Raw genomic sequence first — 44761 nt, 5'->3', positions numbered from 1 at the left:
AGCGTTCATCCTGAGCCAGGATCAAACTCTCCGTTGTAGTCCGGTCCTCTTGAACCAGTCACCTCACCAGATGCCTCGCGGCACCCAGTCAAGCCCTGGCCCTCAACTCGGCTTGCTCACTCCCAAGCTCGGCACTGGCGTACCAAACTCAGTCGTCGCCCCATTGTCTTCACAATGGTTTCAAAGAGTGCACGCTCGTCCCTCAACTCAGGCCTCACCACAAGAATTCCCATTCCCATGGCTCCTCCGTCATCTCAGGCTTCCCGTGGCTTTCCCAGATCTCAGATCCGGTTCGCTTCCAGCTTCAGCAGACGCTTTGCATGCTCCCTCGCTTCGTGATCAAGCTCGGCAGCACTCGCCCGCTCTCGCCGGTCGCTGTGTTCTTTTGACGGGACCTCACACCCCCACTGCTCGTTCGTCACCCTCCCGCAGCTCACTCCCACCCGTTGCACCCAGACCCTCAAGGTCCAGGCTCTTCAGCCAGCAGCTCACTCCAGGACCATGACGCAGTGGAAGCGTCAGTTCCTAAACGTTTCGGTTGTCCAGGTTCCTCCACCTCCACACCAGTCACCCCGGTGCTCTCGGTGGACGCTGCCTCGCGGTTCCCCGCTCCGGCAACTCAGAAAACTTACATCACCGGGGGGCTCCTGCCTTGCGGCCCTCGCTTCCCCTCCGTAAGCCCGCTAACCCCGCAGCTCTCGCTCCTGGGGCGCAGTCCAAAACTGTAGCACGTGCTACGTGGGCGTCCTCACGGGGACGATCCTGGGGCTGCAGAGCCCCGGCCTGATCAGGGTGCTCCTGGTCTACGACCCGAGGCCACGGGGGTTTGCCAACCTGCTGACGGACTTTCCACGCCAGATCTCGGACCTCTCCTTGAGCCGCGTCCTGGTGCGCTGGCCCTGCGGCTGCCGCGGCTGGGTGCTGCGGCAGCAGCGCTTTGCGGTGCAGGTGGTGCGGCACGGCCACGCCGGCGAACAGGGGGTTGAACGTCCAGAGCCCGTCCAAGAGGCCCTGGGTGCGCTGCACCAGTTCCGCTGGCTGGCCGACGGGGAGAACGGCGCGCTGCCGCCGGCCGGGAACGTGCTGATGGGGGTGGAGCCGATCCCACCCGAGCCAAAGCTGCTGCCCTAACTCTGGGCGGCCCTGGATCGTCGCCCGCCTGCCGGTGCCGGCCGCCGAGCGCTGGGTGGGGGCACGGCTGGCGACGAACCAACCGCTTTAGGGCCCTGGGAAGCCACGTGCCCGCACCCTGGCAGGCCTGGAGACAACGTCAGGGAGTGCTGACCAGGGCCGCCCCCCCCCGTTGACAGGAGGGGATCCAACGAAGAGGATCCGCGAACCAATTCCTAATGAAGAGTTCGTGGCGATCACCTACGCATCCGTTTACGGGATTTCAGAGTCAGGTTCCAATCTGATCGCTTCCCTGCGGCTTGACGCTTCCACGCCGCTGGCCTCCAACGTCACCTTCTCGGAAGCCACCCCCGCCGACAGCGCTTTCACGGCTATCTATCAAACACCCAATAACACCAATGACGGTTGGCTGGTGAGCAGCGGTGGGACGCTTCCTAACGACGGAACGTTTTACAACTCCAACCAATCGGGGATTTCAGGCATCACCAACGGCACCACTCCGGGATACGAGCAAGGAACCAGCAGCACCACCATCGCTGGTCAATCAACCTGGTTCTTCGCTGGTCAGGTGACATCGATTGCCAATGTCTACGTCAGGCCTGATGGCAGCGGCGGTGTTGAGTACTATTACGACACCCCAATTCTCAACTCCACCACCCAGGGTGACCTGGCCAACTTTGCCGGGTCGACCACCGGAGCAAGGTCCCTCCCCGATGACACCAACTCCGGCACCTCGATTGGTGGCGCAGGCGGCCCTGTTGGTGGAAGTTTTGCCTACGCCGATGGAGTGGCCGATACCAACGGCTGGTACTTGCTCTACAGCTATGACCAGGTGGTCGGAGACCTCTGGAGCAACACCAGCGGTGGAGCCAACTGGAACTCCAGTGCCATCATCGCCACGCATACCGACCTCGATACTTACATCTCCACCAAGACCGGCGGCGCGATTACAGACTTCCCCAACGACATGGATCTGGGGTATCTGGTTGGGGGAACTGTCACATGCTTCCTGGCCGGCACGGCCATCTCCACACCCAGCGGAGCTGTCGCCGTGGAATCGCTGCAGCGCGGCGACCTGATCAGCACCGACCTGGGCACGATGGCCGTTGGCTTCATCGGCCGCTCCGAGGTCCAGATCGTCTGCAGCGACGAGACCGATCTCCCCATCTGTGTTCCCGCCGGTGCGCTCGGTGCCTCCCTCCCCAGTGCCGACCTCTACCTGAGCCCTGGCCACGCCCTGTACGTGGATGGTGCTCTCGTGCAGGCCTCGGCCCTGGTGGGCCTCAATGGCATCCATCAGCTCAGCCGGGATTTCTTCGGGGATGCTGAGAGCTTCATCTATTACAGCGTGGAGCTGAAGTCCCATCGACTGATCACGGCCAATGGAACTGCTGTCGAATCCTTCTACGACATTCTTCCGCGCACGGCCTGGAACAACTACGGCGAATACCTGAGCATTTACGGCGAGGAGGCCATCCTGGATGAGCTGAACCTCCCCCGGGTACAGTTCGAACGGCAGCTCCCCGCTGACCTTCGCATGAAGCTGGAGCGCAAGGGCGCTGCACCGCTGCCTGCCTGAGCCTCGGGTATCTCGGGTTAGAACCTTGCCATCTGAGCCGTGTCTGGCCATCGACACGGCTCTTTTTTTGTCTCCGGCCTGTGACCCCGCCCGCTCCTCCCTCCAACGCACTTGCCTGGCGGGGAGGGTCTGTGCACTACCGCCATGCCGTCCACTTCCTGCACAAGCGGCAGTTCCAGGCGGCGGAAACCCTGCTGCGCACCCTGCTGGAGGGTGAAACCGCCACCTCCGATCCGCTTGAGCGCAAGAAGGCACAGGAAGCCCTCGCTGTGCTGTTCGCCATGACCCAGCGCGAAGCTGAGGCGATCACCCTGCTCGAAGCGATGCAGGCGGAGCATCCCAGCGACACCAGCGCGCTCTACAACCTCGGCAAGATCCACACCCAGCTCGGCGACCTTGAAGCCGCCATCGGCGCCTACCGCAAGGCGATGGCGATCGAGCCGGAATCTCTGCTCTTCCACAACAATCTCGGCAACGCCCTGAAAGCCACGGGGCAGGTGGAAGAGGCCGTGGCCTGTTTTCAAGCGCTGCTGGCGCGCAAGAGCGACCACATCCGGGGCCGGTGGAACCTGGCCATGGCCCTTTTACTGCTGGGACGTTTCGAGGACGGCTGGACAGCCTATGAGGTGCGGTGGCAGGCCTTTCCCAACTGGAAACGGCTGGCCACCTCCCGCCCGCTCTGGCAGGGAGAGCCGGTGGACACCCTGCTGCTGTGGGGTGAGCAGGGGGTGGGGGATCAGCTGATGTTTGCCTCACTCCTGCCGGAGCTTTCCGCCAGAGGCGTGCAGCAGCTGCTGCTGCTCATCGACCCGCGCCTGCACCCCTTGTTCCGCCGTTCCTTTCCTTCCATTCAGCTCCACCCCCTGAACGCCACGCCGGAGCAGAGCCTCTATCGGGCCCACGCTCCGCTTGGATCGCTGCCCCGCCAGCTTCGCCCCAGCCGCAGCAGCTTCCAACACAGCCGCCGCTCCGTTCTGCTGCCCGATCTCCAACGCAGCCGTTCGTTTCGCAGCAGCATGGCCCCTGCGGATCGTGTCCTCTGCGGCATCGCGTGGCACAGTGCCAATACTGAGTATGGCGAGAGTAAATCGATCGCGCTGCAGGCGCTGGCCAAGGCGCTGGCCTTGCCTGGCGTGCAGCTGGTGTCCCTTCAGTACGGCGATGTGGACGCCCAGATCCAGCAGGTGCAGCAGGAGGCAGGGCTCACGGTGCTGCGCCCCCCCGGGCTCGATTGCACCCAGGATCTCGATGGCCTTGCCGCCCTGATCGCCGCCTGCGACCTGGTGGTGTCGATCTCCAACACCACGGTGCATCTGGCCGGCACCCTCGGCACCGAAACCTGGGTGTTGCTGGAGCATGTACCCGACTGGCGCTGGGGTCTGCGCGGCACAGCCTCGTTGTGGTACCCCTCGGTGAGCCTGTTTCGGCAACAGCGAGCCGGTGATTGGAGTCACCCCCTGCGGCAGGTGCGCCAGCGTCTCAGGAGCCGTCCACCCAGAGGGGCTGCTGGCGGGGGCTCACCACCATCCACATGCCCTGGCCCATGAGCCTGTGGTGCTGAAGATGCTGGATCTCGAAATGCTCCGCCAGTTTCGGCAGCCACCACGAGCTGGGGGCCTGGATCAGATGGGCATTGCGGCCATCGGGCAGGGATTTACCGGCGGGGCCGGTGTGAATCGTGAAGAAGCCCAGCTGCACCACGATCCGCTCCAGCTCACGCAGCACCGCCTCCAGGCAGGAGGGCTCCACGTGTTCAAGCACATCGATGCAGCACACAAGAGGAGCAGGTTGCGGCTCTCCATAGTGGGGAAATGCCGGATCGAAGGGGTGATAAGCCGCCAGCTCCACCCCCCGCTGCTCCAGTGCCTTGCGGAGGTTCTGCTTGCCGGCGCCGTAGTCACTGAGCTGGTTGATGTTGTGTTGGCGAAGGATCGTCTGCACCAAGGGGGCAAACGACAACGAAGCCACTCCATAGTGAGGGTTCCGATGCAGCACCTGCTGCTGGCTGCGGTAGGCGTCTGTGATCGTGGCTGGATTGCCGGGCAGGGTCATGGCACGGAGGCAGCAGCCAGGTAGGGCGGCAGCCATTCTGGGGCAGGGCAGCAGCCCAGTGCCGGGCTGGGAGCAGCTGAACTGAACCAATGACAAAGCCTCAACAATCCAGCCGCAACCGGCGTCAGGGTCTTGGATTCAGCGCCACCTCGCCTGGCTCGGGCAACCGGGCGACCATGGCCCCTGCGTCCGTGCTTGAGCAGGAACGCCGCGCCCTCGCACACCTGCAGCAGGGAAACCACGCCGAGGCGGAGCACCTCCTTCGCGCCCTGCTGGCAGGGGGCAAGGCTCGTGCCAGCACCGCCCTCAACCTGGCCGGCCTCTGCACCAGGGACGGACGCTGGCAGGAGGCTCTGGACCTGTTGGAAACAGCTCTGAGCCTTGATCCCGCCTATGCGGCCGCCCACTTCAATCGGGGCAATGTGCAGCGGGTCCGCGGCGATCTGGATGCGGCAGTGGCTTCCTACCGGCGCGCGCTGGAGCTGCAGGCCGATTTTCCTGGTGCAGTGCCCCTCCTGGCCCAGACCCTCTGCGAGCAGGGCGACCATGCAGCGGCGGCCGCCCTGCTGGGCCAGGCCCTGGACCGCCAGCCCGAGGAGCCGGAGCTGCACTTTCTGCTGGGCAATGCCCTGCTCCATCAGGGCGATCCCACCGCCGCCGCCGGGGCCTACCGCCAGGCCCTGACCCTGCGGGCCGCCTTTCCGGAAGCGCACTGCAACCTCGGCAACGCCTGCCAGCAGCTGGGGCAGAGCGAGGGGGCGATCGCCGCCTACCGCCAGGCCCTGGCGCTCCTGCCCACCTTCGCCGAAGCCAGCTTCAACCTGGCCAACGTGCTGCGGGAGCAGGGCAGCCTGGCGGAGGCGATCCAGCTCTACCGGCAGACCCTCGCCCACAACCCCAACCAGCCGGAGGCCTGCTGCAACCTCGGCAACACCCTGCGGGAGAGCGGCGACCCGGCCGGGGCCGTGGCGGCCTACCGCCAGGCTCTCCAGCTGAAGGACGACTTCGCCGAAGCCCACTCCAATCTGGGTGCCACCCTGCAGCAGCTGGGTGATGTCCAGGCCGCCATCACCGCTTTCCGGCACGCCCTCGTTCTCCGCCCCCACTATCCCGAAGCGCTCTCGAACCTCGGTAACGCGCTGGAGGAGCTGGGTGAGCACACCGAGGCCGTGGAGGTTTTCGAGCAGGCCATCGCCCAACAGCACGACTACGCCGATGCCCACTTCAACCTGGGGCTCACCCTGCTGCACACCGGCGCCTGGGCCCGGGGCTGGGAGGAGTACGAGTGGCGCTGGCGGCGGCGGGAGACCCAGAACGACCGCCTCTCAACAGCCCGGCCTCTCTGGCAGCCGGGAAGCAGCGGACGGGTTCTGGCCTGGGGGGAGCAGGGCATCGGCGATGTGGTGATGTTCGCCTCCCAGATCCCCCAGCTCCACCTGCTCTGCGATGCCCTCACCGTGCGCACGGACGCGCGGCTGCTGCCCCTGTTCCGCCGCTCCTTCCACCCGGACATCCGCTTCAAGGGCCAGGGCGACCCCCTCGGCGAGGAGGAGCACGACCACCACATCCCGCTGGGGTCGCTGGGGCGCTTCCTGCGCCGCAAGCCCCTGGCGTTTCAGGCCGCCGCCGCCGGCTTCCTCCGCGCCGACGCCTCCCGGGCGGCGGCGCTGCGGCGCCGACTGCTGGGGGAAGCCCCGGGGAGGCTGATCGGTGTGAGCTGGCGCTCGAGCGTGAAGCGTTCACCGGCGCGGGAGAAGAGTCTGCCCCTCCTCGAGTTGGCCGCCACCCTCGGCAGCCTCGACGCCCGCCTGCTCACCCTGCAGTACGGCGACACGGACACCGATCTCCGGGAGGTGCGGGAGCAGCAGGGCCTGGAGCTGGCCACGGCGGCGGACATCGATCTCTTCCATGACCTCGACGGCCTGGCGGCCCTGATCGAGGCCTGCGACGTGGTCGTGACGATCAGCAACGTGACCGCCCACCTGGCCGGCGCCCTCGGCAAGCCCACCCTGCTGCTGGTGCCCCACAACTGCGACTGGCGCTGGGGGCATCAGGGCGAGACCACCCAGTGGTACGACGCGGTGACGGTGCTGCGCCAGGGGCAGCCGGCCGACTGGAGCGGGCCCCTGCTGGCGGTGGCGCGGCTGCTGGGTTAACCCTCGCCGCCACGCCGCTCGGCGAAGGCGGCGAGGAAGCGATCAGCGGCGCGCTTGAGGTGGGGGGAGCGCCGGATCTCGCCGCGGGTGTCGTAGCGCTCCACCAGCAGATCCAGCACGGAGCCCAGGTCGAGGGCCACCCCACCCCTCTCGCGGATCCGGTCGCAGTAAATCTTGCCGAGGATGCCTGCGCCCACCAGGAACAGCCGACCGGGCCGCACGTGCGTGTCCGCCCAGGCAGCGAAGCGCTCGAAGTAATGGGGGTAGTGGGGGGGGCGGCCGCCGGGCTGGGTCGTCCAGTAGCGCTTCTCCCCGGGCACCACGTAACTTCCGGGCGCGAGGGCCTCCAGGCCTGGTGGGATCACCGGGCCCACCACCCCGTGCAGGGCCTCCAGGAGGTCGGGCTGCAGCAGGGCGCCGGCATGGAGCAGGAACAGATGCAGGTGGGCTCCGCCGGACACGAAGCGCTGCCGCATCGCCACCAGCCGCGCCAGGGTGAGGTGCTGGCCCAGCCCCGAGAGCACAGTGCCCATCTGCCTGGGGCCATGGGCGATCTGGTCGAGGTCGGGGAGGCCCACCACGTCGGCCCGCTCCACGGCACCGCACAGGCTGGCCATCAGCCTGGCGTACTCCTCGGGGAGGAGGTGGCCCTGGGGGGTGAGCCGCGGATCGATGGGGGTGCCGTTCGTGGTGGCGCCCCCGAGGTCGTTGCGCAGGCCGGAGAGGAACAGCCCCTCCCCATCGCCGAGGCGGATCAGGGCGAAGCCCTGGCGGCTGCGCAGGGCCTGGCGCAGGCGCTCCTGCAGCTGCGTCAGGCGGTGGGGGTCGGCCGCCGTGGGATCCCACCACTCGTGGCCGGGCTGGCGCAGGGACTCCGGCACCAGGGCCAGGAACCCCGCGATCAGATGGGCTGCGTCCGCATCGAGTTCGGGCAAGACAGCTCGAAGCTGGCGGCTGGCGGCCTGCGGCCGGTCCGCCAGCTCGTTGAGGTAAAGGGCGGGGGCATGGCCGGCCTGCTCGAGGGCCGGTCGCGCCGCCTCGGCCCGTCCGGCCCGGCTGAGCAGCCGCAGGGCCAGGCGGGAACTGGCCAGGGGAAGCTGGCTCAGACAGCCCAGCAGGGGCTCCACCGCCCCTGTGGCCGCCAGATCCTGGCCGAGCAGGTCGGCGAGGGCCAGGTGGTAGATGTGCTGGAAGCAGCTGGGATCCGCTCCCCGCCCCACCATCTCCAGCCCCTGCAGCACTTCGGAGGCCAGGCCCGCGTCCCCGGTGCGCAGGGCTGCTTCCGCGGCGAGGAAGAGGGAAGCCCGGTCGCCCTTGCGGAGGTGGCTCCTGCCCAGGGAGAGAAGGCCGTCGAAGCTGAAGTGATCCGCCCAGGTGTAGGCGTTGATCGTGGGCAGGGCCGGAGAACTCTCCAAGGGCATCCTCTCGGGGGGCATCCGCAGGGGGGGCATGGCCGGCGGCCACGCACTGTTCACCATGATGCCGTGGGGAACGGCGCAGGCCTACCGACCGCTGATAGGTAAACTGAGATACATTAGTCCGCAGTTGTGCTGAATTCAGCACGCCGCTTCAGGCGGGCTTTCTGGCATGCCTCGGAGAGTGCTCATGGCGCTCTTACCAGCCTGTCATGAAGCATCACTGTTGCTCACTGCCTTGAGCTGCCACGCCACGTGTATACAGACATCCTACATCTTCACGGATTCAAATGTGCTGGAACCACCTTCATCTGGTCGCTGGAACATAGCAGCAACAGCCAATTAATCTATGCAGAGTCCCCCGAATCCGGCGATCGTCTCCACTGGCAGTTGCTGCGCGATCACCTGCAGGCGTCCGACAGCCGTCCCCGGGCGATCACCTCCCATCTCGTCACCCTGCCCCCGCCGGGCGCCGTGGCCCAGCTCAAGGTGGCCATCCTGCGGGAGCCGATGGCCCGGATCGGCTCTGCCTTCCGCTTCACCACAACGGTGCAGCAGTCAGCCCAGAAGGTTCCCTTTGCCAGGCATCTCGAGCAGCTGTTGAGCTCCACCCTGGCCAACTACCAGACCCGCCATCTCTCCCCCCAGGAGCCGGTGGACTGGGTGTACCGCCGCGGCTGGGCCGCACGGCCCGAGCTGATCGACCTGGAGCGGGACGATCTCTTCGTGGGTCTGGTGGAGCGGTACGACGAATCCATGGTGGCCCTGGAGGCTAAATTGGAGCGCATGGGCCAGTCCTGGAATCTGGCCTATCCCCAGCGGTTCAACACCACGTCCTCCCACGGATTGGCAGACCTCGAAGAACGCCACCGGTGCACGCCCATGGGCCTGGCCGTGACCGAACTGGATCTCTCGCTCTACCGGCGGGTGGAAGAGCGGCTCGAGGAGCATCTGGGCGCCATCCCCGACGTGGAGGACCGGCTCCTCCACTTCCGGCAGCGCTGTCAGGCTTTGGTCGACCAGCCACCCGACGTGCGGATCAAGCCCCAGAGCGAGTGGCTCACCCTCCCCTGCCCAGCGCCATGAGCACGGGCAACGTCGAAGCGGCCACGGCGGCGCAGGTGTTGCGCACCACCGATCGCCAGGCCCGGCAGGAGCTGGAGCAGGGGAGGTGGGAGTCCGCCCTCGACCAGGTGGAGGAGGCGTACCACGCGGTGAGCTCCCTCAGCCGTGGCGGCGACGGCGGCGACGCCCAGCACTGGCTGCTGTACGGCCGGCTGATCAATGCCACCACGGCAGCCCTGCACCCCGTGCTCACCACCATCCAGCAGGAGCCGCTGCCGCTGCCGCAGCAGGCCGCCCTGAGCTGGCGGCTGGCGCAGCTGCTGGAACACCACCACAGCCTGCCGGTGGAGATCCCCCACTGGCTGCCGGTGCTGGAGCGGCAGATCCTGCAGCGCGGAGCGGTGGCCTGGCACAAGCTGGTGCGGAACGAGCCCGATGCGACGGCCAGGGCGCGGCTGCTGTTCGAGCGGCTGGCCACCAAGCTCGACCCCTGCCCGGTGTGGGTGCAGCTGCGCCTGAAGGAACTGGCTTCGGCAGAGGCCGGTCCTCCCGAGCCTCAGCATCAGCCCCAGCCTCATCAGGAACTGGTCGTAGCGGTGCCTACAGCGCCGCGCCCCTCTGGCGCGCGCCGGCTTCAGCTGGAGTACATCCCCGGCGCGCCGGTGCGGCGAGAGGCAGAAGGCGTCCTAGCGCTGAACTTGGCAGCTGAAAGGGCTCTGGATCCTTCCGGTGAGCTCATCCGAGAATTCCTGGCCGAGGTACACACGGCACAACAGGATTCCCAGACCCTGGTCGACATCGAAGACCCTGTGGCCACGCTCAGTGCCTCCCTTGGAGTGCTGGAGCTTCTGGGTGAACCGCTACAGGCCAGCGCCATCGCGCGGTTGCCCCGTGCCGTGAACATCTGGCGGGGAGAGTGCCGGCGGCTCAAGCTGGGCCTACCTGGGGAGGGCACGGCTGCGGGGTCATGGGCACAACCACCCAACCCTCTCAAGAGCCTCCCCCTTCTGATCGAACTGGAGGCCGTCGAGCTGGCCGTGCTGCAACAAGCCGTCGCCGACCCAGCAGCAATGGACAAGGCACTGAAGGACGTGGCTAATGCAGAGGGCAATCCTGGCTTCTGGATGGAGGGCATGCGCCAAAGCCAGTGGTGGGGTGGAGCCATCGCCCCCCTTGATTGCCTTCGCCGGTTTCGCCGCGATTGGGGATTCCACGCAGACCCCACCAACCCCCGCGAGAGCTTCGACAGCTGGCTGGAGGCTGCTCTGCAGCTGGTCTGCCGGATAGAGCTCTGGGGAGAGGGTGCCCTCTGGACCGCAGAGGAACATTGCCGCTGGCTGGCCCAGCCATTGCTGCAGGCTATCCGCAGGAACACTGCCACCCTCGAACCGGTGTGGGGTGGGGTTGCCCCCATGGAACTCCTGCGGTCGCTCGCTGAACAGGAGGTGGTCTATGTCGGTCCGGCAGCACGGCTGGTGCAGCAACAGCACGAAGGCGGCAACGCCTGGCGGCTGTTTGAGCAGACCCTCGTACCGGCCAGGGATGTGCGTTGTCTGGAACCTCCCGACGGTCGGTATCCCCATCACCCGAGCACTGGGCTCAAACGAACCCTGGACGACATGATCGGCACCATCGGCCGGTGGCATGCGGAACGGCCTCTGCAGGTGGCGGTGGTCAGCGGCGGTGCCTACCGCCTTCCCCTTTGCCAGGCCTTGAACCATCGCTACGGCTTGCGCTGCATCGCCCTCACCGGTGGTGCCCACGAACTGTTCGGCGTACGGATCAAGGGGGGAAGGCCTCCACGAGCAATGCCGGCGGTTCTCGGCCAGCAGATCCGCGAGGAGCACTGGGTCACAGTGAACCCTGCCGACGCCTGAGCAGTGGAGCGTCGGCCTGCCGATGGGTTGCCACGGCAGGTTGAATGGAAAAATCAGCCGCGTGCAAGAAAACGGTTGATTTCCCCCACAAGGTCGATCGCGGAGCAGGAAGGGTCATAAAGGTGCACATGGGGAGATTCGAGCTTGCGAAGTCTCTCGCCGACTGCTCCGATGTTCGAGGCAATGATCGGAAGCCTCAGGGCCAGGGCTTCGGAGAGTGTGTAGCACCAGGTTTCAGGCCAGATGCCAGGAAACAGGGCTGTGGGGTTGTGCAGAGTGCTCACGAGGTGGTGGAGTTCCCCAAAGGAACGATAGGGCCCAATATGGGTAACATTGGCCAAAGCGGAAAGTTCTCCCATATTCGAAGCAGCCCCAACGATATAAAAATGCAGGTCTGAGCCCATAGAGAGGGCGGCACTGGCAAGATTCAACAGCACACCGGAGCCTTTCTCCACGCTGATGTTACCAATCAGCACAATATTAGGGCTGAAGACATAATCCAAAGCCGTCGGGAGGTGAGAATACAATGGCTCAAAAGGCTCCCGGAGAGTAGTGTTGGCGAAGCCTTGCCCAGAAAACTGTTCAACAAGTTCCTGGGTAGAGCAGAAGATGGTGCGCGCTGAGCGAAGTACAGAGCCAAAGAAATCGCGGTAGAGCTCGATCTGGGTGGAATAGGGTGCCAGCAACGCGGTTTCAACGCACGGATCGGCAGTTCGCAGACAGTGCATACATTCCGTATTGCTTCCTACAGAACAGTAGTGAGAAGAAGAATTGATCAGCTTGATACGCGGGCACAGGAACATGTAGTCGTGAGCAACAACGTCATAACCAACAGCTGCGTCTTTCAGACTGGCAAGAAGTTGGCTAATCTCAGCCGGCTTCCAGCCCACAAAACTATGAATCACAACACGACAGCCTGCGCCGCGTTGCTGGAAGGCCTCCGTCAAGACCGGGAGGATGTCATGGAAGAAATTACCCTTTACCGCTACACGAAGACGCTCGCACTCTAGAGCGAAAGACTGGTCAGAGATGTCGTTCCTTACAAGATCATTGAACTGACGCCCAGGGCTCAGCAGAAAATGGCAGGATTCCGATTCATCAATCATCATATCAGCGATGTACTTTGCAATGCCACCACCAGAGCTGTGCGTTACATGCAACATCAAAGGATGGCCGGAGTCGGAAATCAAACGCTGTGAAACAACATTTCGCTGCGTTCGCAGATAATCTTTCTGAATATACTCTTGGATCATGTCGTCATAGTATGGATAGCGATCCATAATGATCTTGCCCGATCTCTGCACGGCAGTAATGCGGACCGAAGCTCCAAATGACACGCTCCCCTGGTGGAATGCAAAGGTCGTGGGACAAAGGAAGTGTTCCAGGCCAGTGAGAGTGGCTCGCATCGCCCAATCCACTTCCTCGCCATAGCCACGACCGAAGTGCTCATCAAACACTCCTACAGCATTGATGGCTGTACGAGACAGATACATTAAGAAGCCATGGCTCACCGGAACCCTGATCACAGGCCTCCAGTCAGGAACGTCTGTAGCCGGTCTACAGAACTCCATCGACGAAGCCTTGAAGGCAGACGCCAACGACTCCACATCTTCAGGGGTGACATGGGTGTTCTCATCAATCTGATGGGGGAAAGAAAAGATCGTGGCGTTGTTGGAGAAGGTGGTCATCGAGGCAAGGCTCGGACCCACATGTCGAACTGAGGCAAGCATTTCGATGACGAGGTTCTCGGCCACCACCACATCAGAATTCACAAGCATCACATCGGCATCAGTACCGAGCAAAAAGTTGTTGACAGTGCGAATGAAGCCGAGATTGCTGGCGTTGTGGTGATAGATCACCCCCAAGGAAGTAGAGAATTCCTCCAAGTTGGCATTCATATCAGCATCAGGACTGCAATCGTTAGTTACATGAATGTAGATTTCAACCGGGAGAAATTGCCTGCAATGGTCCACTGAACGGGCTAATGCTCGTAGGCAGTGAGCTGTGAGCGGCCAATTCTTATACACTGGCACAAGAATATCAAGCTTGACCGTAGGGAAGTGCTTGAGGGATGTGGAATCGGGTGGTCGGTTGACGAGGGTGAAAGACTTGATCTGTTCACTCACACCGATCTGCAGCGATTCAAAACGGGTTCCACAGGCAGAGATCCGGTCGAAAAGAGTTGGCTTCTCCGGTAGGAATTCTGAGCGGATTAGGACAAAAGTGATCGGATCGCGAAATGTGAGAATCCCGCCATGATCGCGAAAATATTCGTAAATGCGCCTAAGACAGAAACCCGTGGCCACACGGCTGGTGGACTTGAGTGCATCCAGAGTGTCTTGACGATAATCACCAGGACTAAAGACTTCCTTGAACTGCTGATTGACATGAACGATGAGGGAGGGCAGTCGTGGCAGGAAGTCTTCAGGTAAACCACACCAGCCCAGCAGATCACGGCCATTCCAACTCTCAACGTACACCCGTAACTGCTTGCTTAGACCAGGTACAGCAGGAAGTATGCTCAGGTCTCGTCTACCGAACAGTACGCGGAAATCGGAAAGGGGACGTTCAGTGATTCCGTGGGGATTGATCGGTTTAAAGGTAAAGCAGGAAATCCTTAGGCTGGTGGAGGGGTCGCGGTAAGCAAGTGTTTCAGAAGCAGCCACATGGGTACGCTCGCCTGCCACGGTGAGGAAAACCTGACCAGCAGAGCTCACTGTGGAGGCCACGGTGATGCAGCCACAGTCCACCGCAAGGACCAGCGTATCGATCTTGTGGCTGTCGAGTAGACCTGCCGCGATGGCCGCCAGCTGCTCTGTCGTGGTGATCGGCTCAGCGTCTGAGCTGCTGGAGGGAGGCAGGGAAGCCGCTGCAGGGGGCGGTGGCTCCTGAGGTGGGGGGGCGGCGACGACTCCATCAACATCGCCAATCCCAGGGTCGCTGTCACCATGCTCCAGTCCCATCATGGCCTGGAGGGCATCCGGAAGGTCGGCCAGCTCGGCGAGTGCAAGCCAGTCATCCTTGCTGTCAGGCTGAAGAAGAATACGTTCCCGGATTGCATTGATCCCCATACCCCAATAACCGCTTTGCCAGCGGAGTGATCATACACTCAATGATACAACAAAAGTGCTGAGCGGTCACAAGAGTCCATTGGGAGGGGGGAAAGTTCAACCTGTTTCAAGCACGCTTATTTGGGGCCAGGTGGGGAAGTAAGTGACAGAGCTCAGGCGAGAAGACTGCGTCAGCCAGGCAGTTACTGCGTGATCACCCTATTCCGCTCAGATGATAGATCAGGAATCCCTTGGTGGCATGTTGCGCGTCGATATTGGGGTCAAGAAGCGGGATCCAAACGGCAGAGACAACGCAAAGTACCTCCAGCTGATTTTGCCTGTTCATCACGAGCACATTGGAGGCAATGGATAAGCCCTGGGTCAGCGGGAGTTTCACACAGATCAGACCAGACCTATAGCGGCGCTTGGCTTGACCACTTTCCCCTTCGCCGGGATAATGTTCCCTATGTTCATCAGTGAACAACCCCTGCACAGCAGCGACCGACTCCGGATCATTCCTAAGCCGCCCAAGACGCGGGCCACTGAAACGAATAACGTGAGGCTGGCAGGAAAGCGGGTTTGGTGGTCTGCGATAGATCTGTTCCGTACAGATAATGTTAAGGTAGCAGCCATGCCTGCGTCGATAGGCACGGGTGGCGTGCCCCATCAGATGACACCAATCACTTTTAGGATAGAAACTCAGCCGATTAAGGGAGGTATATGCATCACCAGTCACAGAGGTTGAGATGTTAGATCCAAACTCCACATAGCACAATGCCTTACCGCGAACAATCGACCTGATGTGCGCTTAATAAACACTGACTTTATGGTCTGGAATGCGCCTGCATTCGGAAGGAAGATACCTTGCAAGGGGACAGGGGCTCTGACATCCAAGACCTTCTGATAAGCATATCTGATAAGCATAACGGCCTGCCGCCAAACGGCTGGCACATGAGGTGGTTTGGAGCATGGTGAATTAGCGGCCTTGTCGGGGGATGGCCCAACGGCACTGAGCGAAGGCCCAGCAGCAGGAACGCACTGGTTCCCTGTTCTCCTACGTCTCCACCGCGGAGCAGATTCCTACGACCCATCGCCTGCGACAGGTGGGGCAACTGGCCGATCAGGCCCTCGATCGGCTCAGTCCCACCTTCTCCGGGGTTGACCTCCAGGGTTTACGCCGCAGAAACCCGACAGCCCGAACCGCCGTGCCGCTGGAGCAACTGCTGCTGGCCTCGTTGATGCAGACCTGGGCCTCCCGCATCTCACTGGAGCGGATCGATGGGCCGGACGATCCGCCGCCACCGCCTTCAGGCCCTGGCGAGGGTGTGGGTTGCCAAACCAGGGCAAGAAGCCAGCCAACGTGGATGGCCGCTGCATCATGCCCAGCAACTAGACCCATCGTTCCAGCGTCGATCCCGATACGCTGCAGTACCGGAAATCCAAGGCCCACCTTGGACGACCCAGTACCGGGGGAGCGTGCGGATGGACAACCGCTGTGCCCTGAGCGTGGACTGCCGCGTCACCCAAGCCGTGGGCACCCGGGAGTGGGATGCGCCAATGCGATGGCGACTGCCATCCCCCGTGCCTACCAGCAGATCATCAATGGCGACAAGAACAACGCCACCAAGAGAATGGTGACCGGCTGAGGCGGATCGGGGTGGCACGCCACGTGGCGCAAAACACCAACCGGCATGGCGGTTCCGCCATCGATGGCCGCACCACACGACACACGGGCAATGACAACGCGATCAACCCCGCCGTGGCATCGAGGAGGTCATTGGTTGGATAAACATTGGGGGACCTGCACCATGTCAAGCTACGGGCACCGAAAAGGTGAGTGCAGGGGTCGTCCTGCAGATGATCGCCTACAACCTGACTAGGCTGGCAACCCGCTCAGACCAGCCATGGCAACGGCATGAACAGGTCAAAACGCCAGATCAAGCCGTCTGAGCCACTGAAACGCCGACAACCAGAATGAGCGGAGCGCGATCAGTGCTCAGGAGAGAAGACGCGGCTGGTCTGGTGGTTTGACCACAAACTCTTAAAGCGCCCTAAACTCCTAAGCATCCATTTTGGCAACTCCGCCTCGTTAAAACAAGCCCGAGGCAGCTACGGATATCAATAGATAACGCTAAAGGCGGAGCCATGCTAAGCTTGACAATACTTTCATTGTGGGTTCTAGACCTTGACCGGACCATTCAGCGAGACGTCCGATGCTAAGCATCTAAAGCTTCGGGCCCTTTGGTCAAGCATAGGCCAAAAGGAACACACGGAAGGTATGGCAGCAGCAGTCACGTACCTTGGAGCGGTCCTGTTTCGTTTTATCAGTTTAGCCACCTCCCCGAAGCTTCCTGCAGCCCAATGCGAGCGCCGTCTTGATGCTGTCAAGAAAACCTTGGAGTCAGGGCCTGCACCTGCGGTTATGGCGGTGTCACTAAATGCTATCCAGAGACTAGGAAACAACCCCAAGGGATTCTCGCTATTGTATGGATTCTGCAGACAGGAGTTTCTCCGTGATCTACCTGAAGAGCAGCGAATGGCGCTTATCATACCTACTTTTAACCGGGATACTCGACTAAAAGCATCCGTAAGCGCTCTCCTCGGGTATGATCTTAAATTCCTCGATGTTTACATTTTTGATAACGCCAGCACCGATGGCACTCCTGCAGCATGCAGAGAACTAGCCGATCACTCCTCCAATACAAATGTGATCATCCATCGAAATACTGCAAATATCGGCTGGCTTAGAAATTACTTGTTCGCACTTGCATATCAAAAGGACTGTGTAGGCTATATCCTTGGTGCAGATGATGACTTGTACCCAGAAATCCTTATAGTCTATTCTTTTTGGTCGTTTCTACGCAATCCCGATCTCGGATTGATCCGGTTTGATCCTAACGGCCCAAGACGAAAGGCCTACCCAAACTCTGGAATTATTGTTGGTCAACCATTCAGTAGAAGCAGCTGCTTTATCCTCGGATCTATTAATTCATTTGGAGGGATATCTCTGTCTTCAGCTGCTTTCCGAGAGTCCTGCGCGAACTTCCCAGCAGAAAAGAATTTGCTTGGCCACATCTCCCTAGCAATGTCGATCCTTTCTCGTCAAGCCTCATGGGCAGTATCGGGCAAAGAATATGACCCACGTATTAATGCATATGCACAAATGGAAACATCAACAGGGACCAAGATCAATCAAGATCCATTGGAGCTAGTCAAGCGAATCGATGAAGGCTCACTAGATAGTTCACTTTACCTACAAGGCTTTAATCGCCAAGCGATTTTGGTTGCAATTTACTCACTCGCCAGCAAGGTTGTACCAACTACAGATGTTGGTATTGCCAGGCCTTATACAGGGTATATGATGAATTGGTGGAATGGTTGGATTGGTCCAAAATTGCGGGACCTAGGCACTTCTCCAACCGGATGTCAACTTCTCCTGCAAATAACTCGTAGGATGATGACTCCATCTGCAGTGGCTTCACTTGCATTCTGGCGTGATATTTCCATCGCATACGATAATCTTGGATCAGATGTGATGAGCCAAATCCCAGGATTAGCTCTGGTAAATAAGTCATTGGCGAATATGATGTTCCATGTCATCCATGTGAAACTTAAATTATCCCGAGAGTACAAGCAAAACCCTACTAGATTTTCTTTGTTTGTTCTACAAGAGGGGGCACGACTTCTTCAAAAAGGAAGCAACTTCGAGGAGCTCTCAACCCAAGTCTTAGAAGAATTGACGCTAGTAAACTATCTTTCGATGTTCATCGATACCCCAATGCTCCAAGGTCCAGCGCATGGTCAGATTGTTGAAAAAGCCACGCATGGATGTTTGCTATCACTCTTTGATGAGCTTTCAAAAGCTTTATTATCCAACAGCCTTCCTAACCTTGAATTGGCATATGCCAACTCAAGCTTGTTCATAGATGGGGCTGCTCTCAACGAAGATTCTGATTACTCCTCCTCTATGCGATCAATTAATTCACAGCTTCCTGGAGTGCGGAGAGCGCTGGCACGTACAATTGATCAATATACAAATCAATAAACCAACATTCCCGTGATTCATTTTTATTAAAATTCTACTCTGGCTGAGTAGGCTTGCAAGGTGTCCTCCTAATGATCCCTCCTGACCGCTTCAAATGACCCAGTTTTTCCTGCATATCGGTACACACAAGACAGGCAGTACTGCACTTCAGAATTACCTCTTTAACAATCAAGCCCAGCTATTGAAGTTGGGCATATGCTATCCCAGGCAAGGTCTTCATAATACAGGGCATCACAATGTTGCCTGGAGCGCAGCCAAGGGCAAGATTGATGAACTGCAAGCATACATTACAGCAATTGTTGAAAGCTCTAAGGCTAGCCAAATTTCCAAAGTCATACTGAGCTCAGAAGAGTTTGAGTTTGTTCGCGACCCACAACTTCTCAGGCGATTGTTGCCTAGCGATACTACTATTATTCTCTATCTACGTAGACCTGATACCTATCTAGAGTCTGAGTTCAGTCAACACGTTAGAATGTATGACCTCAGATTTTCGGGTGATATATTTAGGTTTTACTTTCGTGTTAACTTTCTGGTGCGATGTGACTATCTTCGCCTATGCAAGACTTGGTCTGACGCCTTTGGAACAGGCAATCTTCGCATTGTTAGCTATGATCAAGCCCGTTCCACTAATTCTCTGTATTCCTCCATGAACCAGTTGCTTGGTATTGATCCAAAAGAAACTTTGAAGGAGCCTAGCGAATCGGAATCCAATATTGGCATGACTGCTCCTGCTATCTATTACCTATCAAAGCTTAATAACGAGAATCTTACCAAGACTCAGCATTTTCGTCTCATGTCCGAGATAGCTTCCCACTTCTCCTCGCTGCCGAGGCAGTCCTTGCTTGAATATGCCGATCGAATGAAGCTCTACAACAGAATATCTAGGGATGTGAAAACTCTTGAGACTCACTTCAAAGTCAAGCTCTTTGATCCTCCGAGCAGCAAGAAAGATGATGGCAGGGAATTCTGTGACTACTCTTCCCTTGATTCTGTGCTGACGAATCAGTTCTTGTCGGTTGCTAAAAGCACTTCCTAGTTTTCCATGGTTGTTCTAGAAATTTCTGGAACAAACTTACTGCCTAGCTCTATGGCGGTTTAGCTGCTCTGAGCAGCCCCCATCCTTAATGCCTGGAGGATGCACTTCAATTCAAAGTGAGGTGGGTGCCTTTTACTGGACAGCTCTGGCCCCTGACATCGTTAACCCTAGACGGGAGGAAAAGCGTTCGGTCTCAGTGTAGAGCTCATGGGGAGTTCTGCCTCCCAGAGAGCTGTGGGGTCTTACATGGCAGTACCTCCACAGGAAGCGGGCCAGGCTGATCTCAGCCTCCCAGCCGTCGCTGTAGGCAAGCAGATACACCTCCTCGTACTTGACCGTGCGCCACAGCCTCTCGACCAGGATGTTGTCGTAGCAGGGCTTCCTTCCAGACCAGCTAATCTTGATCTCCTCTGCATCCAGCCTCGCCACGAAGTCACCAGAGGTGAACTGACAGCCTTGGTAGGAGTGGAAGATCTTTGGCTTGCGGCCGCCTTCCAGCGCCATCTCCACAGCCTCCAGAGCGAACTCCGTGTCAAGGCTGTTTGACAGCTTCCAGCTGGGGCCTCCTGAGAAAAGCCACATCCACTGCAGCGCAATGGATGTGAGCAGTTTTCTCGGCTAAAATGTACGAGATTGGGCTCGTTTGCGCCCAAAAGCCGCCCAGAGTTTTCCACATGTACCGACGTGAGCATCGTGATCAGCTCTCGTTCGAGGACTTCTTCCTGCCGTTTGGAGGAAAGCTCTCTGGTGACAATCGCTGGATCAAGCTGGCTGAGCTGATCCCATGGGATGAGCTGGAAGGTGACTATGCAGCTCAGTTCTGCAAGGGCTTTGGCGCCCCGGCAAAGCCATTTCGCATGGCACTGGGCGCCCTGATCATCAAGGCCCGCATGGGGCTGACTGATGAAGAACTGGTTGAGCAAATCAAAGAGAACCCCTATCTCCAGTTCTTCATCGGCCTGGAGGCATTTCAGTACTCGGCTCCGTTTGACCCATCAATGATGGTGTACTTCCGGAAGCGGCTGCCAGATTCGGTCGTGAATGACTGCAATGAACGAATCGTGCGTCACGGTCTGAACGTGATCCGTTCGTCTGCAGTTGATGAGCACGACAGCAGCGATGGAGGCGGAGCCGGGAGCGCAGCTGATCAGAAGATTGAATCCAAAACGCCACGGCCAAATCAGGGGTCACTGCTGATTGATGCGACATGCGTTCCGGCAGATATTCGGCATCCAACGGATCTCTCGCTGCTCAATGAAGGCCGAGAGCTCACCGAGACTCTGATCGATGCCATGTATTCGCAGGTCAGAGAGTCCTTTGGTCACAAACCACGAACGCATCGGAAGCAGGCCAGGCAGCAGTTCCTCGCCGTGGCCAAGAAAAAACGCCCTCGGTTTCTCAAGATCCGCAAAGCGATCAAGCAACAGCTTGGGCATCTCAAGCGCAACCTTGCCAACATTGACGCCCTGACAGCCTGTGGCGCAAGCCTTCTGGCGGCTGGGCGGCATGCCTATCAGAAGCTGTTGGTTGTCAGTGAGCTGGTCCGCCAGCAGAACATTCTCTATCGCTCAGACACCAGAAGTATTCCCGCTCGCATCGTCAGCCTCTGTCAAGCGCACATCAGGCCAATTGTTCGCGGCAAGGCGAGGTGCAATGTTGAGTTCGGCGCCAAGATCTCACTTTCTGTCACCGATGAAGGATTTGCTTTCCTGGATCGGCTGAGCTTTGACCCCTACAACGAAGGGGAAGATCTGAAAGTTCAGGCCCAAGCCTATCGTCGTCGATACGGCTGCTATCCGGAGGTGATCTGCGCTGATCAGATCTACCGCACAAGATCAAATCGGGCATTCTGCCAGCGTCACGGCATTCGGCTGAGTGGGCCTCGTCTTGGTCGCCCGAAGAATGATCCGGAGTTGGTGGCAGCCGAGAGGCGGCAGTTCGTTGATGATCAAAGGCGGCGCAATGCTGTTGAAGGCAAGATCGGTCAAGGCAAGCGTCGCTATGGATTGGGATTGATCCGAGAGAAACTGCCGGCAACACAGGGTTCATCCATCGCGATGAATGTCCTGGTCATGAACCTCCAGAAGCTCCTGGAGCTTCTTTGTCTCTATTTTGTGCTCTGCTGGCAACTCTTGGTCTCCGCCGCACGGGCTCTGAGCTCCAGCAGCAGAGAGCTGAGTTGTCAGCTCAGCGGGGCCTGAGGATCACTCAGAGGTCGCCCGGGCAGGCTCATTGTGGTGCGCATTGCCCGCGGCTCACTTTCTCAGGAGGCCCCAGCTGAGCACGTGCCTGTGACGTGACCCCCTTTATCGGTCCAGTCCTTATGAGAGTGGGTGGTCATGGTCATGCTGCAGCTCCTTGTTGAGCTGCCTCCAGGGGCGTACGCCCCTGGAGGGCCGAATGCGGCCTGAGTGAGTTGTACTCCCATCGCCAGCGATCGGCCAGGATCTGCGCCTCCGGGGCTGTAGTGAACAGCTCGGTGTTGAGGAATTCATCGCGGAACCGGCCGTTGAACGACTCGGCAAAACCGTTCTCCCACGGGGATCCTGGCTCGATGTAGGCCGTGCTGGTGGCGCTGCTGGCCTCGCACCAGTCCCGTAGGGCCTGCGCAATGAACTCCGGGCCGTTGTCCGATCGGATGAACGCCGGTGCTGGGTAGAGGCTGGTGAGTTCCTCCAGCACGGCCACCACGTCTTTGGCCTTGCAGCGCCTGCCCACCCGGATCGCCAGGCAGAGGCGGCTGTGCTCGTCTGACGTGACCCCCTTTATCGGTCCAGTCCTTATGAGAGTGGGTGGTCATGGTCATGCTGCAGCTCCTTGTTGAGCTGCCTCCAGGGGCGTACGCCCCTGGAGGGCCGAATGCGGCCTGAGTGAGTTGTACTCCCATCGCCAGCGATCGGCCAGGATCTGAGCCTCCGGGGCTGTGGTGAACAACTCGGTGTTGAGGAATTCATCGCGGAAGCGGCCGTTGAAGGATTCTGCGAATCCGTTCTCCCATGGGGATCCCGGCGCGATGTAGGCCGTGCTGGTGGCGCTGCTGGCCTCGCACCAGTCCCGTAGGGCCTGCGCAATGAACTCCGGGCCGTTGTCCGATCGGATGAACGCTGGCGCCGGGTAGAGGCTGGTGAGTTCCTCCAGCACAGTCACCACGTCTTTGGCCTTGCACCGCCTGCCCACCCGGATCGCCAGGCAGAGGCGGCTGTGCTCGTCGATCACGTTCAGGAACTTGAGTCTGCGGCCATCGGCGGTGGCATCGAACTGGAAATCCATGGCCCACACCTGGTGGGGATGCTGGGCCCGGTGACGCCTCACCGAGCCGTCGGCGGGCCGTGCCCGCTTCCGCTTCCTGGGAGTGGGCCGCTGCAGCCCCTCCTCCCGCCAGAGCCGTTGCACCCGCTTGTGGTTCACGGTCCAGCCCTCCCGACGCAGCAGGCGGTAGGCCATGCGGCGGCCCCAGCGGATGTGCTCAGCTGCAATCTCCCTCAGGCGGTGCCGAAGCTTGGTCTCCTCCAGGTCGACGACCTTCCCGCAATGGCGCTGGGTGCTGCGGTGCTGCCCCACAACACGGCAGGCCTGGCGCTCTGATGCCCGGTAACGCTCCTGCAGGACCGTGACGGCCCTGCGACGGCGTTCCGGGCTCAGAAGTTTCCCTCCGCAAGGTCCTTGAGCATCGCCTTCTCCAACTCGGCTTCTGCCAACAACTTCTTGAGCCGGGCGTTCTCCTTCTCCAGCTGCGTCAGCCGGCGGGCCTCCTCGGCCTGCATGCCGCCGTACTGCTGCCGCCAGCGGTGATACGTCGGCTGCGTCACCTCGATGACGCGGCAGACATCGGCGACGGTCTTGCCCTGGGCAATCAGCTGGTCGGCGGTCTTGAGCTTGCGGATGATCTGCTCCGCTGTGTGCCTGGTGCGTTTCATGGTGAAGTCCCCGGCCCAGTCTGGCCGGCTGAGGACTCTCATTCACCCTGGACCAATTCCCGGGGTCCACGTCACAAGGGCATGCGGGGATGCACGGGACCGATCTCGATCCCGCGATTGCCAGCGGCCCCTGCGTAGCTGTTGTCAGGCCGAGGAACGCAACCGCCACCATGCTGCTCCGCAGTGCAACCCTCAGCATGAAGCTTGGGCGGCAACTCTGATGCTGGCTATAACCGCACCTGATTCGTGTGGCTGTAGAACATCACTTTGTAATCGTTAGTGCTCTGGCCTGCAGTTGATCATCCCGGCTTATGCCTCCAATCTGCAATCCTGGTGGCATGGGGTGCTGCAGCGGCGTCAAAGAGTCTTAAGGTTCCCGGACTCAACTTCGGTGTGACGCCATCCATGACTCCGGCGGCCTTCAGGGCCATCGGCTGGTTCTGAAGGGTTGAGTCTTCCGGTGAATCGTGGATCTGCAGTCTGTAGATCGTTGGGATTCCCTGTGTCTTTGTTGTCGCGTTCAGTTTCTTTCCTTGCTCCTCTTGCTGTCCCGTTATGGCCGTCTCCATGTCACGTCGTTGTCTCCGCCTCAGCCTGAGGGCCGGCGAGAGCTTGCCGCCCGATCTCGGCTGGCGGGTAGAGCGTGGTTACGTCTGGCTGGCGCGCCCCTCCTCCGACGGTGCTCTGCTCACCCTGGGGCTGTGGGGACCCGGTGAGCGGGTGATCCCCTCCCTGATCGGCCTTTCCGGTCTGGAGTTGCGCTCCCTCTCTCCTGTTGTCGTGGAAGAAGAAGAGGTGAGTCCGGCGATGGAGCGCGAGTTCCTGGAAGACCAGCTTCGCCAGGCGGCCATCCTGCTGTTGCTGAGCCGGGTGCGACCGGCGGAGGCGCGGTTGCTGCAGCTGCTCGATTGGTTCGGCGAGCGGTTCGGCACGATGACCAGCCAGGGGGTGATGCTGCGGCTGGCAGACAGGCCCCTCACGCACCAGCAACTGGCGGACATCGCTGGCATGACGCGGGTGACGGTAACCAAGGCACTGTCCCATTTCCGTGATGCGGGCGTGATCGAAGCCCAGGCGGGCGGGGGTCTCCTGCTGAAGGTGGCGTCCCACGAGCTGTGGGAGCTCGCCTGACCTGGCGATGGTTTTCCTTGCTCAGCATCAGCCCTTCGGCATCGCCCTGCTCACGCCAGGGCTCCTGGCCCGTTCGCCGCCTCATCGGGGCTGCCGATTTCACCACTCTGGTGGATTCCGGCTGTCTGCCCCTGCCATGGGAAGCAGTATCGCTGCCCTGATTTTTCCCGCCCGTGCCATTCCTTCTTCCTGAAGCCATGTTCAAACGCCGCCGCTTCCTTGCCTTGGCCAGTGCCTCCATCACCGCGTCCGTCATGTTGGCGGGCTGCATGGGTACACCGCCCTCGCCTGGGGATTCCGCTTCAGCCCCAGCCACCACCACTGCGGACAAGGGCCTGGAGACCAACACCATCAGCCTGGGGTTCATCCCCATCCTTGAGGCCGCCCCCCTGGTGGTGGCCGTGGAGAAGGGCTACTTCGCCAAGCACGGGCTCGATGTGAAGCTCACCAAGCAGGCCAGCTGGCCCGCCGCCCGCGACAATGTGGTGCTCGGCTCTGCCGGTGGAGGCATCGATGGCGGTCAGTGGCAGCTGCCCATGCCCCAGATGATCAGTGAAGGCGCGATCACCGACGGCAAGAAGGTGCCGATGTACATCCTGGCGATGCTGATGAGCCAGGGCAACGGCATCGCCGCCTCCAACAACATCAAGGCGGCCAACCTCACAGTTGACCTCAAGAAGTCGTCAAGCTTCTTCTCCGACTTCGCCAAGAAGGAAGGCCGCAAGTTTCGTGCTTCCTATACCTTCCCCAAGGCCAACCAGGACATCTGGATCCGCTACTGGCTGGCTGCTGGTGGCATCAATCCCGACAAGGACGTAGAGCTCCTGACGGTTCCCTCCACCGAGACGCTGCAGGGGATGCGCAACGGCACGATGGAATCCTTCTCCACGGGGGATCCCTGGCCCTCCCGCATCGTGAAGGAGGACATCGGCTATCTGCCGGCGATCACGGCCCAGATCTGGAAATCGCATCCTGAGGAATACCTGGCCGTGCGCTCCGACTGGGTGGACAAGCATCCCAAGGCCACCATTGCCCTGATCAAGGGTCTGATTGAGGCCCAGATGTGGATGGACAAGGCGGAGAACCGCTCGGAGGTGGCCAAGATCCTCAGCTCCCGCAAGTGGTACAACACCCCGGTTGAGGTGCTGGAAGAGTCGATCAAGGGCAAGTACCTGATCGGGGCCGATAAGAAACCCGAGACCAACCCCGCCATGGGCCCCCTCTACTGGGACAGCGACCGCGGTGTGATCTCCTACCCCTACAAGAGCCTGACTCTCTGGTTCCTGGTGGAATCCCTGCGCTGGAAGTTCTACCCCGGCACCGTTGACACGGTGGAGCAGGCCAAGGCCATCAACGACAAGGTGACCCGAGAGGATCTCTGGATCCAGGCGGCCAAGGAGCTCGGCCTCCCCGCTGCTCAGATTCCCAGCGGCTCCAGCCGTGGCAAGGAAACCTTCTTTGATGGCGTGGTCTACGACCCGGAGAATCCGCAGGCCTATCTCGACAGCCTGAAGATCAAGAAGTAGGTCCACAAGTGTGGCCAGGTGCGATCACCTGGCCCTCCCACCTTCTCAGCTATCCCCACCCCTCCAGGGTTCCTCCCAATGATCACTGTTCCAGGCCCGCGGAAATCCGCAGCCCCCCATCTCATTCGTTACCTGAGCCGAAGCTCCTCCCAGTGGCTGCCTCCCCTGCTGGGGGTGGGTGGCTTCCTGGCGCTGTGGCAGTTCCTCTCCATGGCTGGCCTGATTGCCTTGCCCTCGCCCGCCAGCCTGTTCACCGAAGAAAGTACCCGCACCCTCATCCTCTATCCCTTCTATGACCGGGGTGGCCTGGACAAGGGCCTGTTCTGGCAGACCATGGCCAGCCTCAGCCGCGTGGCCCAGGGTTACACCCTGGCGGCCCTGGTGGGGATTGGCGTGGGCATCACGATCGGCCTGAAGCCCGCGATCAACCGCGCCTTTGATCCGCTCTTCCAGTTCCTGCGCATGGTGGCGCCGCTGGCCTGGGTGCCGATCGCCCTGGTGCTGTTCCAGAAGAACCAGCCGGCGGCCATCTTCGTGATCTTCATCACGGCGGTGTGGCCGATCCTGATCAACACCGCCGAAGGCGTGCGCCAGATCCCGCAGGACTACCGCAATGTCGCCCTGGTGCTGCAGATGTCGAGCCGGCGTTTCTTCACCAAGGTGCTGATCCCCTCGGCCCTCCCCTACATCTTCACCGGCCTGCGCATCTCGATCGGCCTGGCCTGGCTGGCGATCATCGCCGCCGAGATCGTGATGCCCGGCACCGTGGGCATCGGCTTCTTCATCTGGGATGCCTACCAGCAGAACTACGTGGGCGAAATCGTGCTCGGCGTGATCTGGATCGGTGCCATCGGCCTGGTGCTCGATCGCCTGATGGCCTGGCTGCAGACCCGCATCTCCCCCGGCCAGTGATCAGCTCAGGTCCTGCCGCTTCACCGACCTGGTTTTCCCACATCTCCGTGCCCAGCACCCACCCATGACCACGACCCCAGCCCCATCCCTGGTGGATGTGTGTGCCATCGACAAGAGCTTCGCCCTCCAGGGGGGCGGCACCTACCTGGCCCTGCGGAGCATCGACCTGGAGATCCGCAAGGGCGAATTCATCTCCCTGATCGGCCACTCCGGGTGCGGCAAGAGCACCCTGCTGAACATGATCGCCGGCCTGGATCTGCCCAGCGAAGGCACGGTGCTGCTCGATGGCGAGGCCATCAAGCGCCCCGGTCCCGACAAGATGGTGGTGTTCCAGAACTATTCCCTGCTCCCCTGGCTCACGGTGCGGGAGAACATCGCCCTGGCGGTGGATGAGGTGATGGGCAGGATCGCCCGCGACGAGCGGGATGCCCTGGTGCAAGAGCACATCGACATGGTGGGCCTTGGCCCCGCTGCTGCCAAGCTGCCCCTGCAGCTCTCAGGCGGCATGCGCCAGCGGGTGGCGATCGCCCGGGCCCTGGCGATCCGCCCCAAGCTGCTGCTGCTGGATGAACCCTTCGGGGCGCTTGATGCTCTCACCCGGGGCAATCTGCAGGAAAAGCTCATGCAGATCTGCAACGAGCACGAGCTCACCGCCGTGATGGTGACCCACGACGTGGACGAGGCGGTGCTGCTCTCCGACCGCATCGTGATGCTCACCAATGGCCCGGGCTCCAGCATCGGCGGCATCCTCGAGGTGGACATCCCCCGCCCCCGGGCCCGCCTGGAGGTGGTGCACCACCCCAGCTACTACAGCCTGCGCTCGGAGATCATCTACTTCCTCAACCGCCAGAAGCGGGTGAAGCAGTGGCGCTCCCGGCCCCATGCCGTGGTGGCGCGCCATGGGCTGGAGAAGGTGAACCTGGATCTGGGTTTCCTGCCCCTGGCCGCCAGTGCGCCCCTGGCGGTGGCGGAAGCCCACGGGCTCTTCGCCAAGCACGGCCTCGATGCGGTGAGCCTGATCCGTGAAACCAGCTGGCGCGGCATCGTCGACGGGCTGGTGGACGGCACCCTCGACGCCTCGCTGATGCCGGCCGGGATGCCCACCTGGATGACGGCCGGCGGCCATGGCGGCACGCCCCTGCCGATCGTGACGCCGCTCACCCTCAGTCGCAACGGCAACGGCATCACCCTGGGCCGCCGCCTGGCGGAGCAGGGGGTGCGCAGCGTGGAGGACTACCGCGCCTATCTCAGGAGCCACGGGCGTGAGCCCCACACGATGGGGATCGTGCACGAGGCCTCCATGCACAACCTGCTGCTGCGCTACTGGCTGGCGGCCAACGGCATCGACCCCGACAGGGACGTGCACCTGCAGGCCCTGCCGCCGGCCCAGATGCTCGCCGACCTCAAGGATGGCAGCATCGACGGCTACTGCGTGGGTGCCCCCTGGCTCGACCGGGCCATCCGCGACGGCCACGGCATCGCGGTGGCCGGTGATCTGGCGATCTGGCCCGGCCATCCCGGCAAGGTGCTGGGGCTGCGCGAAGACTGGGCGATCGCCTACCCCAACACCCACATCGCCCTCACCAAGGCGTTGCTGGAGGCCTGCCGCTACTGCGCCGATCCGGCCCACTGGGCCGAGCTGAGCGAGCTGCTCAGCGACCGCCGCTACCTGGGCATCAAGCCGGAGATGATCCGCTTCAGCGAGGCCAGCGCCGATGGGGATCGGGGCGGACCGGAGAGCGAGAGCGCCGTGCCGCATCACCTGTTCTTCGGGGAGGGGCTGAACCGCCCCAGCCGCACCGAACACCTCTGGATGATGACCCAGATGGCCCGCTGGGGTGAAATCCCCCTGCCGCGCAACTGGGTGGAGATCCTCGAGCGCGTCTGCCAGGTGGGGGTGTTCAGCACCGCCGCCCGGGAGCTCGGCCTCGAGGCGATCAGCTATCAGCGGCAGGGCATCGAGCTCTTCGATGGCCAGGCCTTCAACGCCGAAGACCCGATCGGTTACCTCAACGCCCAGACGATCAAACGCGATTTCAGCATCGCTGAGATCCCGCTGGCCCCGCCCCGGCGCGGCTGAGGCCAGCCCCGTCCCCGTCCGATCCGGCCCCAGCGTTCTGCCCTGCCCCCCGTTCATCCGCGAGTCTTCCCATGTCCCCACTGCTGCAAACCGCTCCGGAGAGCCTGACGGCTCCCCCGGCCCATGAGCCCTTCCTGCGTTTCGAGAACGTCAGCAAGGTGTATCCCACCCCCAACGGTCCCTATCCGGTGCTCGATGGCATCGAGCTGGGCATCAACGAGGGGGAGTTCATGTGCGTGATCGGCCACTCCGGCTGCGGCAAGTCCACTCTGCTCAACATGGTGTCGGGGTTCGCCACCCCGAGCAGCGGCCAGGTGGTGCTGCATGGCAACAGGATCACCAGGCCCGGCCCCGATCGCATGGTGGTGTTCCAGGGCTATGCCCTGCTGCCCTGGTTCACGGCCTACGAGAATGTGTATCTGGCGGTGGATTCCGTCAAACCCAACCTCTCCGAGCAGGAGAAGCGGGAGATCACGCGGGAACACCTGGCCATGGTGGGCCTCAGCGAGGCCGCCGAGAAGAAGATCCTCCAGCTCTCGGGCGGCATGAAGCAGCGGGTGGCGATTGCCCGCGCTCTGGCGATCCGCCCGGAGGTGCTGATTCTCGATGAACCCTTCGGGGCCCTCGATGCCATCACCAAGGAGGAGCTGCAGGAGGAGCTGCTCACCATCTGGAACACCCAGAAGTGCACGGTGCTGATGATCACCCATGACATCGACGAGGCCTTGTTCCTGGCCGACAGGCTGGTGATGATGACCAACGGCCCGGCCGCGAAGATCGGCGAAATCATGGAGATCAACTTCCCAAGGCCGCGCAACCGGGAGGAGATGATGGAGGATCCCCACTACTACGCCCTGCGCAACCAGGCGCTGGATTTCCTCTACAGCCGTTTTGCCCACGACGACACGGCGGACTGAGCCAGGATCGGCACCCACAAGGTCGGCAACCCAGGGTGGGGGCCTCAGAGATGGGCGACCTCAGAGGCGCTGGCCTGCCATGGGATCCAGCCGATCACCGAGCCAGGCCACCGGCAGCATGGCCAGCATGGCCAGGGCACACAGCAGCCATTGCGAGCCGCTCAGCGCCGCGGTGGCGAAGAAGCGGTTCATCCAGGCCACCTGGCTGAACAGCACCTGCAGCAGCAGGGCCAGGCTGATGCCCCCCAGCAGCATCGGCATGCGCTTCCACTGCCGCCAGCCCGCCTTGCTCGCCTGGCTCAGGCTCAGCAGGTACACCACCTGCGCCAGCACCAGGGCCTGGATGGCCATGGTGCGGGCCAGCTGGAGCTCGCCGCCCCACGCCGCAACCCCCAGAAACACCCCGAAGATCAGCATCCAGTAGAAGGCGGACACCATCAGCACCCGCCGCACCAGGGGGCCGTTGAGCAGGGGCTGGTCCGGCGGCCTGGGCGGCTGCTCCATCAGCCGGGGGGGCTGCGGCTCGAAGGCGAGCGGCACCGAGAGGCTGAGGGAGCACACCATGTTCAGCCACAGCACCTGCAGCGCGGTGACCGGCAGCTCCAGCCCCAGCAGAGCGCCGAGCAGGATCGTGCCCGAGGCCCCGCCGTTCACCGGCAGCACGAAGGCCAGGGTCTTGCGCAGGTTGAGGTACACCGAGCGGCCCTCCTCCACCGCCGCTTCGATCGTGGCGAAGTTGTCGTCCGTGAGCAGCATGTCGGCCGCTTCCCGGGCAACCTCCGTGCCGCCGCGGCCCATGGCGATGCCGATGTCCGCCTGCTTCAGGGCGGGGGCGTCGTTGACGCCATCGCCGGTCATCGCCACCACGGCGCCGCGGGCCTGCAGGGCCTGCACCAGGGCCAGCTTCTGGGCCGGCGCCACCCGGGCGAAGACATCCGTGCGTGCGGCCAGCTCCTGCAGCTCCCCGGCCGGGCAGCCCTCCAGGTCCCGGCCCTCCACGGCCTGCACGGTGCCGCCACGGCCCAGCCCCAGTTCGGTGGCCACCCAGCGGGCGGTGTCGCGGTGGTCGCCGGTGATCATCTTCACGGTGATGCCGGCCCTCTGGCAGGCCCGCACGGCCGCCAGGGCCTCCGGCCGGGGTGGATCCAGCATCCCCTGCAGGCCAAGGAACACCAGGCTGCCGCTGAGGTGCTCATGGGCCAGCTGCCGCTGGCGCGGTTCGGCCTGGCCCACGGCGAAGGCCAGCACCCGCTGCCCCTGGCTGGCCATGGCGCTCACCGCAGCGGTGATGGCCGCCGAATCGAACGGTTCCTCGCGGCCGTCCGCCGCCAGCTGGGCGCGGCAGCGGCTCAGCACCGCCTCCACCGACCCCTTGAGCAGGATGCGCTGATCGCCGTGCAGCGTGGCCATGAACTGCTGCTCCGAGGCGAAGGGAATCGCATCGCGGCGGGGATGGCGGTCCAGCGCCTGCTGCCGATCGAGCCCTGCGGTGGCGGCGGCCTGCAGCAGGGCCGTCTCGGTGGGGTCGCCCACCAGACCCTGCTGACGGCTGGGGCGGGCGTCGTTGCAGAGCAGACCGGCCAGCAGGGTTTCCCGCAGGGCCAGGTTGCGGCTGAGTGGGTCCCGGGCGGCGGGCTCGACGCCCGGCAGGGGTGGGCCGCTGCTCTGCTCCAGCTCGCTGGCCGGCCAGAGCTGGCCCAGGTTCCAGCGCTCGCCGCCGGCATAGATCTCCATCACCGTCATCCGGTTCTGGGTGAGGGTGCCGGTCTTGTCGGAGCAGATCACGGTGGTGCTGCCGAGGGCCTCCACGGCGGGCAGCTTGCGGATGATCGCGTTGCGGCGGGCCATGCGGTTCACTCCGATGGCCAGGATCACCGTGACGATCGCGGGCAGTTCCTCCGGGATGGCCCCCACGGCCAGGGCCACAGCCCCATCGAACATCTCCGTGGCCGTCCTCCCGCGGGCCACCCCCACCAGGAAGGTGAGCCCGGCCAGGGCCAGCACCAGCTGCAGCAGCGTGTGGGTGAACCCCTCGAACTTGCGGGTGAGGGGCGTGCTCAGGTTCACCTGCTCCGCCAGGGAATGGGAGATCTGCCCCACTTCGGTGGCGTTGCCCGTGGCCACCACCAGGCCGAGGGCCTGCCCGCCGGTGACCAGGCTGCCGGCGTAGGCCATGCCATGGCGATCCGCCAGTGGGGTGTCGGGCGCCACGGGCTCGGTGGTCTTGAACACCGGCAGGGATTCGCCGGTGAGGCCCGATTCATCCACCCGCAGCTCGCGCGCCGCCAGCAGCCGCAGGTCGGCCGGCACCTTGTTGCCGGCCTCGAGCTGCACCACATCGCCGGGCACCAGCTGTTCCGAGGCGAGGCGCTGGCGCCGGCCGTCCCGCACCACCTCCACCTGGGTGCGCACCGAGCGGGCCAGGGTGGCGATGGCGGTTTCGGCCTTGTTCTCCTGCACGTAGCCGATCACCGCGTTGATCACCGTGACGCTCCAGATCACCCAGGCCTCGCTGGGTTCCCCCAGCAGCAGCTTCACCCCGCCCACCGTGAGCAGCGTGTAGAGCAGGGGATCGTTGAACTGGCCGAGGAAGCGGAGCCAGGCCGGCCTGGCCTGGCGTTCGTGCAGCTGGTTGGGGCCCCAGGCCCGCAGCCGGTGCTGTGCCTCGTCGCCGCTCAGCCCCCGCTCCGGATCGCTCGCCAGTGCTTCCACCAGCGCGGGCGTGGCGGTGGCGTGGGCCTGTTCGAGGTCCGCGGCGGCCGACGGATCGACACCCCCGGGTGGCGCTGCCGGCAGGGGAACCTTCGGCACGGGACATCCAGGGCGACCCCCACCAGTGTGGAGGCTTCCGGTCGTTCCCGCCGTCAGCGGTCACCGGCGGGGCCATGATGGGATCTGCTCACGCAGGGGAGTTCATGCCCCAGGTTCTGCCGCTGGTGCCGCTGGTGAAGCTGGTGCAGCTGTCGTACGCCGTGCACCGATGACCACCTCCCTGGCACTGTTCGGCGACAGCCTGGTGGACTCGGGCAACATCGCCGCCCTGGCCAGCCTGGTGGGCGAGAACCCCTTCGCCGGGCCCCGGTACGCCGGGGGAGGCAACGTGAAGGCCTCGGACGGCCCGGTGCTGGCGGAACACATCGCCCAGCGGCTCGGAGCCCGGATCAGCTCCCAGGAACGGCTCAACCTGGTGAGCCTGCCGCTCAAGCTGCTCACCGGTGGAGTGAATCCGAGCGCCCAGCTCTGGAATTATGCCTATGCGGGGGCGACCTCCGGCCTCCGGGGATCCCGCCGGGCCGGCATCGCCGGCTTCCCCCTCGGCCTGCGGTCGCAGGTGCAGGCCTTTGCCGAGTCCGCCCCGCTCCGGCGCGATCGCGATGCCCTGATCGTGGCCGGCAGCAACGACATCATCGATCAGGTGGCCCGCCCGCGCCGCCTGCTGCGGGTGCTGCGCAGCCGCAGCAGGGCGGACGACCGACGCCTGCGCAACCGCCTGGCCGGCCGGATCGCGGCCAACATCGAGCAGTCCGTGGACATCCTCACGGGCCAGGGGATCGAGGAGACCGTGATCGTGGGCATCGCACCCCTGAGCCGCACCCCCTTCGTGCGGGGCAAGGCCGCTGCCCTGGGCAGCACCCTGGGCCGGAGGCTGCGCCGGTTCGTCGATGGCACGGCCAGGCGGGTGAACGGCCGGCTCGACCTCCTCTACAACAACGCCGCGGTCGATGACGACGTGGTCGCTGTGGATGGATTCCAGGTGTGGAACAGCGTCGCCTCGCCCCGCTTCCTCGACGACGTCCATCCGACCTCCCGCGCCAGTGCCCGGCTGGCCGATGCCGTGGTGAGCCGCATCGCAGCGTCGGCTGAGCTGAGCAGCTACGGATTTTCCGCCTGATCGGCCCCCGGGGCCTGGTGCAGCACCATCTGGGGGAAGGGAATGGCGATCCCCTCGCTGCGGAAGGCCTGCCACACGGCGGTGTTCACGGCACTGCTGATCGAGATGTTCTGCAGGGGATCGCTGATCCAGAACCGCAGGGCGTACTGGATCGAGGAGTCGCCGTAGCCCATCACCAGACCCTTCGGCGCTGGGCTGGCCAGCACCCCCGGCACCGCCGCGCCTGTGCGCTCCAGCAGCGCGATCACCACGGCGGGATCGTGCTGGTAGGCCGCCCCCACCAGCACTTGGCCGCGCCGCAGCCGGTCGGTGCCGGTGTAGGTGATCGTGGGCGTGGTGAAGAACGTCTGGTTGGGGATCACCAGCTCGGCATTGTCCCGGTCGCGCCAGAGCACGGCCGCCCGCAGTCCCAGACGGCGCACCTCGCACGGGTCGCCGTCAATGAACAGCACATCCCCCGGCCGCACCGATCCCTCGAACAGCAACCAGAGGCCGCTGATGAAGTTCGAGAACACCTCCTTCACCCCGAAGCCCAGTCCCACGGAGAGTCCCCCGGCCACCGCCACGAGGGCGGTGCGGTTGAAGCCCACCTGATCCAGGGTCCAGAGCACACCGAGCGCCACGATCGCGTACTGCAGCACCAGGGCCAGGGCCCTCCGGCCGCTGTCACTCACCCCGATCAGGCGCTGGATCAGCCGGGCCACGGCCTTGGTGGGCGGCCCTGAGCCCATCAGCAGCAGGTAGAGCACCAGCACGGCCTGGAACAGCTGGCCGGCGGTGAGTTCGGTGCCGAACCAGGAGCCCATCGGGATCAGGGCCAGGTTGCGGCGCGAATCCACCTCCTGCACCAGCAGCAGGAAGGCGAGCAACAGATAGAGCGGTCGCAGCAGGCCGGTATCCAGCTGCTGCAGCTGTTCGGCCGGGATCCAGCAGGCCAGCCGGCGGCGCAGCGCCGAGAGGCCGAACCAGCCTGCGGTGAGCAGCAGCACCACCACCACGAGGCGGTGGGGCCAGGCCAGAGCGGCCAGCAGCGCGGCGTACAGCGCCAGGCTGCCCAGCAGCACCCAGCGGCGCTGGATCTGCCGCTCCAGGGACACTTTCCTGCGGCGGTTGAACCAGACGTACACGCCCACCGCCAGGCCCGTGACGAGCAGCTGGAAGAGCACGGCAGGGCGCTCCAGATACCCCAGCCAGCCGGAGGTTTCCAGCAGCAGGTCATTCATGGGGGGGATCTCCCGCCGGGGGGCCGGCCTTGTGCAGGGCCCGGATCAGCGCCCGCGTGGCTTCCCCGCTGTCGAGTTCGCCATAGAGGAACAGGGTGAGGATCCGGTTGAGGGCCTGCTTCCTGCCCCGCAGGGCAATCAGTGGCTCGGTGTGGAGCTGGGCAGCCTCGGCCTGCTGCTGCGCCGCCAGCAGGGCGGCCAGATTGGCGGAGCTGGCCACGGGCAGGCTGGCGGAGCGGATCACGGGCAGCAGGCCCTCGGTCTGGATGGTGAAGCCCCGCTGCACCGGTGGATTGAGGGTGAACCGCGCCAGCGCCCGGGCGGCGGCCCGCTGCCGGCTGCTGGAATTGCGACCGAAGCCCCACACCCGCACGGTGGAGATCGGGCTGGCGGCGCCGCCCGGTCCCGCCGGCAGGGGTGCCAGACCCAGGTGGCGGCCCAGCTCGGCCCGCAGCAGCGCCACGTCCTGGCTGCGGCAGCTGATCCAGTCGAAGCGGCCGGTGCGCAGCCCCTGCACCAGCTGTCCCTGGGAGGGGAGGAAGCGGATCCGCAGCTGCAGGTCGGCGTTGCGCAGCCAGTCGAGCCAGCCGCGGATCGCCTGCTCCCGCTCAGGGGTCGCCGCCTCGCCCCGGCTCACCGCCGCGATGCTCTCGAGGGCTCCGAGGCTGCCCATCGTCCAGCCCAGGCTGGCCAGATCGAGGCCCAGGCCGATGCGCCGCCCCTGGCTGCTGGCCTCCAGCAGTCCGGCCAGGGTGGTCGGTGCGGCGTCGAAGCGGCGCCGATCGAAGCAGGCCAGCTGGGGCTCCAGGCCCACCGGCAGGGCGAACCACTGGTTCGGCGCCGCCTGCACGTAGGGGATCAGCTCCGGACGCAGCAGGGCGCTGGCCGGGTTCGGCAGGGCAATCGGCGCGAGCAGCTGCTGGGCGTGGAGCCGCTCGGCGGTGAGCCCATCCACCAGCACCAGGTCGGGCCCCAGGCCGCTGTGGGTGCGGCGCAGCACCTCCTTGAGCACGTGCTCGTTGTCGAAGACGAGCACCTCCAGCCGCACGCCAGGGCGTACGTCCTGGAAGGCCTGCTGCAGTTGGAGAAACTGCTCGCGCAGCCGCTTCTGGCTCTCCAGATCCGTGCTGCGGTCGGGAGCCTTCTCCAGACCGATGGCGATGTAGAGCGTGGTGGTCAGCCGGCCCTGGGGCAGCAACTCCGCCCCGGGCCAACGGTGGCCCCCACGGCAGCCCGCCAGCAGCGTGGGCAGGATCAGGCCCGCGGCCAGCAGACCCAGGGATCCCTGCCGGCGACTGCGGCCGAGACCGCAGCAGCGGGGGGTGCGGCTGGGGGTGTGGCAGGGGGTGGGGCTGGAGTCGGGCCCGGGACGCGGGGCTGGCGGGGTGGCCACAGGTTGGGCCTCAGTCCTCCGGGTAGAGCAGGCCGTCGAGCTCTTCGGGGTCCACGTCGTAGACGCGGGCCAGGGTGGTCTCGATGGCGCTGGTCACGACATCCGGCAGGAAGCGCATGGCGTTGATCGCGTCGTCGGCGATCTCGTCGGTGAGCAGGGGTTCACCGCCCAGCTTCTCGTCGTTGATCACGGCCATCACCCAGCTCTGGTAAGCGGTGACCAGATCGGCGAACTCGAGCTCCGGGTCATTGAGATCCAGGGCCATCGGGCGTCTCCAGGGACGTTGCCTCTGCAGTTTGCCCACTGGCGAGGATGGATGTGCAGATGCCGGCGCCCTCCGTGACCGACCCGACCGCCGTTTCCCTGCAGGGCACGCTGTTCGACTTCGCCATCACCGAGCTGGTGCGGCAGCACCGCGAGAGCTTTCAGCCGCTCTGGAGCGCCGAGGGCTGGGCCAAGCTGCTGATCTGGCTGGCCCTCAACTGCGGCTGCTCCGGCGACCAGGCCAGCCTCGAGACCTTCGCCGCGGCCCTGGGTCCGGCCCTGCGGGCCCGGTTGCGGCGGGTGTACTTCGCGCGGGAACTGACCGATCTGGATCTGCAGGTGCTGGCCGATCCGGCCGAGGCCCAGGCGCTGGTGCTGCCGCTGGCGTCGGGCGGGGAGCCCCTCAGCCTGGAGCGGGCGGCCGCGGCGGTGGAGCGGGTGGGGCTGGGCGCGATGCTGAGCAGCGACCGTGCCCGCTGGCGCTGCCTCGAGGCGGCGGTGGCGATGCCCTGGGCCCAGCCCCCCCCGCCCCCAGCCGACAACGCCCAGCCATGACCCTGATCGCCAGCTACCGCAACGCCGGTTACGCAGCGGTGGCCGATGCGGTGGTGGCCTTCTTCGAGCGCCGCACCGACCTGCAGCGCCCGGGGGTGGCCTTCGGGCCTGAAGCCGGCGGGGCGCCCGCTGCCTCCGCGCCCCCCGCCAAGGTGTCCACCGACATCAGCCTGGTGGCGATCGACCGCAGCGATCCGGAGGCCTTCGCCCTGGCGGAGGTGATCCTGCGGGGGGTGCAGGCGGGCCTGGCCCAGTACCTCAGGGAGCGGCCTCTCCTGGGCCAGTGCTGTCCCCAGCAGAGCCTGTTCGTGAACCCGATCTTCAACCTGCAGCGCTACGCGCCCGGCGAGGGCTTCCATGCCTGGCACTGCGACTGGACCCTCAGCGACGAGGCCACCGAACCCCACGCCCGGGTGCTGGCCTGGATCCTCTACGCCAACTCCCTGCCCGAGGGCGGCACCGAGTTCCACTGGCAGGGCCACCACGAGGAGGCCGAGCGGGGCAAGCTGCTGATCTTCCCTGCGGGGGTGTCCCACATTCACCGGGGCCGGGTGAGCCACGCCCACACCAAGACCATCGCCACGGGCTGGATCAACGCCGGCCGGCTGGAGGACTACCTGCAGCGGCTGGCCGCGGGCTGAGGCCTCAGCCCAGGGGCAGGGGGCGTGGGGGAAACAGCTCGCCGTCGCTCACGCCCAGCCGGATGGGCCGCGGCCTGCCCTGATCCGGAAGCGTCACCTCCACCCACATCGATCCCCGCAGCGGCCCACGCGAGGGATCGGGGCCCGCCGGAGGAATGAAGAAGGCCACCGGTGGCTCCAGCCGCACCCATCCGGCCGGAGAGGCGCCTCTGGCGGGCAGGGCGCCGGCCGTTCCCTGCGGCACCGGGCGCGCCAGCACCTCCCCCCCGCGGCTGTGAAGACTCACCCAGCTCCGGCTGCCGCCGCGGCTGGAGGGGTCCAGCGGGGCACGCTCCCCCTCCAGCCGCACCATCAGGTGCAGGGCCACATAGCGCCCCCGGATCGGCAGGTAGGGGTCGACGGGCTGGGTCCGTGCCCAGCCCCGCGGCCGCAGGGCCCGATCCAGCAGCAGCTGCCCCCCCAGGCCGAGCAGCATGGCGGCCTGCAGGAGCCCCAGCGTCAGTCCACGCCCCAGGGTGCCCTGACGGTTCATGGCTGCTGCCTCCCGCGCATCGATGCCAGCAGGCGCCGCCGCCACAGCTCCAGCGCCCCGCCGCCGCCCAGGAACAGCACCCCCAGGCCCACAAGGCTGGCCGAGCGCTCCAGGTTGCCCATCACGTTCGACACGTAGAAGGCCAGCACCGTGATGGCCACCAGGGCGGCGCCGAAATTGATCCTCTCGGTGCGTCCCTCAACCACCCCCCAGCCCACCAGGAGCATCCCGCCGACGAGCCACCAGGGGTACTGGATCCACCCCATCCTCCAGCTGCCCGCTGGGGAGAGGGCGAGCCCCATCAGGATCCACCCCACCGCCACGGCCAGGTGCCACACGCTCTGCCGCCGCCAGCTCCAGGCCGCGAGCAGCGGCAGCATCAAGGCGCCCAGCCAGCCGAGCGCCAGCACAGGGCCCGGCAGGCGGGCGCCGTAGGTGGTGCGATCGAGCAGGGTCAGCTGCCAGAACAGGGCCGCGGCCGGCAGCGCCAGCCCTCCGACCCACAGCAGCACCCGCCGGGTGGGAGCACAGGGCCCGGGGCCGCTGGCGGCGCCCAGATAGGCGAGGCTGGTGAGCAGCAGGCCCGCGGCCAGGGGCAGAACCCCCTCCCCGCGGCACTGGAGGGCCGCGGCCTCCTCGCACCGGAGCAGCCATTCGCCCGCCAGCCAGGCCGGGGCCAGCAGGGCCAGCTGGGGCCACTGGCGCAGCAGCCACCATCCCAGTCCGGCCCCCAAGGCCCAGAGCAGCAGGCCAAACGGCCACCGGGCCTCGAGATGGAAGATCTGTCCGCTCAGATAGAGGCCAGCCCCGAACGCCACGCTCCCCACCCCATGGAGCGCCAGGGCGAGGGCGGGCAGGCGGGTGCCCAGCCCGGCGCCGAGTCCGTGCAGAGCCAGCAGAAGAAACAGCAGCAGGCCGTACTGCTGCCCGGGGGAGAGGGCCTCCCAATGGGTGGACACCAGCAGCAGAACCCCGGCCGCCAGCAGCACCCCGCCCAGGGACACCGCCACCAGCGTGGGAATCCTCAGCGACGGGGCGGACGGTGCGAGGTGGCGGGCTTCCCAGCCGCGGATCCGCTCGGCCGTGTCGTCATCGATCAGCCCGGCCGCCTGCCAACGCTCCAGTTGCTGGCTCCAGGACCTGGCCATGACCCGTTTCGGGATCCATCGCGACCGTAGCCAGGGCTGCGCGAACGCACCGCAGCCGGCAGGCAGGCAGGTTGGCAGCCTGGCTGGAAGACGATCAGCCGCCTCGGATCGCAGACGGAGGCCGCCCCGCCGGAGGATTCCCCGCTGGGGCGATGTATGGATTGTTCAAAGCCGTCACCCCCAACGGGAGGCTCTGCATACGTTGCGGGTACTGCAGAGCTCTGATCGATGCCGTCCAACGAATACCGGCCCGGTACGGCCTTCCCCGGCGTGATCGGCCGCACGGCGGATGTGTCCACCCCGGCCTGGCCCGAGCCGATCCGGGCCCCGGAGGGCAGCCCCAACGTGCTGTTCATCGTGATGGACGACCTGGGCTACGGGCAGCTCGGCTGCTACGGCAGCCCGATCGCCACTCCCCACATCGATGCCCTGGCGGCCGAGGGGCTGCGCTTCAGCAACATGCACACCACGGCCCTGTGCTCGCCGTCGCGCTCCTGCATCATCAACGGCCGCAACCACCATTCCAACGGGCTGGCCTGCATCACCGAAGGGTCGATGGGCTACCCCGGCTCCAACGGCTACATCCCCTTCGAGAACGGCTACCTCTCGGAAATCCTGCTGCAGAAGGGCTACAACACCTACGCGGTGGGCAAGTGGCACCTCACACCGGCGGAAGCCACCTCGGCGGCAGGCCCCTACGACCGCTGGCCCCTCGGCCGGGGCTTCGAGCGCTTCTACGGCTTCCTGGGGGGCGACACCCACCAGTACTACCCCGAGCTGGTGCGCGACAACACCCAGGTGGAGCCCCCCGCCACCCCCGAGCAGGGGTACCACCTCACCCCGGATCTGGTGACGCAGGCCAAGGCGATGATCGCCGATGCCAAGCAGGTGGCCCCCAACAAGCCCTTCTTCCTCTACTTCGCCCCCGGGGCCATGCATGCACCGCACCACGTGCCGAAGGAGTGGGCCGATCGATACAAGGGGCAATTCGATGACGGCTGGGAGGCCTACCGCCAGAAGGTGTTCGCCCGCCAGAAGGAGCTGGGCCTCATTCCGCCCGACACGGTGCTCTCCCGCCACGATCCCGACGTGCCGGACTGGGACAGCCTCTCGGCGGAGGAGCAGCGCCTCTACGCCCGCATGATGGAGGTGTTCGCCGGCTTCCTCGAGCACACCGACCATTACATCGGTGAGCTGATCAAGTTCCTCAAGGAACTGGGGGACTACGACAACACCCTGATCATGCTGATCTCCGACAACGGCGCCAGCTCCGAGGGCGGGCCCACCGGCTCGGTGAACGAGGGCAAGTTCTTCAACAACGTTCCCGACAGCCTGGAGCAGAATCTGGCCGCCATCGATGACATCGGCGGCCCGAAGTATTTCAACCACTACCCCTGGGGCTGGACCCACGCCGGCAACACCCCCTTCCGCCGCTGGAAGCGCGAGACCTACCGGGGCGGCACCAGCGATCCCTTCATCGTGAGCTGGCCGAAGGGCATCACTGCCAGGGGCGAGATCCGCAGCCAGTACGCCCACGCCATCGACATGCTGCCCACGGTGCTCGAGGCCCTCGGCTTCGAGCCGCCCACCACGATCCGGGGCGTGACCCAGAGCCCGATCGAAGGCTTCAGCCTGGCCTCCTGCTTCAACGATGCAGGAGCGCCGAGCCTGCACCGCACCCAGTACTTCGAGATGTTCGGCCATCGCTCGCTCTACCACGAGGGCTGGCGGGCGGTGTGCCCCTGGCCGGGCACCTCGTTTGTGGAATCGGGGCGCCGCTTCGGTGATCCGATCAGCTACGACCAGCTGATCCAGCTGGATGCCCACGGCTGGGAGCTCTACAACCTCGAGGAGGATTTCGCCGAAACCAACAACCTGGCGGCCACCGAGCGCGACCGGCTGATCGCCATGATCGGCATGTGGTACGTGGAGGCGGGCAAGTACAACGTGCTGCCGATCGACAGCCGCGGCACCCAGCGCTTCGCGATCGAGCGGCCCCAGATCGCCGCGGACCGGCAGCGCTACATCTATTACCCCGGCACCCAGGTGGTGCCGGGCAATGCGGCCCCCCGCGTGCTCAACCGGCCCCATTCCATCTCCGTGGAGGTGACCGTGCCGGAAGAGGGCGCCGATGGCGTGCTGTTCAGCATGGGCGGCAACGACGGCGGCTTCGCCTTCTACGTGCAGAACGGCACGCTCACCTACGGCTACAACTACGTGGCCGACACCCACAGCCGGATCACGGCGGCCTCGCCGATCCCCAGCGGCCATCACATCCTCAGCGTGGAGTTCACCCCCACGGGGCCTGCCGACATCGCCAACGGCAAGGGCACGCCGGCCCACATCGCCCTGTTCGTGGATGGCCAGCCGGTGGGCGAGGGCGATCTTCCCGTCACCATTCCCCTCAGCCTCGGCCTGGCGGCCGGCGTGGCGGTGGGTGCCGATCCGGGATCCCCCACCATGCCGGACTACCAGCCTCCCTTCGCCTATGCCGGCGTGGTGAAGCGGGCCCTGGTGGATGTGTCCGGCGAACCGCTGGAGAGTCTGGCGGACCAGATGCGGATGATCCTGGCGCGGCAGTAGGCGATGGAGGGCAGCCCAACGTTTCGTTGCACTGCCTGACCCGGCGGCAGCGGGGATGGTGATGCTCAGGCCAGAGGGGCTGCACCCGAGCGGCACCCATCAGCGAGGAATGCTCAGGACCATGGGAAACCAGAACAGAAAGCACCGTTCCCACCTGCCGATGCCGAACACGTCGCGGCCGAAACTGATCACCTACGACGCGAAGGATCCGGAAACGTCATTCCCCGCAATCGAGCAATTGCGACCCCCCGAGGGAGCGCCCAACGTGCTCCTCATCCTGATCGATGACGCCGGTTTCGGCTCTGCCAGCGCGTTCGGTGGCCCCTGCCAGACGCCCACAGCGGAGCGACTGGCAGCCGGCGGTCTGAAGTTCAACCGCTTCCACACCACCGCCCTGTGCTCACCTTCGCGCCAGGCCCTGCTCACCGGACGCAACCACCACTCCGCTGGAATGGGCGGGATCACGGAGATCGCCACGGGCGCTCCCGGCTACTGCTCGGTGCTGCCCAACACCATGGCCCCCCTGGCCAAGACCCTACGGCTGAACGGATACGCCACGGCCCAGTTCGGCAAGTGCCATGAAGTGCCGGTCTGGCAGACCAGTCCGGTCGGGCCGTTCGACGCCTGGCCGACCGGCGGCGGCGGCTTCGACTACTTCTATGGATTCATCGGAGGAGAAGCGAATCAGTGGTACCCCACGTTGTATGAAGGCACCACACCGGTGGAGCCAGGCAAGACACCTGAGCAGGGCTACCATCTCGTGGAAGACATGGCCGACAAGGCCCTGAACTGGATCTCACAACAGAAAGCACTTTCGCCCGATCAGCCCTTCTTCGCCTATTTCGCACCTGGTGCTACCCATGCACCCCATCACGTGCCGAAAGAGTGGGCCGATCATTACAAGGGTCAATTCGACGCTGGCTGGGATGTGCTTCGCGAGCAGACGATCGCCCGCCAGAAAGAATTAGGGGTGATCCCTCCGGACTGTGAACTCACCGCCCGCCACAGCGAGATCCCGGCCTGGGAGGAGATGCCGGAGGCCTTCCGCCCGGTGTTGAGCCGGCAGATGGAGGTGTATGCCGGCTTCATGGAATACACGGATTATCATGTGGGCCGCATCATCGAAGGCCTGGACAAGCTTGGAGTTCTTGAGAACACGCTTGTTTATTATATCATCGGCGACAATGGTGCTTCTGCCGAGGGATCATTGAACGGCTGTTTCAATGAGATGAGCTATTTCAATGGCCTGCAGGATCTGGAGACGCACGACTATCTGAAGGAGCGCCTCGACAAGCTGGGTGGGCCGGAGTCCTACAACCACTACGCCGTGGGCTGGGCCCATGCGATGAACACGCCTTACCAGTGGACCAAGCAGGTGGCCTCCCATTTCGGTGGCACCCGCAACGGCACCGTCGTTCACTGGCCCGAGGGGATCCGCGCCAAGGGCGAGATCCGCTCCCAGTTCACCCACGTCATCGATGTTGCTCCGACGATTCTGGAGGCGGCAGGCCTGCCGGAACCCGAGTCGGTCGATGGAATCCGGCAGGATCCGATCGAGGGAGTGAGCATGCTTTACACCTTCGATGATCCCGCGGCGGCTGAGCGGCACGAAACCCAGTATTTCGAGATGTTCGGGAACCGCGGCATCTATCACAAGGGATGGACGGCCGTGACCCACCACTCCACTCCCTGGATTCAGACGGCTGCGCCTGCCCTCGATGATGACGTCTGGGAGCTGTACGACACGACGAAGGACTGGAGCCAGGCCAGGGATCTCGCCAGGGAGATGCCGCAGAAGCTCCATGCACTCCAGCGCCTCTGGCTGATCGAGGCGATGCGCTACAAGGTGCTGCCGATCGACGACCGGCTGATCGAGAGGATCAACCCCGACACGGCAGGACGCCCGACCCTGATCCAGGGCGAGACGCAATTGCTCTTTGGCGGCATGGGCCGACTCTCGGAAAACTGCGTGCTCAACATCAAGAACAAATCCCACTCGATCACGGCCGAGATCGTGGTGCCGGAAGATGGTGCCGAGGGAGTGATCATCTCCCAGGGTGCGAACATCGGCGGTTGGAGTCTCTATGCCAAGGGAGGAAAACTCAAGTACTGCTATAATTGGGGCGGGTTCCAGCGCTTTTATGTGGAGGGGCAGTCCCCCATCCCTGCCGGAGAACACCAGGTGCGCATGGAGTTCGCCTACGAAGGCGGCGGCCTGGGCAAGGGCGGCACCGTCACCCTCTACACCGACGGCCAGCAGGTGGGCCAGGGGCTGATCGGAGCCACGCTGGCGATGGTCTTCTCTGCGGATGACGGTTGCGACATCGGTGAGGACAGCGGCGCCCCTGTTTCGGAGGACTATGGACCCCGCGGCAACGGCTTCAACGGCAGGGTGAAAGGCGTGCAGCTGGCGATCGATGAGGCTGCCAGGAACCTCATGCACCGTGTCGATCCGGCAATGGCGATCCAGCTGGCGATGGCGCGGCAATGAGGAGAGGGTGAACGCGGCGGCGCGCCGCCCCTGCGTGCCCCAGCGGTTCCGCCCATGCCCTGATGGGGGGAGGCCGCGTTCACGCCTGTGCCGGATGCTCGGTCGGCCTGGGGATGCGCCCCCTTCCCCCGCATGCCCAACCTGCTCGGG

Annotated in this window: 31 protein-coding genes and 2 pseudogenes; 20 read left to right on the top strand and 13 right to left on the bottom strand. The window is 64.0% G+C overall.

The window, feature by feature from the left end:
- The first annotated feature begins 738 nt into the window (after positions 1–738).
- From CBM981_RS15065 to CBM981_RS15055, 3 genes are all read left to right on the top strand, one after another.
- Complete coding sequence (locus CBM981_RS15065; protein WP_087069058.1) at positions 739–1131, top strand: hypothetical protein; 393 nt, start codon at positions 739–741, stop codon at positions 1129–1131.
- A 229-nt stretch (positions 1132–1360) separates the two neighbouring features.
- Positions 1361–2710, top strand: coding sequence for a Hint domain-containing protein (locus CBM981_RS15535; RefSeq protein ID WP_157665500.1), 1350 nt, complete (start codon positions 1361–1363; stop codon positions 2708–2710).
- A 131-nt stretch (positions 2711–2841) separates the two neighbouring features.
- Positions 2842–4257 (top strand): tetratricopeptide repeat protein, encoded by a 1416-nt coding sequence (locus tag CBM981_RS15055; protein WP_087069056.1) that lies wholly within the window; start codon positions 2842–2844, stop codon positions 4255–4257.
- Here CBM981_RS15055 and CBM981_RS15050 read toward each other — a convergent pair.
- The gene (locus CBM981_RS15050; protein ID WP_087069055.1) at positions 4190–4762 is read right to left on the bottom strand and encodes a hypothetical protein; all 573 of its coding nucleotides are present in this window, start codon (positions 4760–4762) and stop codon (positions 4190–4192) included. The genes CBM981_RS15055 and CBM981_RS15050 overlap by 68 nt on opposite strands.
- A 176-nt stretch (positions 4763–4938) precedes the next feature.
- On the opposite strand from CBM981_RS15050, the gene CBM981_RS15045 reads away from it, so the two are divergent.
- The gene (locus CBM981_RS15045; protein ID WP_172820911.1) at positions 4939–6918 is read left to right on the top strand and encodes a tetratricopeptide repeat protein; all 1980 of its coding nucleotides are present in this window, start codon (positions 4939–4941) and stop codon (positions 6916–6918) included.
- Here CBM981_RS15045 and CBM981_RS15040 read toward each other — a convergent pair.
- Positions 6915–8333 (bottom strand): hypothetical protein, encoded by a 1419-nt coding sequence (locus CBM981_RS15040; RefSeq protein ID WP_172820910.1) that lies wholly within the window; start codon positions 8331–8333, stop codon positions 6915–6917. The genes CBM981_RS15045 and CBM981_RS15040 overlap by 4 nt on opposite strands.
- Positions 8334–8723: 390 nt before the next feature.
- On the opposite strand from CBM981_RS15040, the gene CBM981_RS15035 reads away from it, so the two are divergent.
- Positions 8724–9419 carry a hypothetical protein gene (locus CBM981_RS15035; RefSeq protein WP_087069052.1) on the top strand — a complete coding sequence of 232 codons (696 nt, stop codon included), beginning with the start codon at positions 8724–8726 and terminating at the stop codon, positions 9417–9419.
- Entirely contained in the window at positions 9416–11275 is a 1860-nt protein-coding gene (locus CBM981_RS15030) for a hypothetical protein (protein WP_157665498.1), read from the top strand. Before CBM981_RS15035 ends, CBM981_RS15030 begins: the two co-directional genes overlap by 4 nt.
- 53 nt (positions 11276–11328) lie before the next feature.
- On the opposite strand, the gene CBM981_RS15025 is transcribed toward CBM981_RS15030, so the two are convergent.
- Both CBM981_RS15025 and CBM981_RS15530 read right to left on the bottom strand, forming a co-directional pair.
- Positions 11329–14346 carry a glycosyltransferase gene (locus tag CBM981_RS15025; protein WP_087069050.1) on the bottom strand — a complete coding sequence of 1006 codons (3018 nt, stop codon included), beginning with the start codon at positions 14344–14346 and terminating at the stop codon, positions 11329–11331.
- A gap of 193 nt (positions 14347–14539) precedes the next feature.
- On the bottom strand, positions 14540–14992 hold the full coding sequence (locus tag CBM981_RS15530; protein ID WP_157665497.1) for a hypothetical protein: 453 nt from the start codon (positions 14990–14992) through the stop codon (positions 14540–14542).
- A 379-nt stretch (positions 14993–15371) separates the two neighbouring features.
- Between CBM981_RS15530 and CBM981_RS15020 the strand changes: the two are divergent.
- The 3 genes and pseudogenes from CBM981_RS15020 to CBM981_RS15525 all read left to right on the top strand — a co-directional run bounded on the left by CBM981_RS15020 (position 15372) and on the right by CBM981_RS15525 (position 19406).
- Positions 15372–16275, top strand: a pseudogene (locus tag CBM981_RS15020) (IS5/IS1182 family transposase).
- A 235-nt stretch (positions 16276–16510) separates the two neighbouring features.
- A complete protein-coding gene (locus tag CBM981_RS15015) occupies positions 16511–18370 on the top strand; it encodes a glycosyltransferase (RefSeq protein WP_157665496.1) in 1860 nt (619 codons plus the stop codon).
- 94 nt (positions 18371–18464) lie between these two features.
- Positions 18465–19406, top strand: a complete 942-nt coding sequence (locus CBM981_RS15525) for a hypothetical protein (protein ID WP_157665495.1) — start codon at positions 18465–18467, stop codon at positions 19404–19406.
- A gap of 132 nt (positions 19407–19538) precedes the next feature.
- Here CBM981_RS15525 and CBM981_RS15010 read toward each other — a convergent pair whose 3' ends face one another.
- Positions 19539–19988, bottom strand: a complete 450-nt coding sequence (locus tag CBM981_RS15010; protein WP_225867433.1) for an integrase core domain-containing protein — start codon at positions 19986–19988, stop codon at positions 19539–19541.
- Positions 19989–20080: 92 nt separating this feature from the next.
- Here CBM981_RS15010 and CBM981_RS15005 point away from each other — a divergent pair, with 92 nt between their 5' ends.
- A complete protein-coding gene (locus CBM981_RS15005) occupies positions 20081–21607 on the top strand; it encodes an IS5 family transposase (protein WP_225867339.1) in 1527 nt (508 codons plus the stop codon).
- Between the two features lie 142 nt (positions 21608–21749).
- Here CBM981_RS15005 and CBM981_RS15000 read toward each other — a convergent pair.
- Together CBM981_RS15000 and CBM981_RS14995 are read right to left on the bottom strand one after the other, a co-directional pair.
- Positions 21750–22157, bottom strand: a pseudogene (locus CBM981_RS15000) (integrase core domain-containing protein); the annotation flags it as partial.
- Positions 22158–22208: 51 nt separating this feature from the next.
- A protein-coding gene (locus CBM981_RS14995) for an IS3 family transposase (protein WP_369801647.1) occupies positions 22209–23323 on the bottom strand; the annotation gives its coding sequence in 2 pieces (ribosomal slippage) (positions 22209–23062 and positions 23062–23323; 1116 coding nt in all).
- A 567-nt stretch (positions 23324–23890) separates the two neighbouring features.
- Between CBM981_RS14995 and CBM981_RS14990 the strand changes: the two genes are divergently transcribed.
- From CBM981_RS14990 to CBM981_RS14970, 5 genes are all read left to right on the top strand, one after another.
- Positions 23891–24454 (top strand): Crp/Fnr family transcriptional regulator, encoded by a 564-nt coding sequence (locus CBM981_RS14990; RefSeq protein WP_172820909.1) that lies wholly within the window; start codon positions 23891–23893, stop codon positions 24452–24454.
- Positions 24455–24651: 197 nt separating this feature from the next.
- Positions 24652–25980: a CmpA/NrtA family ABC transporter substrate-binding protein gene (locus CBM981_RS14985; RefSeq protein ID WP_087069048.1), complete on the top strand. Its 1329-nt coding sequence runs from the start codon at positions 24652–24654 to the stop codon at positions 25978–25980.
- Between the two features lie 78 nt (positions 25981–26058).
- Positions 26059–26892 (top strand): nitrate ABC transporter permease, encoded by an 834-nt coding sequence (gene ntrB, locus CBM981_RS14980; RefSeq protein WP_087069047.1) that lies wholly within the window; start codon positions 26059–26061, stop codon positions 26890–26892.
- Positions 26893–26956: 64 nt separating this feature from the next.
- On the top strand, positions 26957–28972 hold the full coding sequence (locus tag CBM981_RS14975; RefSeq protein ID WP_087069046.1) for a nitrate ABC transporter ATP-binding protein: 2016 nt from the start codon (positions 26957–26959) through the stop codon (positions 28970–28972).
- 71 nt (positions 28973–29043) lie between these two features.
- Complete coding sequence (locus CBM981_RS14970; RefSeq protein ID WP_087069045.1) at positions 29044–29889, top strand: nitrate ABC transporter ATP-binding protein; 846 nt, start codon at positions 29044–29046, stop codon at positions 29887–29889.
- A gap of 60 nt (positions 29890–29949) precedes the next feature.
- On the opposite strand, the gene CBM981_RS14965 is transcribed toward CBM981_RS14970, so the two are convergent.
- Positions 29950–32700, bottom strand: coding sequence for an HAD-IC family P-type ATPase (locus CBM981_RS14965; RefSeq protein WP_369801645.1), 2751 nt, complete (start codon positions 32698–32700; stop codon positions 29950–29952).
- Positions 32701–32869: 169 nt separating this feature from the next.
- Here CBM981_RS14965 and CBM981_RS14960 point away from each other — a divergent pair, with 169 nt between their 5' ends.
- Entirely contained in the window at positions 32870–33781 is a 912-nt protein-coding gene (locus CBM981_RS14960) for an SGNH/GDSL hydrolase family protein (RefSeq protein WP_087069044.1), read from the top strand.
- Here CBM981_RS14960 and CBM981_RS14955 read toward each other — a convergent pair.
- Genes CBM981_RS14955 through CBM981_RS14945 form a run of 3 tightly spaced genes read right to left on the bottom strand, consistent with a single transcriptional unit; the run spans position 33763 to position 36662 of the window.
- Positions 33763–35004 carry a mechanosensitive ion channel family protein gene (locus CBM981_RS14955; RefSeq protein WP_087069043.1) on the bottom strand — a complete coding sequence of 414 codons (1242 nt, stop codon included), beginning with the start codon at positions 35002–35004 and terminating at the stop codon, positions 33763–33765. The genes CBM981_RS14960 and CBM981_RS14955 overlap by 19 nt on opposite strands.
- Complete coding sequence (locus tag CBM981_RS14950; RefSeq protein WP_087069042.1) at positions 34997–36397, bottom strand: extracellular solute-binding protein; 1401 nt, start codon at positions 36395–36397, stop codon at positions 34997–34999. Before CBM981_RS14950 ends, CBM981_RS14955 begins: the two co-directional genes overlap by 8 nt.
- Before the next feature lie 10 nt (positions 36398–36407).
- On the bottom strand, positions 36408–36662 hold the full coding sequence (locus CBM981_RS14945) for a hypothetical protein (RefSeq protein WP_087069041.1): 255 nt from the start codon (positions 36660–36662) through the stop codon (positions 36408–36410).
- A gap of 74 nt (positions 36663–36736) precedes the next feature.
- On the opposite strand from CBM981_RS14945, the gene CBM981_RS14940 reads away from it, so the two are divergent.
- Positions 36737–37216 carry a protein phosphatase gene (locus CBM981_RS14940; protein ID WP_157665492.1) on the top strand — a complete coding sequence of 160 codons (480 nt, stop codon included), beginning with the start codon at positions 36737–36739 and terminating at the stop codon, positions 37214–37216.
- Positions 37213–37857, top strand: a complete 645-nt coding sequence (locus CBM981_RS14935; protein ID WP_087069039.1) for a 2OG-Fe(II) oxygenase — start codon at positions 37213–37215, stop codon at positions 37855–37857. The genes CBM981_RS14940 and CBM981_RS14935 overlap by 4 nt, the downstream gene beginning before the upstream one ends.
- A 4-nt stretch (positions 37858–37861) precedes the next feature.
- On the opposite strand, the gene CBM981_RS14930 is transcribed toward CBM981_RS14935, so the two are convergent.
- Positions 37862–38389 carry a hypothetical protein gene (locus tag CBM981_RS14930; protein WP_087069038.1) on the bottom strand — a complete coding sequence of 176 codons (528 nt, stop codon included), beginning with the start codon at positions 38387–38389 and terminating at the stop codon, positions 37862–37864.
- The gene (locus CBM981_RS14925) at positions 38386–39537 is read right to left on the bottom strand and encodes a DUF2157 domain-containing protein (protein ID WP_087069037.1); all 1152 of its coding nucleotides are present in this window, start codon (positions 39535–39537) and stop codon (positions 38386–38388) included. The genes CBM981_RS14930 and CBM981_RS14925 overlap by 4 nt, the downstream gene beginning before the upstream one ends.
- 228 nt (positions 39538–39765) lie before the next feature.
- Here CBM981_RS14925 and CBM981_RS14920 point away from each other — a divergent pair, with 228 nt between their 5' ends.
- Both CBM981_RS14920 and CBM981_RS14915 read left to right on the top strand, forming a co-directional pair.
- Positions 39766–42120, top strand: a complete 2355-nt coding sequence (locus CBM981_RS14920; RefSeq protein WP_087069036.1) for an arylsulfatase — start codon at positions 39766–39768, stop codon at positions 42118–42120.
- 160 nt (positions 42121–42280) lie between these two features.
- The gene (locus CBM981_RS14915) at positions 42281–44611 is read left to right on the top strand and encodes an arylsulfatase (RefSeq protein ID WP_304441606.1); all 2331 of its coding nucleotides are present in this window, start codon (positions 42281–42283) and stop codon (positions 44609–44611) included.
- The last annotated feature ends 150 nt before the right edge of the window (positions 44612–44761 follow it).

Source organism: Cyanobium sp. NIES-981 (assembly GCF_900088535.1).
GTDB lineage: Bacteria > Cyanobacteriota > Cyanobacteriia > PCC-6307 > Cyanobiaceae > NIES-981.
The sequence above is the reverse complement of the archived record's forward strand: the minus strand, read 5'-3'. Positions and strand labels throughout refer to the sequence as shown.

Coding starts and splice junctions, on each gene's coding strand:
- CBM981_RS14990 (WP_172820909.1), top strand. CDS start 23,891: ATGTCACGTCGTTGTCTCCGCCTCAGCCTGAGGGCCGGCGAGAGCTTG.
- CBM981_RS15005 (WP_225867339.1), top strand. CDS start 20,081: ATGTACCGACGTGAGCATCGTGATCAGCTCTCGTTCGAGGACTTCTTC.
- CBM981_RS15530 (WP_157665497.1), bottom strand. CDS start 14,992: ATGGGGCACGCCACCCGTGCCTATCGACGCAGGCATGGCTGCTACCTT.
- ntrB (WP_087069047.1), top strand. CDS start 26,059: ATGATCACTGTTCCAGGCCCGCGGAAATCCGCAGCCCCCCATCTCATT.
- CBM981_RS15525 (WP_157665495.1), top strand. CDS start 18,465: ATGACCCAGTTTTTCCTGCATATCGGTACACACAAGACAGGCAGTACT.
- CBM981_RS14915 (WP_304441606.1), top strand. CDS start 42,281: ATGCCGAACACGTCGCGGCCGAAACTGATCACCTACGACGCGAAGGAT.
- CBM981_RS14925 (WP_087069037.1), bottom strand. CDS start 39,537: ATGGCCAGGTCCTGGAGCCAGCAACTGGAGCGTTGGCAGGCGGCCGGG.
- CBM981_RS14955 (WP_087069043.1), bottom strand. CDS start 35,004: ATGAATGACCTGCTGCTGGAAACCTCCGGCTGGCTGGGGTATCTGGAG.
- CBM981_RS15025 (WP_087069050.1), bottom strand. CDS start 14,346: ATGGGGATCAATGCAATCCGGGAACGTATTCTTCTTCAGCCTGACAGC.
- CBM981_RS14970 (WP_087069045.1), top strand. CDS start 29,044: ATGTCCCCACTGCTGCAAACCGCTCCGGAGAGCCTGACGGCTCCCCCG.
- CBM981_RS15030 (WP_157665498.1), top strand. CDS start 9,416: ATGAGCACGGGCAACGTCGAAGCGGCCACGGCGGCGCAGGTGTTGCGC.
- CBM981_RS14985 (WP_087069048.1), top strand. CDS start 24,652: ATGTTCAAACGCCGCCGCTTCCTTGCCTTGGCCAGTGCCTCCATCACC.
- CBM981_RS14945 (WP_087069041.1), bottom strand. CDS start 36,662: ATGGCCCTGGATCTCAATGACCCGGAGCTCGAGTTCGCCGATCTGGTC.
- CBM981_RS14975 (WP_087069046.1), top strand. CDS start 26,957: ATGACCACGACCCCAGCCCCATCCCTGGTGGATGTGTGTGCCATCGAC.
- CBM981_RS14930 (WP_087069038.1), bottom strand. CDS start 38,389: ATGAACCGTCAGGGCACCCTGGGGCGTGGACTGACGCTGGGGCTCCTG.
- CBM981_RS14920 (WP_087069036.1), top strand. CDS start 39,766: ATGCCGTCCAACGAATACCGGCCCGGTACGGCCTTCCCCGGCGTGATC.
- CBM981_RS14960 (WP_087069044.1), top strand. CDS start 32,870: ATGACCACCTCCCTGGCACTGTTCGGCGACAGCCTGGTGGACTCGGGC.
- CBM981_RS15010 (WP_225867433.1), bottom strand. CDS start 19,988: ATGTGGCTTTTCTCAGGAGGCCCCAGCTGGAAGCTGTCAAACAGCCTT.
- CBM981_RS15045 (WP_172820911.1), top strand. CDS start 4,939: ATGGCCCCTGCGTCCGTGCTTGAGCAGGAACGCCGCGCCCTCGCACAC.
- CBM981_RS15050 (WP_087069055.1), bottom strand. CDS start 4,762: ATGACCCTGCCCGGCAATCCAGCCACGATCACAGACGCCTACCGCAGC.
- CBM981_RS14935 (WP_087069039.1), top strand. CDS start 37,213: ATGACCCTGATCGCCAGCTACCGCAACGCCGGTTACGCAGCGGTGGCC.